The organism is Serratia proteamaculans (assembly GCF_949794035.1).
GTDB classification, from domain to species: domain Bacteria; phylum Pseudomonadota; class Gammaproteobacteria; order Enterobacterales; family Enterobacteriaceae; genus Serratia; species Serratia proteamaculans.
On sequence record NZ_OX461105.1, the window covers coordinates 572,644 to 629,384 of the forward strand.

Here is a 56,741-nt window from a genome sequence, read left to right on the forward strand (position 1 = left end):
CACCCAGCCCGGTGATATACAGGGTATCGGTGGTGGCGTCGGCGAGCAGTTCACGCGGCGCTAACGGCTTTACCGTCTCGGAGCGTTTACGCGCATCCAGCACCAGGCGGCCTTTCACTTCACCGGTTTTGCCGTCGATGGCGGTCACCGAGTTGTTGGTGGTGTTGCCGAAGAACAGCGTGTCGGTTTTGCTGTTAATGGCCGCACCGAAAGGTTTGATGTCGTTGTGAATAATCTGGGTGATATCCAGCGTTTGTGGATCCAAACGATAGACTACGCCACCTTTATCCAGCTTGCGGCTTTGCGAAGTGGCCAGGTACAGCGCGTTCTCGCCCTGACTGTAGACCATCTCATAAGCACCTTTGCCGACCGGTTTACGCAGCAGTTCTGGCTCGCCCTGAGCCAGCAGCGGGGCGGAAAACAGCATTGAAGTGAGTAACAGCAGTGGGAAAGCCGTGCGCCCGCCGAAACGACGGTTGCGAGTTGTTGCAGAGTTCATAACCTCTCCATGGAGTTAAAAAGCCTATCGCCGCAGAGCCGTTGCTCTGAGGCCAAGAAAGCTCATCATCGAATTGAAGGTAAAGTCCTGCCGGTCACGTCGTGGCGCACCGGGCTTTATTCTTGAGAATAATAATCATTATTTATTGAGAATGGGAGTTATTTCAGTGAAGGCTGGGGTGAAAATCACAGTGTGGAGGAGGGGGCCGCGGCCATTTCCCGTTCGATCACGGTGGCCAGCGCCTGGGCCGCCGAAGACAAACGGTGTTGAGCAAGGCGGATTAACCCGACTCGCCGTTCGATCACCGGGCCGAACAGTGGCACGCAGGTGGCACCCAGCTCGCCCATCTGTTGTTCACACAGCGCCGGTACCGCGCTGGCACCCAGCCCGTTGGCCACCATGCGCCCGACCGTCACCAACTGGTGGCTTTCAAATGCCACCTCCAGCGTTCTGCCGCTTTTGGCCAGCGTTTGTTCCAGCAGCAAACGCACCGCAGAAGGGCGTTGCAGGGTAATAAAGTCCAGCGTCAGCAGCTCTTTCCAACTCACCTGCGCCCGGCCTGCCAGCGGCGAATCCTTCGGTACCACCGCCACAAAGCGATCGTTGCACAACGGGGTGAAGTGCAGGGTGTCGCTGGGCTCCGGCTCGAAGGCGATGCCCATTTCTACCCGGCCTTCACGGATCATCTCGAACACCTGCTCGTTAATCACATCGTGCACCGCCACGTTGATCCCGGCGTAGTGATCGCGAAACACTTTCAGGATCGGCGGCAGCGGATTAGCGGCGAATGAAGGCATGGCAGCGATGGCCACCTTACCCATTTGCAGGGTAAAGCGCTGGTGCATCGCCTCTTCCGCATTGTCCCAGTCCGCCAGCAGTTGGCGTGCCATCGGGAAGAAGCTCTCCCCTTCCGGCGTCAGCGCCACGCGGCGCGTGGTACGCAGCAACAACTGTCCCCCCAACGCGTCTTCCAGCCCGCGAATGGCCAGACTCAGCGCCGGCTGCGAAATATTCAGCCGTTCGCTCGCCTGGGCGAAGTTAAGAGTGTGAGCTACCGCTAAAAACGCGCGTAACTGTTTGATGCTCATTTTCATTTTTGAATTATTTAACTCTTTTGAAAACAGCCATTAACAATTGATTAATAAAAATTCTAAATCAATGGGGCACAAAAACAAAATTAACAAATCATTTTTGTGACCTGATGATGCCTTTACACCAGCAGGGGTATACCGCCCATTGCTACAGAACACTCAGAGGCAGCGAATGGCAGGGCTCGATAAACGCGTCGGAAGCTACCAGGAAGCGCTGGCAGGCCTGACGAATAATATGACGGTGTTGGCGGGCGGTTTCGGCCTGTGCGGCATCCCGGAAAACCTGATTAATGAGATCCGTCGTTTGGGAGTGACCGGCCTGACGGTGATATCAAACAACTGCGGCATCGACGGCTTTGGTCTCGGCCTGCTGCTGGAAAATCGACAGATCAGCAAGGTGGTAGCCTCCTACGTTGGGGAGAACGCGCTGTTCGAGCAACAGGCGATCAGCGGCGAGCTGGAGGTGGAGCTGACGCCACAAGGATCGCTGGCGGAAAAAATCCGCGCCGGGGGAGCCGGTATTCCGGCGTTCTTCACCGCCACCGGCTACGGCACCCCGGTGGCCGAAGGCAAGGAAGTGCGCGAATTCAACGGCCGCCCCTACATCATGGAGCAGGCAATCACCGGCGACTTCGCCATCATCAAGGGCTGGAAAGCCGATCACTTCGGCAATGTCATCTATCGCCACACCGCACAGAACTTTAACCCGCTGATGGCCACCGCCGGACGGATCACCGTGGTGGAGGTGGAAGAAATTGTCGCGCCGGGCGAACTGGATCCGGCGGCGATCCACACCCCCGGTATCTACGTCGACCGCCTGATCCAGGGCAGTTTCGAAAAGCGCATTGAACAGCGCACCCTGCGGACCTGAGGAGAACCCCATGCTTACCCGTGAACAAATGGCGCAGCGCGTGGCACAAGAACTGCGTGACGGCGACTACGTCAATCTGGGGATCGGCATTCCGACGCTGGTGGCCAACTATGTACCACCGGGCATGGACGTGATGCTGCAATCCGAAAACGGCCTGCTGGGCATGGGCGGTTTTCCGACCGAGGCAGAGCTGGACGCCGACATGATCAACGCCGGCAAGCAAACGGTGACCGCCCGTATCGGCGCCTCGATTTTCGACTCGGCGCAGTCGTTCGCCATGATCCGCGGCGGCCATGTTGATCTCACCGTGTTGGGCGCTTTTGAGGTGGACGTTGAGGGCAATATTGCCTCGTGGATGATCCCCGGCAAGCTGGTGAAGGGCATGGGCGGTGCGATGGACCTGGTAGCAGGCGCGGAAAATATCATCGTGGTGATGACCCACGCGTCAAAGAGTGGTGAGTCCAAGCTGTTACCGCACTGCACGCTGCCGCTGACCGGAGCCCACTGCATTCGCAAGGTTCTGACCGATCTGGCCTACCTGGAAATTGAAAACGGTGCTTTTGTGCTGCGCGAACGAGCCCCCGGCGTCAGCGTGGAAGAGATTGTCGCCAAAACCGCCGGTCGGCTGATCGTGCCGACACTGGTACCGGAGATGCGCTTCTGATGACGTTACCCAAGGAGAAAACCATGCAACAGGTGGTGATTGTGGCGGCTACGCGCACGCCGATTGGCAGTTTTCAGGGCGCGCTGGCTACGTTGTCGGCGGTGGATCTGGGCACGGTGGTGGTGAAAGCCTTACTGGCGCGCAGCGGTGTTCCAGCGGCTCAGGTGGATGAAGTGATCCTCGGTCAGGTGCTGACGGCCGGTTGTGGCCAGAACCCGGCACGTCAGACCGCGCTGAACGCCGGGCTGCCCTATAGCGTACCGGCGCTGACCATCAATAAGGTCTGCGGTTCGGGTCTGAAGGCGATCCATCTGGCGGTGCAGGCGATCCGCTGTGGTGACGCCGAAGTGATTATCGCCGGAGGGCAGGAAAGTATGAGTCAGTCGCCGTACCTGATGAACGGCGCGCGTGCCGGGCTGCGTCTGGGCCACGGCCAGTTGATCGACAGCGTGATCCAGGACGGCCTGTGGGATGCCTTCAACGATTATCACATGGGCATCACCGCCGAAAATCTGGCAGATAAATACGCCATCAGCCGCAGCGAGCAGGATCAGTTTGCGCTGCAGTCACAACAGAAAACCCAGGCCGCGCAGCAGGCCGGGCATTTTGCGTCGGAAATCACCCCGGTAGCGGTGCCCAAACCCAGGGGCGAACCGCTGCGGGTGGCGTCGGATGAGCAGCTCCGCGCTGACGCCACGCTGGAGAGTCTGGCCCGGCTGCGTCCGGCATTCCGCCAGGACGGCACGGTGACCGCCGGTAATGCCTCCTCGATTAACGACGGTGCGGCGGCGGTACTGTTGATGAGTGCGGCGAAGGCTGCCGAACTGAAGCTGCCGGTGCTGGCGCGCATTGCCGGCTATGCGGCATCGGGTGTTGATCCGGCGATCATGGGCATCGGCCCGGTACCGGCGGCGCGTCGCTGTCTGGCTAATGCCGGTTGGTCGCTGAGCGAAGTCGATTTAATCGAGGCCAATGAAGCCTTTGCCGCACAGGCGTTGGCCGTCGGCCGTGAACTGGAGTGGGACAGCGCCCGGGTCAATGTTAACGGCGGGGCGATAGCGCTCGGACACCCGATCGGCGCTTCCGGCTGTCGCATATTAGTCACGCTGCTGCACGAGATGCAGCGGCGTGAGGTCAATAAGGGGCTGGCGATGCTGTGTATCGGCGGCGGACAGGGCGTGGCGCTGGCGGTCGAGCGCGGCTGATTATCTGGGAGGAAGCTATGCATTCACCTGACTATGCAGTGCTTGGCGCCGGGCTGATGGGGATTGGCATCGCCACCCATTTCGCCCGCCATGGTCATGACATCCTGCTGTACGACCCGGATCCGCAGCGGCTGGCGGAAGTCCCGGCGGTCGCGGGCAGTATTTTGGCGGAACTGACCGACGTTGGGCAGTTTGCAGCGACGGAACAGGCGGCGGTGCTGGCGCGCCTGAGCGTGACCGGCGATCTCAATGATCTGGCCCGCGCCCGGCTGTTGATAGAGGCGATCCCGGAACGCCTGGCGCTCAAGCACGCGTTATATGAACAACTGGAAGGGCTGATTGCCGACGACGCGGTGATCGCCAGTAACACCAGCGGCCTGCCGCCGGACGAGTTGGCAGTGCGGATGATCCATCCGCAGCGCTTGCTGATCGCCCATTTTTGGAACCCGCCCCACCTGATCCCGCTGGTGGAAATTGTGCCCGGCAGCGCCACCGATCCCCGCCATCTGGCCGCGGTGCAGCAGTTACTGAGTGGCATGGCGCTGGAAGCGGTGCTGTTGGATCGCGCCGCACCGGGTTTTGTCGGCAACCGGCTGCAGTTTGCGCTACTGCGCGAGGCGCTGTACATCGTGCAAAGCGGCATCGCCAGCCCGCAGGTGGTGGATCAGGTGATGCGAGCTTCGCTTGGGCGGCGCTACGCGATGGTTGGGCCGCTGGAGGCCGCCGACATGACCGGGCTGGAGACGGTGGCAGATATCGCCCGCCACCTGCTGCCAGAGTTGGCGACCGATGAAAAGATGATGGCACTGGTGGAGGAACAGCTTCGTCAGGGCAACACTGGCCAACGCAGCGGCCAGGGGTTTTATCACTGGGATGAAGCACGCAGGGAACGCATTCAACAGCGGCGGGCGCACCAACTGCGTTTCGCCCTGAAACCTTAACCGCACCCAACAACAATAATGAGTTGCTCAACATGGCTGGAGTTGTTCAGACATCAAGGGCAATAGGGAGTGATGATGAGCGTTTTGATTGCCCTGGCAGCACTGGGAGTCCTGATGCTGGCCGCTTATCGCGGCTACAGCGTGATTTTGTTTGCCCCGATAGCCGCGCTGGGCGCGGTGTTGTTGACCGATCCCGGCGCGGTCGCCCCGACCTTCACCGGGCTGTTTATGGAAAAGATGGTCGGCTTCGTCAAACTCTATTTCCCGGTGTTTCTGCTGGGCGCGGTGTTTGGCAAACTGATTGAGCTGTCCGGGTTTTCCCGTTCGATAGTGGCCGCGGCGATTAACATTCTTGGCCGTCGCCATGCCATTCCGGTGATTGTGCTGGTTTGCGCGCTGCTGACCTACGGCGGCGTCTCGCTGTTTGTGGTGGCGTTTGCGGTTTACCCCTTTGCCGCTGAGCTGTTCCGCCAGAGCGGGATCCCCAAACGGTTGATCCCGGCGACGGTGGCGCTCGGGGCGTTCTCTTTCACCATGGATGCACTGCCCGGTACGCCGCAGATCCAGAACATCATCCCGACCAGCTTTTTCGGTACCAACGCCTGGGCAGCACCCTGGCTGGGGCTGATTGGTTCGTTGTTTATTATCGCGGTCGGCCTGTTTTATCTTGAACGCCAGCGACGCAAGGCGCAACTACGGGGCGAAGGTTACGGCACCGAGTTGCTGAATGAGCCTGAAACCCCAGACAACATCAATCTGCCCAATCCGCTGATCGCCATTATGCCGTTGATCCTGGTCGGGCTGTTGAACCTGGGGTTTACCCACTGGATCCCGCAGTGGTATGGCGTCAGCCACGAGCTGACATTGCCGGGGTTGGCCAAGCCGATCACCACCGAGATCGGCAAGATCACCGCCATCTGGGCGGTGGAGGCGGCGCTGGTCTCGGGTATTCTGCTGGTGCTGATTTTTGGTTTCCGTAACGTTCGCGGGCGGCTGGCGGAGGGCAGTAAAACGGCGGTCGGCGGGGCGATTCTGGCGGCGATGAACACCGCTTCGGAATACGGCTTTGGCGCGGTGATCGCGGCGCTGCCGGGGTTTCTGGTGCTGTCGAAGGCGCTGGCGACCATCCCCAACCCGCTGGTGAACGAGGCTGTCAGCGTAACGCTGCTGGCGGGCATCACCGGTTCGGCCTCCGGCGGCATGAGTATCGCGCTGGCGGCGATGTCTGATTCCTTTATCGCTGCCGCCCACGCCGCGCAGATCCCACTGGAAGTGCTGCACCGGGTGGCTTCCATGGCCAGCGGCGGCATGGACACTTTGCCGCATAACGGCGCGGTGATCACCCTGCTGGCGATCACCGGCCTTAGCCATCGACAAGCCTATGGCGGCATCTTCGCCATCACCCTGATCAAGAGCGCCGCAGTGCTGTTTGTGATCGGCGTGTTCTACCTGACCGGCATTGTTTAAAGGAGCGATAACATGAATTTACAAGGTAAAACTGCACTGGTGACCGGCTCGACCAGCGGTATCGGTCTCGGGCTGGCGTCCAGTCTGGCCGCCGCGGGCGCCCAGGTGATCCTCAACGGCTTTGGCGAGGTGGAGCAGGCGAAGGCACATATCGCGGGTTTGGGCGCCGCGCCCGGCTACCACGGCGCGGATCTCAGTGATCCGCAGCAGATTGCCGACCTGATGCGCTATGTCGAGCTGGAGTTCGGCGGCACCGATATTCTGGTCAATAACGCCGGTATTCAGCACGTTTCTCCGCTGGAATCCTTCCTGGCCGACAAGTGGAATGCGATTATCGCGATTAACCTGTCGTCAGTGTTTCACACCAGCCGTCTGGCGTTGCCGGGCATGCGAGAGCGCGGCTGGGGGCGCATTATCAACGTTGCCTCGGTGCACGGGCTGGTGGCGTCCAAAGACAAGGCCGCTTATGTGGCGGCCAAGCACGGCGTGGTGGGGCTGACCAAAACCATCGCGCTGGAAACCGCCCGCAGCGCCATTACCTGTAATGCCATCTGCCCCGGCTGGGTGCTGACGCCGCTGGTGCAGCAACAGATCGACAAGCGGGTTGCCGCCGGGGTGGATCCGCAGCAGGCGCGTGATGATTTGCTGGCGGAAAAACAGCCTTCGCAAGAGTTTGTGACGCCGGAACAACTGGGCGAACTGGCGTTATTCCTGTGCAGTGACGCGGCGGTGCAGGTGCGCGGGGCCGCCTGGAATATGGATGGCGGTTGGTTGGCGCAGTAACTTTTTAGTCGGGGCAGTGTTCGTCATTACATGACGATCCCGGCCCCTTGTGCCCGATCCGCTGCGTTTTTCTCCGCCAGATAACGCGCCGGGGGTTTGCCCACCGCTTTTCTGAACATGGTGACAAAGCCGCTGGCACTCTCGTAACCCAAATCCAACGCCACGCGCTGCACGCTATCGCCCTGGGTCAGCCGTTGCAGCGCCAATACCACGTGCAATTGTCGCCGCCAGTGACCAAAACTCATGCCCATTTGCTGTTGCAGCGTGCGGTTGAGCGAGCGTTCGCTCATGCCGATACGCTGCGCCCATTGGCTGAGCGTCGCCTTGTCTGCCGGGTTGGCCAACAGGCGCTCGGTTAACTGACGAATGCGTGCATCATTGGAGACCGGCAGGTGCAGGTTCTCAACCGGCGCTTTGACCAATTGATCCAGCAGCACGCTGGCCAGGCGTCCTTCGGGCCCCTGTTGGTCGTACAGCTGTTCGAACCCGCTGGCCTGGAACAGCAGCTCACGCAGCAGTGGGGATACCGCCAGTGTGCAGCATTGGGTTGGTAACCCGGCGATAGCATCCTGATCGACAAACAGGCAGTAGCATTCGCTGGCGCTGGCCCCTTGTGCGTTATGCAGCACATTGCTGGGCATCCACAGAGCACACTGCGGCGGCACCAGCCACAGACCGTTTTCCACCTCGCAACGAACCATACCGCGCACCGTATAAATCAGCTGTGCCTTGCGGTGTCGGTGATGGGTGATCTCCCAATCTTTATCAATGGTGGAGCCCTGCACGGCAAAAATGGCGCGCGGCACCTGATCGATATCGAAACGCGGCTCGGTGATAAAGGTCATGAGAATAATTCTCAGTTTGGCGTAATTGAAAAACATTATGTCCTGATTGTGCAATGTGGTCTAGCGCGGCAACCGATACAGTGAGCGCTGGTTTTCGCACTCTGAGGAAGCGGTATGTATCAGCAACAGGTGATTACGGCACTGCTGGCCTGGATCGAGCAGAACCTCGACCAGCCGCTGACGCTCGATGATATTGCGGCTAAATCAGGTTATTCCAAATGGCACCTGCAGCGGCTGTTCAAAGAGTTAACCGGTGAGATCCTGGGAACTTACGCCCGGCGCAGAAGGCTGACGGCTGCCGCGCGTGAACTGCGGCTCACCAGCCACGGTGTGGCCTTCATTGCCGACAAGTACCAGTTTGACTCTCAGCAGACGTTCACTCGCTGTTTCAAAAAGCAGTTCGGTATGCCGCCGGCCGGTTACCGGCGCAGTACGGACTGGTCAGGACAGGGGATGCAGCCCCCACTGCGCTTGACCGAAGGGCCATTGCCGCAGGCGGAGATCATTACGTTGCCGGCGATGCAATTGGTCGGGTGTACCCAGCACCGTAGCTGTACATTGGGGCAACTGCTGCATTCGAAAAATGAGCTGCGTCAGCACGCCTGGCGTCAGATGCTCCCTATGGAGACCGAGTCGTCTTCGGTGGTCTATGGTCTCACCAGCCTGGAGGCCGACAGCCGACTGCGGGGTGGGCAACGCATGGCTTATACTCTGGCACTGGCGGACGAGCGAGCGGAAGGCGAAACGGTGCTGATCGAGCAGGGCGATTACGCCAGCTTTGCCTATCAGGGGCAGGTGGAAGAGTTACAAAACTTTATCGCCCGCCTGTACGATACCGCGATGCCAATGATGAAAGCCGTTCGGCGGCCGGGTAAGGATATCGAGCGTTTCTATCCCGCGGCAGGTGACGTTTGTAGCGCCGGCGGCACGGCGATCCGCTGTGAATACCTGATCCCCATTCGCAGAATATCACCGGCAATCGCCGCGCTTTAGCGGCGGTTTTCACAGTTACACCTCTTCGTGCCGCACCAGGTTACAAAAAAGTTCGATATTGCGCCGGTAATGTTTCACACTTAGGTCGATGTGCACATATAATGCGCATCCGGTCATTCATGGCCGAAATAACCTATAACTGCCAGTGGCCACAACCAACACGAAGATGAAAATGAGCATTCGCGCGTTACTAACCCTGTTTACGGCACTGGTGGTATTCAGCCAAGCTGCCTTCGCCGTTGTCTATCCTTTACCAGCCAAAGACAGCCGTCTGGTGGGTGAGAACATCCAAATCACCGTACCGGAAGACAGCAAGCTGCCGCTGGAGAGCTTTGCCGCTCAATACCAGATGGGCCTGAGCAATATGCTGGAAGCCAACCCGGGTGTGGATCCGTTCCTGCCGAAGGCCGGCAGCACCCTGACCATCCCACAGCAGTTGATCCTGCCGGACGCTCCGCGTGAAGGCATTGTCATCAACAGCGCCGAGATGCGTCTGTACTACTACCCGAAAGGCACCAACACGGTGATCGTGCTGCCAATCGGTATCGGCCAGTTGGGCAAAGACACCCCGTTGAACTGGACCACTACCGTGCAACGTAAGAAAGACGGCCCAACCTGGACGCCAACCACCAAGATGCGCGCAGAATATGCCGCTGACGGTGAGATCCTGCCTGCGGTATTCCCGGCCGGTCCGGACAACCCTATGGGTCTGTATGCACTGTACGTCGGTCGTCTGTACGCGATCCACGGCACCAACGCCAACTTCGGTATCGGTCTGCGCGTAAGCCACGGCTGTGTGCGTCTGCGTGCTGACGACATCAAGTTCCTGTTCGACAACGTGCCGGTCGGTACCCGCGTGCAGTTCATCAACGAGCCGATCAAAGCCAGCGTTGAGCCGGACGGTTCCCGTTACCTGGAAGTGCACAACCCACTTTCCGCTAACGAAGAACAGCTGAAGTCGAAAGATCCGGTGCCATTGACCATCTCTGCGCCAGTGGGCAAAGTGATGATGGATGCTGCCGTTAACCAGAGCGAAGTGGACGCGGCGATGAAAGCCCGTTCCGGTATGCCGGTTAAAGTGAACTGATTAAATCAGTGCTACAAACAAGACGCCTGCGGGCGTCTTTTTTATGGCTGTTATTTGAAACAAAAAGATTTATCACTCAAGTAAGTAAATTGTCGCCCGGTGGAAAGGATAGTTATATTTTAAATGTTTATTACCGTTGGGTGATATTTATATAACAAAGATTAGTAACCATGATTAACCTATTTTTAAATAATATAATCATGCTGATTTAATTCAGGTTAATATATTTATTTCTAGAATTAACTTTTAAAGTTTATCTATATTTCCATTTTAATTCATGGTGTTATCTCGCGTTAAGTTCTGTATTACACGTTCATCTTACCATGGTCGATAATATAATCCGGCGGTTGCTTGTGATAGTGTGGAATCAAATAATACGCAAAGGCTATCAGGGAATGAAAAAGAAAAACAAAACGCCAACGCCACACGATGCGGCATTTCGTCAATTTTTGACGCAGCCGGAGATTGCCCGCGATTTTATGGAGCTCCATCTTCCGCCAGAACTGCGTGCCATCTGCGACCTCAGCACGTTGAAACTGGAATCCGGTTCTTTCGTTGAAGATGACCTTCGCCAGTATTTCAGCGATGTGCTCTACAGCCTGAAAACCACTACTGAGGATGATGGTTATATCCACGTACTTATTGAGCATCAGTCTACCCCCGATAAACACATGGCTTTCAGGCTAATCCGGTATGCAATAGCGGCCATGCAGAGACATTTGGATGCCGGTCACAAAAAACTGCCGTTGGTGATACCTGTCCTGTTTTATACCGGCAAACGCACTCCTTATCCTTATTCCACCAACTGGCTGCGGGAGTTTTACGATCCGGAACTGGCGGGAAAACTCTATACAGCCGAATTTCCGCTGGTTGATGTGACGGTTATCCCTGATAACGAGATCATGGACCATCGCAGCATGGCCGCACTGACCTTGCTGCAGAAACATATTCGGCAACGAGACCTGGCAGAGCTGACTGACAAACTTGCCACCATCCTGCTGAGTGGCTATCTGTCTTCGCCACAGGTGATTTCGCTGGTACACTATATTCTTCTGGCCGGAGAAGCGTCCGATGCTGAAGCCTTTGTACGCGAATTGGCACTGCGGGTACCGCAACATGGGGATGAACTAATGACTATTGCACAACAGCTTGAACAGAAGGGCATCGAGAAAGGTATCGAAAAGGGCATCGAGAAGGGTATAGAGAAAGGTATAGAGAAAGGTATTGAGAAAGGGCGTCAAGAAGGCGTGCTTGAAGGAAAGCTTACCGTTGCCCGCGCCATGCTGGCGAACGGCATCGACCACGACTCGGTAATGAAAATGACCGGTTTGACGGCCGATGACCTGGCACAAATCCGCCATTAATTGTGTGAACCCCTCCTCCGAAGTCCTGATGCAAAAGCACGGTCTGAAGACCTTGCTATAAAGTGTCAGGATAATCACAAACTACCTGCCTATGCATTAACCGTTATAAGTTCCCCGTCGTCATTATTCCATTAAAAATCATATCCAATTAACCAGTTATAAAACCCCTCTGACCCGTTACCCGCTGGGAAAATTCTCTCAAATGATGTGCGTTGTGAAAATAAGATCACACAAGCGTAACAAAAGGTAAACATAGGCTCTCTATATTGGCTGCTTTGCTTTTGGGAGGGAGTGCCATGCGTAACTGGAACGAGCCGAAAAAGAACAAAGCGCACATCGAACTGATCCCGATGATCGACGTGATGATGTTTTTGCTGGTGTTTTTTGTGTTGATTAGCCTGAACGTGATCCCAGCCCTTGGGCTGAAAACCCAGTTGCCGTCCGCCGGCAGCGCCCAGCAGTTGAAACCACAGAAGAAGGCGATCATTACGCTGGGTGCTGAAGATCAACTGCAACTCGACGGTCAACCGCTGGCGCTCAGCGCATTGGTCAGCACGCTGAAGCAACAGCAGCAGGAAAACCAGACCACCACCATTATCGTCAACAGCGACAAAGGCGTCGCGGTAGAGCGGCTGGTGGCGGTGATGGATAACCTGCGCCAGAGCGGTTTCTACTCCGTCTCTATCGCCACACGGAAGCTGTGACATGTATCTGCTCTATCGTTCACGTCACCTTTTCAGCTGGTTACCGGCGTTGATCGTCGTGGGCTGCGTGCTGTTTGCCAGCCAACAGGCGGCGCTGAAAATTCAGCCGCGCTATGACGAAACCACCATGGAGCTGGCGCTGGTCGAACCGGATCCTGAACCTCAGCCGGAACCACCGGTGGAAACCCCGCCACAACCCGAACCCCCGCCGCCGGAGCCGGAAGCTATTCCTGAGCCGGTCATACCGGCCCCGGAGCCGATTATCGAAGCCAAGCCGGTACCTAAGCCGAAACCGAAGCCGAAACCGGTGAAAGAAAAAGCCAAGCCGGTGGAAAAGGCCAAACCCGTCGCGGCCCCAACCGCCCCCAGAGCATTGGTCAGCAAGCCGGCGACACAACCTACTCCGGCAGCCCCGGCGGCGCCCAAAGTGAATACGCAGGCGATCGAAAACGGTTATCTGCAGGCGTTGCGTCGTGAGCTGGAGCAGCGCAAGCGCTACCCCAGCGGTCGGCAGGCATCGCTTGAACGGCCCCAGGGCAACGTCGAAGTCTGGCTGGAGGTCGATCGCAGCGGTCGGGTGCTCTCGTCCGGCATCGCCAATAAGGCCACCAGCATGCTGCTTAACCGCGCGGCGCTGAGCAGTCTGCAAAGCATCAGCCAGGTGAAGCCGTTCCCAAGCGAGGCTTTCAACGGGCAAACAACAAAACGATTTTCAGCCACGTTCAATTATCAGGCTCCTTGATGCCTGGCATAACAGTTTGATTTTTATGGGATGGAAACAATGAAATCTTTCAATCGATCTGGGATTTATCTGGCAGTGATGTCGGCGATATTGCCGGGTACGGCGCTGGCGGCGGACTCGACCGACGTCGGTACCATCAATGTCAAAGGGCAGTCGCTGGGTGGTGGCATGATGGTGCAGGACGACAGCGCCAAGTCGCGATCTACCGTCACCAAAGAGGCGATGGATAAAATGCCGGCGGCGGCCAACGCCATCGACAAACTGAAATACACTCCGGGCCTGAACGTCAACAGTAACGACGCCAGCGGCCTGAGCGGTGTCGATTACACCATGCGCGGCATGAACTCCGATCAAATCGGTCTGTCGATGGACGGTATCCCGATCAACGACTCCGGCAACTATGCGGTGTACCCGAACCTGCTGGGCGATTCGGAGAACCTGGAAGAGATATTCGTTACCCAGGGTTCCTCTGAGGTGGACGGCCCGCATATCGGTTCCAGCGGCGGTAACATCGGGATGGTGACGCGCCGTCCCGCAAAAGATTTCGGCGGCTTCGTCAAACAGACGCTGGGCAGCAACAACCTGAGCAAAACCTTTGCGCGTCTGGAGACCGGTGAGTACAACGGTTTCAGCAACTGGATCTCCTACTCACACACCGAGGCGAAAAAGTGGCGCGGGGAAGGGCGTGAGTACTCCAACAAGTTCGAAATGAACTCGTTGTATGAGGACGGTAACGGCAACAGCAGCAACCTGATCATGAAGTACAACCAACAGAATAACGTCAACTACAGCACCCTGAGCAAGGCGCAGTTTGAAAATGACGGCCGTGATACCGACTACGCCACCTCACCGGAATACAACAGCAAGGGCCAGTTGAACAAGTACTACAAACTTAACCGTAATCCGTTTGACACCTTCACTCTGTCGTTCACCCAGAAGCTGCAACTGCGCGACAACCTGGCGTTGACCCTGCAGCCGTATTACTACTGGGGTAACGGTGGCAGCTATACGGGGCAAACGGCTTCGGTGTTGTCCAATACTTCGGATAAGGCCGGTCAGTACGATCTCAGTAATTTGAAGTCCAACACCTATTACCGCCCATCCTGGACCCAGACCTGGCGGCCGGGTATCACCACCAAGCTGAAGTGGGATATCAACGACCAGCACAGCCTGGATATCGGTTATTGGTATGAGCGTGCGCGTCAGTCGCAGACCCAGCCGTTTATCGGCATCAAGGACGACGGTAATCCTGAACAACTCTCCGGCAAACCGGGCGGTTCCGATCAGGTGAAGGACGCCAATGGCAACACCGTGCAGGGGCGTAATCAGTACACCATCACCCCGGCACAAAAAGTGTGGCTGCAGGATACCTGGTTTGCCACGCCGGACTGGACCTTCGTCGGCGGATTGGCCTATCAGTACGTTGAACGAAAAGGGGATAACAAGGGCAGCCTGTATAACGTGCCGGAAAAGCGTGATGCCAAATACCATGAATTCCTGCCGAACTTCAGCGCCAGCTACAAGCTGAACCCGGAAAATCAGGTGTTCTACAACCTGACGCGTAACATGCGTACCCCGCCAAACTACGTGTTGTACAACGTGGGCGACTCGATCAGCACCAAACCGGAGCTGAGCTGGAACCATGAACTGGGCTGGCGTTTCCAGCAGGAAGACATGCTGATGAGCGCCACGCTGTTCTACATGCGCTACAGCGATCGTCAAATCTCCACCACCAACCCGGCCGGTGACTACGAGATGATGAACATCGGCAACGTCGAGAACAAAGGGCTGGAGCTGGAGTGGAGCGGCCAGTTGCCGCATAACTTCAACTACTACACCTCGTATACCTACACCCAATCCAAACAGAAGAGCGACATTGTCAGCAATGGCCTGCCGTTACCGAGTAGCGGTAAAGAGGTGCCGAACGTCCCGAAAAACCTGCTCAACATGACGCTGGGTTATGACGACAGCCGTTACTACGGCAGCGTCAGCGGTAAATACGTCAGTTCGTTCTACGGTGACCTGACCAACGACGAGAAGATCGGCGGCCGCACGGTGGTCGATCTGGCGGCGGGGGTGTATTTGCCGGTGGACAAGAAGATCGTCAAGAGTGCGGCGTTGCGCTTTGGCATCAGCAATCTGTTCGACAAGGAGTATCTGACCTCGGTACGTACCACCACCTTCAACGCAGCGCCTTATGACGGCGTGAAGGCCAGTACGCCGTACTACAACGTCGGGGAAGAACGTACCTTCAGCGTGTCGCTGGAAGCCACCTTTTAACTATTTATACCCTGCGGCCTGAAAGCCGCAGGGTTGGAGGATTGAATGATGAATGCCAATCTGTTGCACGACATTATTTTCTACGTGATGTACGCCGCGCTGGCGATAGCGCTGGTGATTATTATCGAACGCGCGCTGTATTTCGCTTATACCCAACGTCAGGCTCGCAAACTGGAGCAGGCGCTGACGCTGGATGTGCGTCGTACCGCCGATCTGCCGGATGAGCTGACCCAGCGCAACAGCTTGCCGCTGGCGGTGATCTCACCGGTGTTGGAGCAAAAACACCGCGCCGGTAACCGCGAAGCGATCGGCGATCTGATCGACGCCCAGTACCTGCTGAGCAAACCGCTGATGGCGCGTGGCCTGTGGCTGCTGGAAACCATCGTTACCGCTGCACCGCTGTTGGGGCTGCTGGGTACGGTGATGGGGATTATCGAAACCTTTAAGGCGCTGGCCGCTTCCGGGGTCTCCGAGCCGAGCCTGGTCTCTGCCGGCATGGGTACCGCGTTGTACGCTACCGGGCTGGGTATCGCCATTGCATTACTGTGTCTGGTGGGCAACAACTATCTGCAAAGCCGCATGGAGCGGATTAACGAACTGCTGAAGGTGCTGCTGATCCGTGCCGGTGCGCCAGCCAGCCGTCCGGAAAACGGCAACCGTGAGCAATGGGTTGACAGTGAGGCGCCGCGCTATGCCTAATGGCCGTCAACCACGGCGGCCGCTGGGCCGCCTTTACACTGCGTTATGGGGTAGCTGTCTGTTGATGTTGAGCCAGAGTGCGACGGCGCGTTTTGATATTCCCGGCTATGAATTGGTGTATACCGCGCCGGTGGAAACCGCATTGCAGGCGGATGACCTGCGCAACACCGCCGAAGTGTGGCAGCAAATGTTTGATGCGGCGAAAACCCGCATCGATCTGGGCCAGTTCTACGTGGCGAACCAACAGGGTTCGCTGCTGGACGGCGTGCTGCAACACCTGAAGGCGGCGGGCGAGCGCGGGGTGAAAATCCGTTTTCTGATGGAAGAGAAGGGCATCCGCATCTCTACCCCTGAGACGCTGGAACAGCTAAAAGCGATCCCTAATCTGGAACTGCGCATTATTCCTTACCAGCGGCTGAGCGGCGGGATTTTGCATGCCAAATATCTGCTGGTGGACGGTGAGCAGGCGTTTGTCGGCAGCCAGAACTTTGACTGGCGTGCGTTGGCGCATATCCATGAAACCGGGCTGCGCATCAGCGATGCCGGGGTGGTCGGGCAGATCCAGGCGATCTTCGAGCAGGACTGGCAAGCGCAGGCGTTGCTGGTGGTGGATAAGCCGGTGCCGCAGCTGCCTTACCGGCCAAAGGCCGAAACGCCGCAGGGTAATTATTTGGTCGCCAGTCCACGCGCCTATAATCCGGCGGGGGTGATTGACTCGCAGGTGGAGTTGCCGCGCCTGTTGGCAACCGCCAAACAACGCGTGCGGGTGCAGGTGATGGACTACGCGCCGTTGTCTTATGGCCCGGAACACAGCCGACCTTACTACGCGGTGATCGACAACGCCCTGCGCAGCGCCGCCGCACGCGGCGTGAAGATCGAGCTGATGGTGGCCAACTGGAACACCAAAAAGCCGGATATCGCCTGGCTGAAAAGCCTGGCGGTGGTGCCGAACGTGCAGATAAAAATCGTCACTGTCCCTCCGGCCAGCAGCGGTTTTATCCCGTTCGCCCGGGTGATCCACAGCAAAATGATGATTATCGACGGCGAAACGGCGTGGATTGGCACCAGCAACTGGACCGGCGGTTATCTGGATAACTCGCGTAATCTGGAACTGGTACTGCACAGCCCGGCGATGAGCCAGCGGGTGGATAAGCTCTACAGCCAGCTGTGGGACAGCGTGTATGCCGAACCGATCAAGCTGGATTACGACTACCCGGCACCCAAACCGGGCGGCGAATCCTGATTAACTCGGGGCGCGAGATGCCCCGACCCTTAAGCTCGCCAGCCGGCTTGTTCCAGCGCGGTCAGCAACTGATCCGCGCTTAACCCTTCTGCCCGATGGCCGTTGCCGGAAACGGTATTGGCCGCCAGCAGGGCATTGATAATCGCCTCTTCCACCGCCTCGGCCGCCGCCGCAAACAGCTCGGAGATGTAGTCGTTATTCACCATCTGTAACGGGGTGGTGAAGGCCCCTTTGTTGGCGTAATCGGCAGGCGGCAGCTCGTCGTTGCCGGTGGCGAAGGCGATAAAAATATCGCCACTCGAGTCTTCGGTGCCGCCGCCGGTGCGCGCGATACCGATGCTGGCGCGTTGGGCCAGGCGGGTACATTGGTGCGGCAATAGCGGCGCGTCGGTGGCCAGAGTGACGACAATCGACCCCATGCCCGGATGCGGCAGTTGCGGGGTGAATGGCGAATGAATATGCCCCAAATGACGGCCCACCGGGTAGCCACCGACCAGCAGCGAGGCACGTTTGCCGTGGTTGGCCTGCACGATGGCGCCGACCGTCCAACCGCCGCGATCGGCTGGCAGGCGGCGGGAAGCGGTACCGCTGCCCCCCTTGAATTCATGGCAGATCATGCCACTCCCCCCGCCGACCGCGCCTTCCTGTGGCAAGCCGTTATGCGCCGCCTGCAACGCCTGCCGTACATGCTCTGGCTTGACGTGAAAGCCGTTGATGTCGTTGAGCAGGCCGTCGAAGGTTTCCATCACCACCGGCATGTTCCAATACAGGGCCTTATCGTCGGCGGGCAGCGCTTCGCGTTCCAGGGCGATCAAAGCGTCGCGCACCACGCCGACGCTGTGGGTGTTGGTAAAGGCAATGGGGCTGGTGAGCAGGCCGGCTTCGCGGATCCACTCCAACCCGGTGGCGTCGCCGTTGCCGTTAAGCACGTGCACCCCGGCAAAACAGGGAGACTGCCGGGCCTGACCGGCACGCGGTTCGATCACCGTGACGCCGGTACGTACGCTGCGGCCATCGGCCAGATCGGCATGGATACTGGCATGACCCACCCGGACGCCGGGCACGTCGGTGATGGCGTTCAGCGGGCCGGCAATGCCGTGGCCGATTTTAATGCCCAAATCCTGAGCGCGCTGCGACATGGTTATTCTCCTTCAACTGAGGGTTCAACGAGCGGGATGGCCTGCCGGTTGCGCAGGTAGCTCAGCACCAGACCAAAACAGAAGATGCCGGCAATGATAATAAAGTCTTTCAGGCTGCTGGCGATCAAAATTGTCCACAACACGTACAGACAACCGATCAGCGCGATCGCCACCGGCAACGGCCACAATGGCATCAGATACGGATGGTGAAAGTGCACACGGCGGCGACTGATCAGCGCGGCGATGGCCATGATGATGTACACCAGCAGCAGCAGGATCACGGTAAAGGAGGTCAGGTCGCCAAGGTTGGAGCAGAAGGCCAGCAGCGCCGAAGGAATGCCGAACAGCAGGGTGGCGATCCACGGTGTGCCGAAGCGCGGGTGGATTTTTTTCAGCGCGCGGTTCACCTGCGGCAGCCAGAAACCGTCACGTCCGCTGGAGAACATCATTCGGCTGAACTGCGCCACGATGGCGATAATGGCGTTGAATACCGACAGGTAAATCGCGCCGCTGACCACCCGTGCCAGCGTCGGCCCGCCCAGTTGGCTGACCACGTAACCGACCGGGTCGGCCTGCTTGGCCATTTCAACCAAAGACGGCGCACCGATCAGCAGCGCGGTGAAGGGCAACAGCTCGACCAGCACCACAATCACCAGCGTCAGCATGATGGCAGTGGCCATGGGTTTACCTTGCTCACGCATGTCTTCCGCCATATACACTGCCGCGCCATAGCCGTTATAGGAAAACAGCGCCACGCCGACCATGGCGACAATCAAAGGGACGGAGACCGGGGCCAGCAGCCCTTCGGGGTTGAGCATCACCGGTGAGGTGAGTATCTCCGCACTCTGGTGCGGGTTGCTGAACCCCAGCCAGGCGATGAGGCCCAACACCGCGACCTCGACCACCAGGAAGGTGCCGGTCAACAGCGCGTTGGCCTTGATGTTGAAGATAGCGCAGGCACCGCCGATCAAAATGGTGACCATACCGGCGGTGGAGGCGTCGAACTGAGTGCCCAGGGCAGTATTTAAGTAGGGTACCGCACCGGTGGCTAAAACTGCCGGCACAAACAGCGCGGCGCTGAGGATAAACAGGTAGGTCTGCAACCCGCACAGGGTGCCGAACAGCCGTTTGATGATGCTGTATTCGCCCCCGGCGCTGGGGTGCGCGGCCCCCAATTCGGCGTAGCATAAAGCGATGGTGGCGGCGATAAAGGCGGCGATCAGAAACGAGATAAAGGCGCCACTGCCGGCGCTGGCGATGGCCAGCGGGGCAATGACGAAGATCGAACTGGCTGGCGTGACGCCGGAGGCGGTAATCATCACCACGTCGAGGACGCTGAGATTGCCTTTGAATTTATGTTCTGTCATGGCTTAACCCTGCCCGGATGGGAAACTGAAGCTGGCATATTGGGCATCGCTGGATGAGGGCCAGCGCTGGGTGATGGTTTTGCGTTTGGTGTAAAACCGGACGGCATCCGGGCCGTAGGCGTGCAGGTCGCCAAACAGCGAGCGTTTCCAGCCGCCAAAGGAGTGGTAGGCTACCGGGACCGGCAGGGCGACGTTAATCCCCACCATGCCGACCTGAATATGGCTGGAAAAGTAGCGTGCGGCCTCGCCGTCGCGGGTGAACAGGCAGGTGCCGTTGCCGTATTCATGGGCATCAATCATTGCCATCGCCTCCTTCAGCGAAGCGACCCGCACCACGCCCAGCACTGGGCCGAAGATCTCTTCCTGATAAATCCGCATGCCGGGTTGTACGTGGTCAAACAGCGTCGGGCCGAGGAAGTACCCCTGGCTGATTTGTCCGTTGTCATCCCGTACCGCCAACTCACGGCCGTCGACCACCAGGCTGGCACCTTCGTCAACGCCCTGATCGATATAGCCTTTCACTTTCTGATAATGCTGGTGGGTCACCAGCGGCCCCATATCGTTGCGGTTATCGCTACCGGCACCCACCCGCATATTGGCCATTTGCTGCCGCAGCCCGGCGATCAGCGCGTCGGCGGTGTCATCACCCACGGCCACCACCAGCGGGATTGCCATACAGCGCTGTCCGCAGGAACCGAAGGCGGCGCCCATCAGCGCGCTGACGCTACCGGCGATGTCGGCGTCCGGCAGCACCACCGCATGGTTTTTGGCCCCGCCCAAGGCCTGCACCCGTTTGTTTTGGCCGCAACCGGTGTGATAAATATGCTCCGCTACCGGCGTTGAACCGACAAAACTCACCGCTTTAACGCGTGGGTCGTGCAGCAGGGTTTCTACCGCCTCGCGGTCACCGTTAACCAGGTTCAGCACCCCGGGCGGCAGCCCGGCCTCTGACGCCAACTGGGCAATATACAGGGTTGAGGAGGGGACGCGTTCGGAGGGTTTCAGCACAAAGGTATTGCCGCAAACGACCGCCATCGGCCACATCCACAACGGCACCATCGCCGGGAAGTTAAACGGCGTGATGCCTGCCACCACCCCCAGCGGCTGGAACTCACTCCAGCTGTCGATACCCGGCCCGGCGTCCTTGCTGTGCTCGCCTTTCAGCAGCTCCGGCGCATAGCTGGCGTACTCAATATTCTCGATGCCGCGCTGCAATTCACCCATGGCGTCGCTGAGCACCTTGCCGTGTTCGGCGGTAATCAACTGACAGATGTGGTCGGCATGCTGTTCCAGCAATGTTTTCAGGCGGATCATGATCCTGGCCCGCTTCAGCGGCGGGGTATCGCGCCAGGCCGGATAGGCCCGTTCGGCAGCGTCGATGGCGCTTGCCACCGTGGCAGGGTCGGCCAGCAACACTTCCTGCTGTGACAACCCGGTCGCCGGATCGAATACCGGCTGGCTGCGGCTGCCGCCAGTGGCGGACTGACCGTTGATCCAATGTGCAATGGGCATGGTATTCGCTCCTGTTATTCGGTTGCGTTGATGGCGTCGCCCAGGGCGTTGATCAACGAATCGATCTGCGCCTCGCTGCTGATAAACGGTGGCGCCAGTTGCAGGGTGTCGCCGCCGTAGCGGACATAAAATCCTTTTTCCCAGCAGCGCATCGCCACCTCATACGGCCTGCGCGCCGCTTCTCCTGGCCGTGCCGCCAGCGTGATACCGGCCGCCAGACCAAAGTTGCGAATGTCGGTCACGTGACGGCAGCCCTGCAAACCGTGCACCGCCTGCTCAAAATAGGGGGACAGTACCTGCACCCGTTCGATCATCTGCTCGCGCTCAATGATATCCAGCGTTGCCAGCCCGACCGCACAACTGACCGGATGGGCGGAATAGGTGTAGCCGTGAGGGAATTCGAGCAAATAATCCGGTTCATCGGTGGCCATAAAGGCCTGGTAAATTTCTGGTCGCACCACCACCGCACCCATGGGTTGTGCGCCGTTGGTGACCTGTTTGGCGATATTCATCATGTCTGGCGTGACGCCAAAGGCTTCGGCACCGGTCAGGGCACCGCAGCGGCCGAAGGCGGTGATCACTTCATCAAAGATCAGCAGGATATTGTGTTGAGTGCAGATCTCGCGGATGCGTTGCAGGTAGCCGACCGGCGGTACGATCACTCCGGCGGAACCGGAGAAGGGTTCGATAATCACGGCGGCAATGGTCGAGGCATCACGCAGGGTGATGATCCGGTTCAGCTCCTCCGCCAGTTCTGCACCCTGTTCCGGCATACCGCGTGAGAAGGCGTTACCCGCCAGCAAGGTATGGGGCAGATGGTCAGCTTCGGCACTGGTGCCAAAGGCTTTCCGGTTTCCGGCGATGCCACCCACTGCAACGCCGCCAAAGTTAACCCCGTGGTAGCCCTTTTCGCGCCCGATAAAGCAGGTTTTGCCCGCCTGGCCTTTGGCTCGCCAGTAGGCACGCGCCATTTTTAATGAGGTGTCCGCCGCTTCGGAGCCGGAGCCGGTGAAAAACACATAGTCCAACCCGGCCGGGGTCATGGCCTTAATTTTATTCGCCAGTTCAAAAGACAATGCATGGCCAAACTGAAACGCCGGGGAATAATCCAATTGAGAAAGTTGCCGATAAGCCGCCTCAGCAATTTCTGTGCGGCCATGGCCCAAGCCGCAGCACCATAACCCGGATAAACCGTCAAAAATTTTGCGCCCATCCTGGCTGGTATAATAAACGCCTTCAGCGTGGCTTATCATTCTCGGGTTGGCTTTAAAATTACGATTACCGGTAAACGGCATCCAATGGGCTTCTAACCATTCACGTTCGGGTTTATTTTCAGGGTGATTTAATTCAGCCATTTTTCCCTCCGGGGGGGAGAATAGGTACGGTTAATTAAATATACCCGTCATCTTTTAAGTTACAGCGTTGTTATCTGCACTAGCTCACCCCAGTTACTTACTTGAGTAAGCGCCTGGGGATGAGCGAGCTGGTCGCCTAGCCGTAACTTAAAAGCTATAGGGTATAAATAAACGTGTTAATGAATTGTTGCCTGAAATTGACTATGTGCCGCTTCTTCACTAATGTGAATAATCAAATATCGAAACTTACTTAAGGTTTTATGCAAGTAAAAAAGCGCGCAATTTTGGGACAGTTGTCGGATATGGACCTGCGATTGTTGCGGGTATTTAAGGCGGTGGTCGACTGCGGCGGCATGAGCGCGGCCGAGCTGGAGCTGAATATCAGCCTGTCGACCATCAGCAAACATATCAAGGATCTGGAGCAACGCTTGGGGCTGACGCTTTGCCACCGCGGGCGTGAGGGGTTTGCGGTCACTGACGAAGGGCTGTTGATTTACCAGGAAACCACCAAGCTGCTGGCGGCCACCGAGGCATTTCGCCGTGGAGTAGATGACGTGCACCAGCGCCTGGGCGGGCAACTGCACGTGGCGATATTTGACCATACCGTCAGCAACCCACAGGCACACATCGGCCGGGCGATTGCTTTATTTAGTGAGCAGGCACCGGAGGTGTCTTTGCAAATGTATGTGGAGCCAATAAATACCATTGAACGTGGCGTTATTGACGGCCAATTTCAGATTGGCATTATTCCCATGCACCGCAGTGCGGAAAGTTTATCTTATAGTTCATTATTTAATGAGAGGATGTTCTTATATTGCGGCGCGCAACATGAATTATTTTCCGCTAATCACGACGCGCTGAATTGGGATCTCCTGCACAATTATGCTTTTGCTGGATTAGGCTATCACTCGCCGAATATGGAGCTGAGTTTACAGCAGCATTTGCAGCGCAAGGCGACGGGTTTTGCTCAGGAGTCTATCGCCACCTTAATCCTCTCCGGCAAGTACGTGGGTTTTCTTCCCGACCACTATGCGGCGTTTTTCGTCGCGCAGAATATGATGCGGGCGATCAAACCGGCGCTGTTCCGCTATCACTGCGAGTATTCCAGCGTACTGCGGCGCTCACCCAGCCCACAGCGGGTGGTGAAGCTGTTCCACGAATGCCTGCTGACGACTCATGGAACAGCGTGATGTTTACTGGTCTTTCTTCTTGCCAAAAATCTTGATCAGCACGCCGACCAGGATGCCAATGGCGATGCCGGTAAAAATCCAACTGACGATACCCATTTCCCATCTCCCGCTATTACTTTGAGCGAATTATATAATCATTCGACGCGGAAAGCGCCTTCGATCATTAGCTGTCGCTGGGGCGCGCTGTAGTCGATCAATGAGTTCTTGCTGTTGGATTTTGCCTGCGTCACCGCCAATTCGTCGGCAGAAATCGGCAGGTCGTCCTGCCAGAAGGTGGCGATGGCATGGCGGGTAATAAAGTCGATCAGATAGCGCTCCGGGCTGTCCTGTTGCTCGGGGAACAGACGCGCGGCGAGTTCGGCCATCAGCGCCCGTTGCTGCGGTTGTTCGCTTTGTGCCAGCATTTCGAGGAACGGCAACAGCAGGCGGCCGCAAACCTGGCCGTGGTGATAGTCACGCAATGCGCCAATCTCACCGGCAATGCCGTGGATCACCCCAAGTCCAGCAGCGCTTAGCGTCAGCCCGCCAAGGTACGAGGCCTGCATAATATCCTCGCGGGCCTGGGCGCTGCGGTTGAGCGTCGGCCAGGCGAGCAGGAAGTGGCGGATACCGGTCAGCGACATCTCGCGGGTCATGGCGTTGGCGGTTTTGGACAAATAGGCTTCGAACAGGTGAGTAAAGGCGTCGATGGCGCAATAGGCCAGTACCTTGTCCGGCGCGCCTTCCAGCAGTTGAGGATCCAGAATGGCGGTATGCGGCACAAAGTTGTTATGGCGCAGCGAGGCTTTCACCTTACTGAAGTGGGTGTCGGTGATCACCGCGTTCTGGGTCACTTCGCTGCCAGTACCGGCGGTGGTCGGAATGGCGATCAGCGGCAGGGTGGCACCGCTGATTTTCGTATCACCGACCTTTTCCATATAGCGCAGGGTCGGCAGCGGATGCTCCACCAGGGCGGCAAACGCTTTGGCGGCATCCAGCACGCTGCCACCGCCGATGGCCACCACCCGCTGGGCTTTACCGCGCCAGCGTGTCACCCAGGCGTCGATCTCCTGCGGCGAAGCCTCGTGGCTGACGATCTCCGTGCCGATCAGCAGCGGTGTCAGCGCGTCGGCCAGAGAGGAATATACCGCACCATTGAGGAATGAGCGGCAGCTAAACAACAGCGTCGGCTGTGGTTCGGCGGTCAGTAGCGGGATCAGTTGGCTGATACTGCCGTGGCCGAACCAGGTATGGCGGTTGGCGATCGTCAGGCTGGGGGTCATGGTCTCTCCTTGGCGCGCGAAAACCACAGCATAAGCCAGCCTCTGCGGCTGAACCACTGCTTTTCGCTGCCTTAAAGGCATCCGTTAATATATTAACCCAGCATCTCTGAGCCTGACGGCGATAATCGGGCGAAGGTGTGATTTGTTTAACATGTAAACAATTGTGCTGTTGCATTTGGCGCTATTGAGTGTTTTCTATAACAAGCAGGCCAGGGCACAGCCGGAATAAGGTGATTGTTAATTTATTAATGATGGCGAGGCGGAGATGAATATTCAGGTCGAAAGATTATCAGCGGTGATCGACACAGTGGCGACCCCGCGTTTCTATCCCAGCCTGCTGGCCTGGCTGGAAGGTTACTTCGCCTTTGATAACGCCATTGTTTATGCCTTCGACCGTGGTCAGCCACCACGCTGCCTGATCAAAACCGAGAAAGAAAACAGTGACGCGGTAAATCAGCTCTACCAGCAGGGCGCTTATCTGCAGGATCCGTTTTATCAGGCGCTGAACGGCGGTGGGGGTAGCGAGGTCTTGACCCTGCGTCAACTGGCCCCCAGCGGCTTTTATCACACTGAGTATTATCGTAATTTTTATCGCATGACCGGCTGGCATGACGAAGCCGGTGTGCTGCTGCCGTTGACGCCGGAACGCGGGTTGGGGGTGTTTTTTGGCTCGGCGCGCCAGTCGGTGGGGGTGCGTTCCCCGCAGTTGGCTGACCTGAGTGACGCGCTGACGCTGCTGAAAAGCGTCGCTCGCCTGCATGGTGAAGTGAGGGTTGCGCCCGCCACGCCAGACCGGGTAACGGACAGTGCCGTACAGGCGCGTTATTTGCTGACCCCTCGTGAGCGCGAGATTGTGGATCTGATCCTCGATGGCTGCGGTTCGCAACAGATCGCCGACCGGCTGTTTATCAGCCTGGGTACGGTGAAAAACCACCGCAAAAATATCTACAGCAAGCTGGATATCGGCTCACAGGCCGAATTGTTCAGCCTGTTGTTGGCCACGCCGCTGCGTCGCAGCGCCTGAGTGTTAATTATTTGTTGCGAATGTCCCTAAGGGGACATGGTGGCCGTCGGGCCGCTTGCCGATAATCCGCTGACAGAGCCAGGGTCATCGGGAGTGCGGCAGTGAATAATAATATCGAATCCTTAACCTATTACGCGGCAACCAAAAAGTACGATCTGCGCTTCCCCACGCTGGAAGAGGATCTGGATGTTGACGTGGTGATCATCGGCGGCGGCTTCTCCGGCATCAATACCGCGCTGGAGCTGGCGGAGCAGGGCATCACCAATATCGCCATTCTGGAAGGTCGTCATTTGGGTTACGGTGGTACCGGGCGTAACGGCGGGCAGGTGATGGCCGGGATCGGTCACGATCTGGAAAAGATCAAACGCCACGTTGGCCCGGCCGGGCTGGAAACCATCTTTAAAATCAGCAATCTCGGCGCCGGGATTATTCGCGAGCGCATCAAAAAATACCAAATCGATGCCGATTTTTGCTTTGGCTATGGCTACCTGGGCAGCAACGCGCGGCAGGAGAAAACCCTGCGCAGCTGGCTGAAGGAGTTCAAGACGGTCTCGCCGGACGAAGAGATCGAACTCTATACCGGATCCGAGGTGAAGCAGGTGGTGGGATCGGACGCCTACACCTGTGCATTGAAACACATGGGCGGCGGCCACGTGCATTCGCTCAATCTGTTGCTGGGCGAGGCCCAGGCGCTGAGCGGCTACGGCGTGAAGATCTTCGAAAACAGCAGCGTACTCGACGTGGAGTATGGCCCGCGCATAAAGGTGCGTACTGCCATGGGGTCGGTACGTGCCAACAAAATGCTGTGGGCGTGCAACGGTTTTCTCAACGGCATGGAGCCGTTCATCTACAACAAAACCATCAATACCTACGCTTTCCAGCTGGCGACCGAACCGCTGTCTGACGAACTGATCCGCCAGATCAGCCCGATCCGCGGTGCCTACAGCGACATCCGCCCGGTGATCGACTATTACCGGGTGACCAACGAAAACCGCCTGCTGTTCGGCAGCGCCACTCGCTTGATCGAATACATTCCGGCAGATCTCAAAGCCTGGAACCGTCATCTGATGTTGAAGGTGTTTCCGTACCTGCATAACGTCAAGATCGACCTGGCCTGGGGCGGGCCGCTGTGCTGCAGCGCCAACCTGTTCCCACAGATCGGCACCTTGCCGCAGCACGATAACGTGTTCTACGTGCAGGGCTATTCCGGCTTTGGCGTAACCCCGAGCCATATCGTTTGCAAGGTGCTGGCGGAGGGCATGAGTGAAGGATCCGATCGTTATAGCCTGATGAGTTCGATCCCGCACGTCAATATCTTCGGCAAGGACAAACTGCGGCGGGTGATGACCACCGCCGGCAAGGTGTGGCACCAGACATCCGGCTACTGGAAAGGCCGCCGCTAATTCTTATCACAGGAGAGAAAAATGAAACCATTACTGCTTAAACAACCGCTGCCTGAACTGCTGGAGATTGGCAGCGTCAGTAATCTGGGCGCCAGAGTGATCGCCGGTGAGCCAACCGTCGGCGTGGCGGGCATTTTCGGTGAGCCGACCGACAACCTGAGCTGCGGCATTTTTAGCTGTACCCGTGGCACCTTTGTGATGGAGTATCCGTTTGCCGAACACGCCACGGTGTGGGAAGGCACGGCAACGCTGACCGATGAGAACACCGGTCAATCCGTACAGTATCAGGCCGGGGATTCGTGGTTTGTCGAGAAAGGCACGCCGGTGCGCTGGGAGATCACTTCCGATCGCTTTGTGAAACACTATCTGGCGATTGTCGAAGGTTGATCTCGGCGCCAGCCCCTCTCCAGCGGGAGAGGGGCAATCCGCTATCCCAGCACCCGCTTAATAAAATCGCCGATCCGCCGCAATATCTGATCCTTGTTGGTTTCGTTAAAACTTTCATGCCGTCCGCCGGGGTTAATCATGACCTCAAAATCACTGCCCTTCAGCAGGTTAATGGTGGTTTGCGATTGCGCCATCAGCACCAGCCGGTCGTCGTCACCGTGTATCCACAGCGTGGGCAGTGCGCCGAAGCCCGGCCCGTCGTTGATTTTGGCCAGCATCTGCTGCATGGCGTGCAACGTCGGGCGTTTGAAGGGCCCATGCCACACCAGCGGATCGGCCTGATAAGCTACGCCGACTGCCGGATCGCGCGACAGGGTGGCGGTATCGAGCGGTTCATCAGGGATCTTCGGCAGGCCAAGCAGATCGGAGATCTGGGTTCTTTCGCCGATCAACGGGCCGGAGAGCACCAGCGCGCGCACGTCATCACCATAACGCTGAACGTAGCGGGTGGCGATCATACCGCCCATCGAATGGCCGATGACCACCAGCGGGATGCCAGGGTGCAATACCTTAAAATGCTCAACTACGCAGTGAACGTCGTCGACAACGGCATCATAATCCTCAATCAATACGCGTTCACCCTGTGACAGCCCATGGCCGAGATGGTCAGGGCCGAACACCCGTGCGCCCTGTGCTTCTAACATTCGCGCCACATACTGATAGCGACCGAGATGCTCGCCATAACCGTGCACCAGCAGCGCCAGAAAGCGTGGCCGCTCATGACCCCAATCGTGGACCGCGATATCGCCCTGACTGCCTTTGATAAAGCTAATTTTCTGTTCAGACATATTATTTTTCTCATCGGTAGGGATTACGGAGGTCTTATTCAGCGTAGTGGTAAAGCGGGGAATGGTCAGGGGCGCTGAGTGCTGCGCCCCGGAGTGATTAGCGAATGAACTGCTGCGCCAGCCTATCGATGGCCTGGCGTTGGAACTGGTTGAAGGCTTCGCGCGGTTGCTGCTGCTGGATGAATTCCAGCAGCGGATCCTGGACTTCGGTGCGGATGCCACTGAGTTGTTCCATCACCGCCAGGCCGCAGAACGGCACGTAGGATTCGGCATAACCGCCCTCATGCACCATCACCAATTTTCCTCCACACAGACGGTCGGCCGCGTCCTGCACCAAAGCCGTCATGTTGCGGAAACTGTCGCTGTGCAACTGCATGCGTGCCAGCGGATCCAGCGCGTTGGCGTCGTAGCCGCAGGCGACAATGATCAACTCCGGCTGGAATTGCTCCAGTGCCGGAACGACGATTTGCTGCATGGCATACAGATAGCCGTCGTCACCGGCCCCGGCCAGCAGCGGAATATTGATGTTATAGCCTTCGCCCGCCCCGGCCCCGCAGTCTTGTTCACCGGAGTACCCGGCGGGGAAGCAGCCGTCCTGATGCAGCGACAGCGTCAACACGTCGTCACGCTGCCAGTAGATATGCTGGGTACCATTGCCGTGATGCACGTCCCAGTCGAGTACCGCCACCTTGCCCAAACCGTATTTTTGTTTAGCGCGCTCGATGGCGATCGGGATATTGGCCAGAAAACAAAAGCCCATCGACTGGTCCGGCAGGCAGTGGTGTCCCGGTGGGCGTGACAGCGCATAGGCGTTATCCAGCTCACCCAGCAGCACGGCCTCGACCGCCGCACAGGCCAACCCGGCGGACAGTTTGGCAATCTCATAGCTGCCCGGTCCCAGCGGGGCTTCTTCCCCCAGCATGCCGCCGCCGTTGTCGCTTAGCTGTTTGAAACGTTGTAAATAATCGGCCGGGTGAATGCGCCGCAGGTCTTCGTCCGTCGCCAGTTCGGCGCTCAGCAGTGTGAGCTGACGTGACAGGCCGGACACATCCATCAGGTTCTTCATCCGCCGTTTGGTTTCCGGCGACTCGGCATGGCCGGCCCCCGAAGGCGGTTGCACCCAGCCGCCAACCGGCAGCGTGGTGGCGTGCAGGCCGGTGCTGTGCCAGAAACAGCGTTCATCAAACAAGAAACCGGTTTTTCTTTTCACCTTTTTACTCCTGTTAAACGGCGCGGCGAGCGCGCGGTGAAGCCAACAAAATCAACAGTAACGACAGCAGTGAGCAACCCAACGCGCCAACCAGCAGCGCGTCAAAGCCGCCTGAAGATTCAATCAGGTAACCGGCCAGCGTTGGGCCAATCGCCATACCGCCGCCAATCACCAGATTGATGTTGTTCATCAGCTTGCCGTTGTTATCCAGCCCGGCGACGCGGGCCAAAATAAACGGCAGCACAAAGGTCCAGGTAAATTTGAACAACACCGCCGCTATCGCGAAGCGCAGCAGCAGGGGCTCGCGGATCAGCAGCGCGATACCGGCGAGCAGCAAACCGTAACCCAGCCAAATCAGCCGGTTGCCGCCACGACCGGCGCTGATCAAAGCGGCAGCGCCGGCACCGACGATGCCAAACAGCGTGGCGGTGGCCAGTACCTGACCGCTGTGTACCGGCGAGAGACCGGCCGCGGCGGCGATGCTGCCGATAAAGGTCCAGACTGCGCTCAGGCTGATGTAAAAGGTCAGTACCGCCAATACGGCGATGATTTTGCGCAGCCGGGGGGCGGTGGCGGAATGAGCGGCGGATTGCACCGGGTGAAACCCGCTGGGGAAGGCGCCGATCAGCGGCAGGCAGCACAGCATGATAGCCGCCAGGATCAGATAGACCGCCATCAACCCAAAATGGGCGAACAGCGGCGGCAGCACCAGCAGCCCGACCGCGCCCAACACCAGTTGGCCGAGAACCCACAGGGCGTAAACCCGGCTGGGGTTGGCGGTGCCCGCCGCGCAGGTGATACACAGGATCATCAAGGTGCCGCCCGCCAGCGAGGCGATAAAACGCAGCCCCAGCAGCAGGCTGAAATCGCTGACCCACGCCGAGGCCAGGTTACCGGCGATAAACACCGCCGCTGCCAGTGCTGCCACCCGGCGCCAGTTAACGCGGCTAATCCACCACCAGGCGGGCAGCGTGGCCAGGCTCATTGCCCCCAGCTCGGTAGAAAACAGATGGCCGATTTGCGCCGGAGTCAGCAGCCATTGGCTGGCCAACTGCGCGGCTATGGCCGGTGCGGTCATCAGGATGCCCGGCGCAATGGCGGCAAAGAGAATAATGGCGGTCAACAGCCGTGGCGGGCAGGGAAGCGCCGTCCCGACGGTGGGCACAGAAACAGAATCACTGGACATAATAATGATCTCCACGGGGTAAGCCTGAGTCAGATATACCCGCGATGCCATGTTTTAGGCAGGCGGAAACCGCGCCATTGATGACGAATAATTAACGCGTTTAATTTATCGGTCATAAGCCATTGCTATGGCTTAATTTATCATCCGTGTGCAATAAAGCTGTTGGCGACCAATTCGGTGCGATTTACGACTTCGGTTTTGGCAAATATATTGCGCATGTGGGTTTTCACCGTCGAAAGGGAAATACCCAACTTCAGCGCGATGCGTTTATTACTGGCCCCTTCGCGCACCATATTGACGATCTCTTGCTCCTTGGCCGTCAGCAATTGGGCTTCACCACCAGGTAGCAGATCGCGGGTCGCCAGCTCGATCAGCGGCATCACCGCCCGCAGGCGACCGCGTTCCAATTCGGTAAACGGCGTATCGCGAATTAATGACACTCCGGCGACAATGCGTTTACGCTGGCGGATAAATATCTCCGTCATATCGCGCATGTGATTGGGCAGCATAAAGTCATGATAATAGTGGCGGTTATTGGCGATCGCCGCCGGGCTCATGCCGACCATATTAATGTCCTGCTGGTGGAAGTTGGCCGGTTTAAGCGGATCAATCTGCTGGAAATGATTCAAATACTGCTGATGGGTGTTATCGGAAATACCATGCAAAATATAATGGTCTGGCCGCAGATCCGGATTAACCAAATAAAATACCCCGGCGGACACCGGGATAAGATGAGCAATGGTGTTCAGACAGCTCGTGATAAAGGCATCGGATGGTGCGGTGGTGTGCATGATTCATTTCCTCCCCTTATCATTCTGTCTGGAGAACTATTGCGGTCAATATATGAACGATACAAGCATAGCGGTAGCAATTTTGCAACACAATTAAAACATATTAACAACGTGAGCCGGATTGCAATAAAATACATAAATAACAAGGCGGCGATCGGTTGTTGATGGCTCCAGCGGTCTTTTGGTGTCAATATTTCATTAATATATTAACGAATGTGGTATGTCCTTCCCGCTGAATTTACAGCGATTTCCTATTTAGAGTGACGTCCCCGCCACGAATCGCCCTTTTGTAACCCCGCAGGGCCGTCTTCGACAGCTCGTTCTTAAGAACGATAGACAAACACCGCAGCGCTTGATCCTCTCTGGAAATCCTTTCACCCCGGCTAAAACCATAACGGCTGACCGGACTAAAAAGGTAAGACGAAAAAGCTATGGCTCGGCCTTAGATTCCTTAAAAAGCCAGTTATTAGGGAGAGCGTGCCGAAGGGGTCGTAGCGGCGCAGCCGCCGGAGTGCCCCTCGGTGCGCTAGGCCCGGGTATCTAGGGCTAAATAGCAACTTTGCGATCAAATCTTCTCGTTCTTAAGGACGATAGTCAGCATTTTCTTTTCCTCTCTATAGTGATATTGCCGCCACTGGCGACGCCAAATCTGCAAATGCAACATCAGGGCAAAACGATAAAACTATAAGAGGAAATAACCATGAACCTGTCGTCGCGGCTTCACGCCCATCTTGAGCGGGGCAAGGTCGGATTCCCCACCACGCTGGCCAGCTCGGTCGGGATGATTATGGCCAGCCCGGTGATCCTCACCGTCACCAGCGGTTTTGGCATCGGCGGCGACACCTTCGCACTGGCGATGCTGATCGCTTTTATCATGATGCAGGCCCAGCTCACGACCTTCTCGGAAGCGGCGGCGATCCTGCCGACCTCCGGCTCGGTCTATGACTACATCGCCTGCGGCATGGGGCGTTTTTTTGCCATTACCGGCGCGCTGTCGGCCTACCTGATTGTGCATATCTTTGCCGGTACCGCCGAAACCATACTCTCCGGCATCATGGCGCTGGTGAATTTCGAGCACCTCAACACCCTGATGGAAACCCACAATGCTTCCTGGATGGTCGGGGTTGGGCTGGTGATCGTGTTCGGCATACTCAACGCTTTTGGCATTGAGGCGTTCGGTAAAGCGGAGATTGTGCTGACCTTCGCCATGTGGAGCACGTTGGTGATCTTCGGCATTGCCGGGTTGCTTTCACCGCATGCCGTGCCGCTGGAAGGCTGGTTCGGTAGCACTCTGAGCCTGAACGATCCGTTCGCGGTGTTCAGCCTGATCGGCATGGCGATGTTCATGTTCGTCGGCTGCGAACTGGTTACGCCGATGGCGCCGGAGATCAAACGTTCCGCCAGCGTCATCCCGCGAGCCATGTCACTGGGGCTGTGCGGCGTGGCGGTGTGCATGGCCTTATACGGCGCGGCGCTCAGCCACCAGGTGGAAAACGTGCTGGTGGATGCCGCCAACGGCGTTCATCTGCTGGACACGCCGATGGCCATTCCGGCCTTTGCCGGCCAGGTGATGGGCGAGTTCGGCAAATATTGGTTGGGCATCGGGTTGCTGTTGGCCGGGGCGGCGACCATCAACACGCTGATGGCCGCGGTGCCACGTATTCTTTATGGCATGGCGCTGGACGGCGCGCTGCCACGCATCTTCGCTTACCTGCACCCGCGTTTTAAAACTCCGGTGGTGGGGATTTTGGTGGCGGTATTGATCCCCTGTGTGCACGCGTTTGCCATCCAGGGCAATCTCGACCGCATCATTCCGCTGGTGCTGGCGGCGGTGTGCGCCTGGGGCGTTGCCTACCTGCTGGTGACCTGCTCGGTGGTGATCCTGCGTGTTCGCCGCCCGGATCTGCCGCGTGCTTACAAGTCGCCGTGGTTCCCGCTGCCGCAAATCGTCTCCAGCGTTGGCATCGTGCTGGCGATTATCTATATCACTCCGCCGGGCATGAACCCGCGCGCGGTGTATATCCCTTTCAGCATCATGATTGGCCTGACAGCAGCTTACGCGCTGTTCTGGACTCTGTGCGTGCAGAAGGTCAACCCGTTCAAACCGGTGCCGGTCGAGCAGGTGCTGGAAACCGCCTTTGCCAAAGCAGAAGGCGAGGAGGCGCAGTTTGATCGGCTTACTTCCCTCACTTAACCGTTTCTGGCAGCGCGCACCGGCGGGTTATCAGCCGGGCGTCACCCTCAGCCGCCTGGTGAACAACCTGCAACCCTACGCCTGCGAGCGTCTGGCGCCGTGCCTGCTGCGGCTGACGTTAGCGCAAGGGCCGGTGATCGACATCAGTGAACAGGTCAGTGCGTTGTTTATGGCACATATCGTCAGCCACCGCTTTCAACTGCAGGGGGACTGTACGCTGAAAGAGCCGCTGACGCTGCGCATCACCGCCGGGGGATGGCTGCGGCGCAATGGGGTGGTGTATCGCGCCGCCCGCAATGATGCTGCGGCGCAGCGGGTGATTGCTGCCTTTCAGCGCTATCCACAAGTTGGCCAAACGCTGGCACAGCTGGATTTCCGCCGCATTCAACTGACGCTGGTTGCCGGACACTGGCGACTGGAGATCGAACATTTTGCCGCTTCGGAAGTGGTCAGCCGTTTGCCTGCCGGTCGTCGCTATCTGCGGCTGGAGCCGGAGCAACGGCGATTGCTGCTCAGCAGCCTGCTGATGATCGGCCAATTGATGGAGAGAATCGATGAATAGAGTGGTAGTGATTACCGGCGGTGGCACCGGCGTGGGCGCCGCCTGTGCCCGGTTACTGGCGGCCCAGGGCGATCGGGTATTTATCATCGGTCGTCGTCCTGAACCGCTGACCGCACTGGCGGATGAGATCGGCGCGCAGGCGTTGGTCGGCGACGCCGCCAGTGGAGAAAGCTGGAACACCCAATTGTTGCCAGCCATTTTGCAACAGGCCGGGCGTATCGACTGCCTGATCGGTAGCGCCGGCGGTATGGGATTCAAACGCATTACCGACATGACCGACCAACAATGGCAGCAGGCGATGGACAGCAATCTCAACAGCGCATTTGCCAGTGCTCGCGCCTGTTTGCCGGAGCTGATGAAAACCGGCGGTAACCTGCTGTTTGTCGCTTCTATCGCCTCGTTGGCCGCCGGACCGGAAGTTTGCGGTTACGTCACTGCCAAGCATGCATTGATCGGGCTGATGCGTTCCATCGCTCGTGATTACGGTCCGCAGGGGGTGCGCGCCAACGCGGTGTGCCCTGGCTGGGTCACCACGCCGATGGCGGATGAAGAGATGCAGTTGCTGATGGACGCCCATCAGATTTCGCTGGCGCAGGCTTATCAGATGGTCTGCCGCGATGTGCCATTGCGCCGCCCGGCCAGCGCTGAAGAAATCGCCGGCATCTGCCGTTTTCTCTGTTCGGCAGAGGCATCGATCATTACCGGCGCGGCGCTGGTGGCCGACGGCGGTTCAACCATCGTCGACGTGCCGACATTGGCTTTCACTTCCCTTTAAGGAGCATCAAATGAGTTCAGAAGCGGTATTTATTCAGGTGGGCGCGCTGGCGGAAGGCTTTGCCCCGCACAGCAATACGCTGGAACAACAACACGGCCTTAGCGGCAGTACGCTGGCATTGCGCTTTGCCGACGGGGAAACGCTGAGCTGTCATTTCGTCGATCAGCAGACGCTGAGCTGGGGTGAGTACCGGGGCATTGCTTATCGTGCCACCAGCATTCGCCCCGGCATTCTGTTTATCGATTTTCTCGATCCTGCGCAGGACAACGCCAGTATTACGCTGGTGTGCGATCGTAATCAGGGCAATTTCACCGCAGTCTACGGCCAGTTGCCGGATGAGCAGCAGACACGACTGGATGCCTTCAGCCGGGTTGAGCAGGGGTTGCCGCTGACGGCGGTCAAGGCGGAGTTCCACTTTGGCACGCTGGATGATGCCACCGTTGCGCCGCCACAGTTCACCGATGAGTTAATCGGCATGCGCAATATGTATACCTACAGCCCGACCGAACGCTATGAGCACATTTACCTGAACGACAATTTCTATGCCTGGCAGTGCCTGGACGGGGTGGAGAAAGGGCTGGCGGATGTCGATCGCTGTCATTACGTGAAGGTGACCGAACAGCTCTACCTGTTCGTCTGGCGCGAGAAGATTGTGCCGACGCTGGGCGTGGTGATGATCGATCTGCAGGGCATGCGCACCGACGGCAAGATCCTCGGTTATCAGGGCAGTGACTTCAATGCGCTGAGCAATTTTGCCGTGGGTGCCCACGCCCAGGTGCTGAATACCACGCGTCATCCACGGGGATAGGCCGATGAAGACACCTTATGCGGCCGATGCCTTTAGCGGCCAGGTGGTGCTGGTGACTGGCGGCGCGCAGGGCATCGGGCTGGCGATTGTCAGCGCCTTTGCCCGGCTGGGGGCCACGGTGGTACTGGCGGATCTGCAACTGCAGAAGGCGCAGGATGAGGCGGAAATACTGCAACAACAAGGTTGGCGGGTGCAGGCAATGGCCTGTGATCTGGCCGATCCGGGGCAGATTGCCGAACGGGTGGCAGAGGTAGGCCAGCGGTATCAGCGGCTGGACGTGGTCGTCCACAACGCGGCCTACTTCCCGCTGACTCCCTTCGCCGAGATTGACGCGGTGCTGTTGCAACGCACGCTGAGCGTCAATCTGATGGCACCGTTTTTTCTGGCACAGGCGGCGTTGCCGTGGATGCAGCGTCAGGGCGGTGGCAGCATTCTGGTGACCTCGTCGGTCACCGGGCCGCGGGTGGCTTATCCGGGGCTGGCACACTATGCCGCCTCGAAAGCCGGGGTGAACGGTTTTATTCGCGCGGCGGCGCTGGAGTTGGCGGGGGCGGGGATACGGGTCAACGGCGTGGAGCCGGGGATGATCCGCACACCGGCGATGGCCAATCTGGGGGGCGCTGCGGTCAATCAGGCGATTGCCGCAGCGGTACCGCTCGGGCGGCTGGGAGAGCCGGAAGACATTGCGGCGGCGATGGTGTTTCTCGCCTCACCGGCGGCGGCCTATATCACCGGCCAAACGCTGGTGGTGGACGGCGGCGCGTTACTCCCCGAGGCTCATCCTCTTCTTTCTTGACGTTGCAGCGTTGTTGGCTGCATGCGCTCACCCCAGTCACTTACTTAAGTAAGCTCCTGGGGACTCACGCCCTGGCCGCCTGGCTGCAACGCCAATTAATTAGAGGATGATAATCGGAAGGATCATTTCTTTGCAGGATGGGCGGTCACGTTGGCGGGCAGTTTGTCGCCAAGCCGGATCAGTTCGTCCAGCAGCGTCATCAGTTGTTCCATCTTCTGCTGCGAAAACGCGGCTTCAATCTCACCGTAGCCCTGCTCCACCTGATGCCGCGCCACTTCATACAGCTCCTGGCCTTGCTGGGTCAGCGAAACGTACAGCTTGCGCTGATCGTTAACCGGCTTCAGGCGGAAGATCAGTTTATCGCGCTCCATGCGCGACAAAATGCCGGTCAGGCTGGGGCGCAGAATGCAGGTTTCCGCCGCCAATTCGTGGAACTCAATTGAACGGCTGTTGGCCAGTACGCGAATGATGCGCCATTGCTGTTCCGTCAGGTTATGACTTTTCAGAAACGGGCGGAAAAACCCCATGGCGGTTTCACGCGCCTGCAGCAGGGCAATGGTTAAAGATTCATGCATAGATTTGGCCTTAGCTATCAAGGTGTTCGTTATTCCGGTGCCGAACGCAGGGATGCAATGGACGGCCTGGATTTATTAATAACTTAATAGTAGCCAAGTTTACCCCGACGGATAAAGCGAAAATGTAGCTACGGGTGGAAAAATCGCCTGAAATTGATTAATGCGTTGAATAATCACGCTAATGTTCGCGACTTGTGAATATTTTGTTATCACGATCACAAATCAACCCACCCGCGTTGCGTAAAAGCTGAACAGCGTATAAAAGTAATCATTAACATATTAATGAATGCCGGTTGTCATGTTCTGTCATTGAAAGGAGTTTGCATGAAAGGCACTGTATTTTCCGTCGCGTTGAATCACCGCAGCCAGATGGATGCCTGGGATCAGGCGTTCCATCAGCCACCTTATAAAACCCCACCCAAGACCCCGGTGTGGTTTATCAAACCGCGTAATACCTACCTCGCCAACGGCGGGGCGATCCCGTTTCCTGCCGGGGAGCAAGTGCAGAGCGGCGCGACGCTGGCGGTGGTGATTGGTAATACCGCGCGCAAGGTGCCGGCCGAACGGGTGGCCGACTATCTGGCCGGTTATGCGCTGGCCAATGACATCAGCCTGCCGGAAAGCAGCTTTTACCGCCCGGCGATCAAAGCAAAATGCCGCGACGGCTTCTGCCCGCTGGGGGATCTCGGCCAGTTGGCGACCACAGGCAAACTGGAAATCATCACCGAAATCAACGGCGTGGAACAAGATCGCTGGTCAACGGCCGATCTGCTGCGTTCGGTGCCGGAACTGATTGCCGCCATCAGCGACTTTATTACCCTGCAGCCGGGCGACGCGGTGCTGATCGGCACGCCGCACCAGCGGGTGGAGATTAAACCCGGGGACGAAGTGACGGTGCGTGCCGCCGGTCTGCCGACCCTGACCAACCGCGTGACGCAGGCAGGAGAAGCATCATGAAACACGCCCGTATTCGCCATCATGGCCAAATTGTTAACGTCAACGTCGACGATCAACTGCGTGTCACTCTACCGGACGGCAGCGTTGTCGATGAGTTGGACGTCGAGTGGTTGCCACCGGCGCAAGGCACGGTGTTTGCCCTGGGCCTGAATTATGCCGACCACGCCAGCGAGCTGGAATTCAAGGCACCGGAAGAACCGTTGGTGTTCCTGAAGGCACCAAACACCCTGACCGGGCATCGCCAGGTGTCGGTACGTCCGGCCGACGTTGAGTATATGCACTACGAAGCCGAGCTGGTGGCGGTGATCGGCAAGACTGCGCGCAATGTCAGCCGCGAAAACGCCATGGACTATGTGGCGGGTTACACCCTGTGTAACGACTACGCCATCCGCGACTATCTGGAAAATTACTATCGCCCGAATCTGCGGGTGAAAAGCCGCGACACCCTGACGCCAATCGGCCCGTACATTGTCGATCGCGATGATATTGCCGACCCGCACCGTTTGGCACTCAGCACTTACGTCAACGGTGAACTGCGTCAGCGCGGCAGCACCGGCGACATGATTTTTGATATCCCCTATTTGATCAGCTACCTGAGCGAATTTATGACGCTGCAGCCGGGCGACATGATCGCCACCGGCACCCCGAAAGGCTTGGCCGACGTGCAGCCGGGTGACGAAGTGGTGGTGGAGATCGAGGGCATCGGCCGTCTGGTTAACCACATCATCAGTGAAAAAGATTACGAGGAAAGCCTGCGATGAAAACCATCAACCATTGGATTAACGGTAAAAACGTAGCCAGCAAAGAGTACTTCACCACCACCAACCCGGCCAACGGCGAGGTGCTGGCGGAAGTGGCGTCCGGCGGACAGCTGGAGATCGACCAGGCGGTGGCCGCCGCCAAGGCCGCCTTCCCGAAATGGGCCAATACGCCAATGAAAGAGCGTGCGCGCCTGATGCGTCGCCTGGGTGAACTGATCGACGAGAACGTACCGCAGATCGCCGAGATGGAAACGGCCGACACCGGTCTGCCGATCCACCAAACCAAAAACGTGCTGATCCCACGCGCCTCGCACAACTTTGAGTTCTTCGCCGAGATCTGCCAGCAGATGAACGGCCGCACCTACCCGGTGGACGACAAGATGCTCAACTACACGCTGATCCAGCCGGTCGGGGTCTGTGCGCTGGTGTCGCCGTGGAACGTGCCTTTCATGACCGCCACCTGGAAAACCGCGCCCTGCCTGGCATTGGGCAACACCGCGGTGCTGAAAATGTCCGAGCTGTCACCGCTGACCGCCGCTCGTCTGGGCGAACTGGCGCTGGAAGCCGGTATTCCGGCCGGGGTGCTCAACGTGGTGCAGGGTTACGGCTCTACCGCCGGGGATGCGCTGGTGCGCCATAAAGACGTGCGCGCCGTGTCCTTTACCGGCGGCACCGCCACCGGTCGCCGGATTATTGAAAGCGCCGGGCTGAAGAAGTTTTCCATGGAGCTGGGCGGTAAATCGCCGGTGCTGATTTTTGAGGATGCCGACATTGAACGTGCGCTGGACGCCGCGCTGTTCACCATTTTCTCGATCAACGGTGAACGCTGCACCGCCGGTTCTCGCATCTTTATTCAGGAGAGCATTTACCCGGAATTCGTCAAACGCTTCGCCGAGCGCGCCAACCGCCTGCGAGTGGGAGATCCGCAAGATCCCAACACCCAGGTCGGCGCGTTGATCAGCCCGCAGCACTGGGAAAAAGTTTCCGGCTATATCCGCCTTGGCATCGAAGAAGGGGCAACTCTGCTGGCCGGCGGCCCGGATAAACCGGCCGGTCTGAGCCACGGCAACTTCCTGCGCCCAACGGTGCTGGCGGATGTCGACAACCGGATGCGTATCGCGCAGGAGGAGATTTTCGGGCCGGTGGCCTGCCTGCTGCCGTTCAAATCAGAAGAAGACGGCCTGCGCATGGCCAACGACGTGGAATACGGCCTGGCGTCGTATATCTGGACGCAGGATGTGAGCAAGGTGCTGCGTCTGGCCCGCAATATTGAAGCGGGCATGGTTTTCGTTAACACCCAAAACGTACGCGATCTGCGCCAGCCGTTTGGTGGCGTGAAATCTTCCGGTACCGGCCGCGAAGGCGGGGAATACAGCTTCGAAGTGTTTGCCGAGATGAAGAACGTGTGTATTTCCATGGGTGATCACCCGATCCCACGCTGGGGCGTCTAAATCAGCTCCATGTTTTAAAACTAAAACAGGCTATACCCAACAGCTTTCGGATTGGGGCTAGGCGGCAAGTACGGACATCCCCAGGAGCTTACTTAGGTAAGTGACTGGGGTGACCGTAGGCAGCCAACAACGCAGCAATTCGAAAGATGAAGGGGATAGGAGGTTGTATGGGTAAGTTAGCTTTGGCCGCCAAAATTACGCATGTTCCATCGATGTATCTGTCGGAAATGCCAGGAAAAAACCACGGTTGCCGTCAGTCGGCGATCGACGGTCATAAAGAGATCAGCGCGCGCTGCCGCGAAATGGGCGTCGACACCATTATCGTATTCGACACCCACTGGCTGGTGAACAGTGCCTATCACATCAACTGCAGCCCGCATTTCGAAGGGCTGTATACCAGTAACGAACTGCCGCACTTCATCCGCGACATGACCTACGAATACGAAGGCAACCCGGCGCTGGGGCAGTTGATCGCCGCGGAAGCCTGCAAACTCGGGGTGCGTGCCAAGGCGCATGAGATCCCAAGTCTGAAGCTGGAATACGGCACGCTGGTGCCGATGCGCTACATGAACAGCGACAAACATTTCAAGGTGATTTCGATTTCGGCGTTTTGCACCGTACATGACTTTGCCGACAGCCGTCGGCTGGGGGAAGCGATCAAAACCGCGATTGAGAAATACGACGGCACGGTGGCGGTATTGGCCAGCGGTTCGCTTTCACATCGCTTTATCGACGACCAGCGTGCCGAAGAAGGCATGAACAGCTATACCCGCCAGTTTGACCAGCAGATGGACGAACGGGTGGTCAAGCTGTGGGAGGAAGGGCGCTTCCGCGAGTTTTGCGAAATGCTGCCGGAGTACGCCGACTACTGTTACGGCGAAGGCAACATGCATGACACCGTGATGCTGCTCGGCCTGCTGGGGTGGGACAAATATGACGGCAAGGTGGAGTTCATTACCCCGCTGTTCGCCAGTTCCGGCACCGGGCAGGTTAACGCCGTGTTCCCGCTGCCGGCCGAAGCCTGAGGAGCCGCCATGCCCCATTTTTACGCTGAATGTACCGACAACATCCGCCGTGAGGCGGATTTACCCGCGCTGTTCGCCAAGGTCAATCAGGCGCTGGCGGACACCGGGATTTTCCCACTGGCCGGGGTGCGCAGCCGTGCCATCTGGCTGGACACCTGGCAGATGGCCGACGGCCGGCGGGATTATGCTTTTGTGCATATGACGCTGAAGATCGGCCACGGCCGCAGCCTGGAAAGCCGTGAACAGGTGGGGGCGATGCTGTTCACGCTGATCACCGAGCACTTCGCCGAGCTGATGGCCAACCGCTTTCTGGCGCTGTCGTTCGCCATGGAAGAGCTGGATCCGGTGCTGAACTACAAGCAAAACAATGTCCACGCGCTATTCCGTAAAGAGTAAGGGGCCGTCAATGTTGGATAAAGAGCTGGTTAGCCGTGCCGTGCAACGTTTGCATCAGGCGGAGCAGAACCGTGAGCAGATCCGCGCGCTGTCGCTGGATCATCCCGAGATCTCCATCGAAGACGCCTATGCCATTCAGCGGCAGTGGGTGGCGCTGAAAATCGCCGAAGGCCGCACCTTGAAGGGCCATAAAATCGGCCTGACGTCGCGCGCCATGCAGGTCAGTTCGCAGATCACTGAACCGGATTTCGGTGCGTTGCTGGATGACATGTTTTTTAACGACGGAAGCGATATTCCGATCGATCGCTTTATCGTGCCGCGCGTTGAGGTCGAGCTGGCGTTTGTGCTGGCCAAGCCATTGCGTGGGCCGAACTGCACGCTGTTTGACGTCTACAACGCCACCGATTACATCATTCCGGCGCTGGAGATCATCGATGCACGTAGCCATAACGTCGACCCTGAAACTCAGCGCCCGCGCAAAGTGTTCGACACCATTTCCGATAACGCCGCTAACGCCGGTGTGGTGATGGGCGGCCGGCCAATCAAACCGGACGCGTTGGATCTGCGTTGGATCAGTGCGCTGCTGTACCGCAACGGGGTGATCGAAGAGTCCGGCGTCGCAGCGGCGGTGTTGAACCATCCGGCCAACGGCGTGGCCTGGCTGGCCAACAAGCTGTTCCCGTATGACGTGGAACTGGAAGCCGGACAGGTGATCCTCGGCGGCTCCTTTACCCGGCCGGTAGCGGCACGACGCGGCGATACCTTCCATGCCGATTACGGCCCGATGGGCTGCATTAGCTGCCGGTTTGTTTGATTTCCCCCTCAGGGAGGGGAAAACACCATGGAGAACACAATGTTAACCAACGTTTTTAAGCAGGCGCTGCAGGAAAAGCGCCCGCAGATTGGCCTGTGGCTGGGGCTGTGCAGCAGCTACAGCGCAGAACTGCTGGCCGGTTCCGGTTTTGACTGGTTGTTGATCGACGGCGAACACGCGCCCAACAACGTGCAAACGGTGCTGGGGCAGTTACAGGCGATTGCGCCTTACCCGAGTCAGCCAGTGGTGCGCCCGGCATGGAATGACGCGGTGATGATCAAGCAATTGCTGGATATCGGCGTGCAGACGCTGCTGATCCCGATGATCCAAAATGCCGAGCAGGCGCGTGATGCGGTGCGTGCTACCCGTTATCCGCCGCACGGCATACGCGGTGTTGGCAGCGCGCTGGCGCGTGCCTCTCGCTGGAACCGGGTGCCGGATTATTTGCAACAGGCCGACGCGCAGATGTGCGTATTGGTGCAGATCGAAACCCGTGAGGCGGTGAAAAACCTGGATGAGATCCTGCAGGTGGAAGGGGTCGATGGGGTGTTTATCGGTCCGGCAGATCTGAGTGCCGATATGGGGTATGCCGGCAATCCACAGCAACCGGAGGTGCAACGCACCATCGACGATGCCATTGCGCGCATCAGCGCTGCCGGCAAGGCACCGGGCATTCTGACCGCTAACCCGGAGCTGGCGCAGCATTACCTGGCGTCCGGCGCGCTGTTTGTCGCGGTCGGGGTAGATACCACCCTGCTGGCGCGGGCAGCGGAATCCCTGGCCGGTCGCTTTAAGCAGCAACAGCCTCCCGTGCAATCCCCGGGCGTTTATTAGGTTGCAGGACGCAATCTTACTGGAGACACCATGAGCAACGTCGATTCGCTGCCGCCGGTTAACCCGGCGCAGCAACATAAAGCGTTAACCGCCACCGAGCAATCGGTGATTAAAAAGCTATTTCGGCGACTGATTATTTTCCTGTTTGTGCTGTTTGTTTTCTCTTTCCTCGACCGCATCAATATCGGTTTCGCCGGGTTAACCATGGGCAAGGATCTCGGCCTCAGCTCGACCATGTTCGGTCTGGCGGCGACCCTGTTCTACGTCACCTATGTGATCTTCGGTATCCCGAGCAATATCATGCTGGGGATCGTCGGGGCACGGCGTTGGATCGCCACCATTATGGTGCTGTGGGGCATCGCCTCGACCTGTACTCTGTTCGCCACCGGGCCGACCAGCCTGTATGTGCTGCGGATGATCGTCGGCATTACCGAAGCCGGTTTTCTGCCGGGTATTCTGGTGTATCTCACCTACTGGTTCCCGGCGTTTTACCGCGCTCGCGCCAATGCGTTGTTTATGATCGCCATGCCGGTGACCATGGCGATTGGTTCACTGGTGTCCGGCTATATTCTGGCGCTGGACGGGCTGATGAACCTCAAGGGCTGGCAATGGCTGTTCCTGGTGGAGGGCATTCCTTCGGTGCTGTTGGGCGTGGTGGTGTGGTTCTACCTGGACGATACTCCGGCCAAGGCCAAATGGCTGACCGACGAAGAAAAAACCAGTCTGAAAGCCATGATGGACGCCGACAAGTTGCAACTGGTGCAGCCCAATGGGCCGGGTAGCCATCGGGCTATGCAGCAGCGCAATCTGTGGCGAGAAATCTTCACCCCGATTGTGCTGATGTACACGTTGGCCTATTTCTGCCTGACCAACACCCTGAGCGCCATCAACATCTGGACACCGCAGATCCTGCAAAGCTTCAACCAGGGCAGCAGCAACATTGTGATCGGTATTTTGGCGGCGATCCCGCAGATCTGTACCATTGCCGGGATGATTTGGTGGAGTAAAAGATCGGATCGACTACAGGAGCGCAAGCACCATACCGCGTTGCCGTACCTGTTTGCCGCCGCGGGTTGGTTGCTGGCTTCTGCCACCGATCACAGCATGATCCAACTGCTGGGGATCGTCATGGCTTCTGTCGGCTCGTTCACGGCTATGGCGATCTTCTGGACTACGCCGGATCAGTCGATCAGCCTGGAGGCGCGGGCAATCGGGATCGCGGTGATCAACGCCACCGGCAACATAGGATCGGCGGTCAGCCCGCTATTGATCGGCTGGTTTAAGGATCTGACCGGTAGCTTTAACTCCGGGCTGTACTTTGTTTCGGCGCTGCTGATCATCGGCGCGTTGATCGTCTGGCGTATCCCGATGCAAAGTTCACGTCCACGGGCCACGCCTTAGTGAGGACAGTTTGCGGGCGCGGTATGCGGCGCCCCTTACCGGGGGAATGAGGTCATTACATGCAGAAAAGTACCGGTTTTATCGCCAACATCGATATCTGCAAAGAGTACGATGCGCGTTACGCCACGGATGAAGTGCATTATGAAACCTTTGCCGGGCTGGCGGCCTTTTTTGGCCGCGATATGCAGGTGCACTGGCACGACCGCTTCTTCCAGGTGCATTTTCTGGAGACCGGCAAGATTGAGCTGCAGTTGGACGATCAGCACTATTCGGTGCAGGCACCGCTGTTTATCCTGACACCGCCCTCGGTGCCGCATGCCTTCTTCACCGAGCCGGACAGCGACGGTCACGTGCTGACGGTGCGTCAGGAATTGATCTGGCCCTTGCTGGAGCGGCTGTATCCCGGCAGCAATCTGGCAATGGATATGCCGGGTATTTGTCTGTCGATGGCCGACGCGCCGCAGGAACTGACGGCGCTCAGCCATTATTGGGCGTTGATCCGGCGTGAGTTCGGCCAGCGCTTGGCCGGCCGCGAACAGACGCTGGCGTTGCTGGCACAGGCGGTGTTGACCCTGCTGTTGCGCAATGCATCGCTGGAGGATTCCGCCACCAGTGGGGTGCGCGGCGAGCTGAAATTGTTCCAGCGTTTCAACCGGATGGTGGACGAACGATTCCGCGATCACCTGCCGGTACCGGACTATGCCCAGGCGCTGGGCGTCACCGAATCCAGACTCAACGACCTGTGTCGGCGTTTCGCCAATCAGCCGCCCAAACGACTGATATTCGATCGCCTGCTGCGTGAGGCCAAACGCATGCTGCTGTTCAGTGCCTGCACGGTGCATGAAACCGCTTATAGCCTGGGCTTTAAAGATCCGGCCTATTTCGCCCGCTTTTTCAATCGGCTGGAAGGCTGCTCCCCCTCGACCTACCGCGCTGCACAACATTCCCTTTCGTAAGCTGGATCACAGTTTGCCGCTAAAGCGGCAAACCTGCCTGAAAAGTACCGGCGATTGCCGCAAAAGTCTCTTCTCGAAACCGGCATTGGGGGCTTCAATTAAGCAACCAAAAGAAAACATTATTTTAACAAGTGGCCGAACCCACGGCCCCTAAAATACCGATTACGAGGAAGAGTTAAATGAAACCTGAAGACTTTCGTGCTGACAACAAACGCCCGTTCACCGGTGACGAATACCTGAAGAGCTTGCAGGACGGCCGTGAAATTTATATCTATGGCGAGCGGGTGAAAGACGTGACTACCCATCCGGCATTCCGTAATGCGGCGGCCTCGGTCGGTCAACTGTACGACTCACTGCATGACCCGGTTAGCCAGGACCGCCTGTGCTGGGGTACCGATACCGGCAACGGCGGCTACACCCACAAATTCTTCCGCTACGCACGCAGCCCGGAAGAGCTGCGTCAGCAGCGTGACGCCATCGCCGACTGGTCGCGTCAGAGCTACGGCTGGATGGGGCGCACCCCGGACTACAAAGCGGCCTTCGGCTCCGCGCTGGGCGCTAATCCCGAGTTTTACGGCCAGTTCGCCGACAACGCCCGCCACTGGTACAAACGCATTCAGGAAACCGGGCTGTACTTTAACCACGCTATCGTCAACCCGCCGATTGACCGCCACAAGCCGGTCAACGAAGTGAAAGACGTGTTTATTCAGGTGGAGAAAGAGACCGACGCCGGCATTATCGTCAGCGGTGCCAAGGTGGTAGCGACCAACTCGGCGCTGACCCACTACAACTTTATCGGCTTCGGTTCGGCCCAGGTGATGGGTGATAACCCGGATTTTGCGCTGATGTTTGTCGCACCCATGGATGCCGAAGGGGTGAAACTGATCTCCCGCGCCTCCTATGAACTGGTGGCCGGTGCCACCGGATCGCCGTTCGATTACCCGCTATCGAGCCGTTTTGATGAGAACGATGCGATCCTGATTATGGATCATGTGTTGATCCCATGGGAAAACGTGCTGATCTACCGCGATTTCGATCGTTGTCGTCGCTGGAGTACCGAAGGGGGATTCGCCCGCTTGTTCCCTTTACAGGCCTGTGTTCGCCTGGCGGTGAAGATGGACTTTATCACTGCGCTGCTGCAAAAGAGCCTGTCCTGTACCGGCGTGTTGGAGTTCCGTGGCGTGCAGGCCGATCTGGGCGAAGTGGTAGCCTGGCGCAATCTGTTCTGGTCGCTGACCGATGCGATGTGTGCCGAAGCCACCAAGTGGGAAAATGGCGCTTATCTGCCGGATTCCGCTGCGCTACAGACTTACCGCGTGATGGCACCAATGGCCTACGCCAAGGTGAAGAACATCATCGAAAAGAACGTCACCAGTGGCCTGATTTACCTGCCGTCCAGCGTGCGTGACATGAATAACCCGGAGATCGACAAGTACCTGTCCCGCTATGTGCGCGGATCCGACGGTATGGATCACGTCGAGCGCATCAAGATCCTCAAGCTGATGTGGGATGCGATCGGCAGTGAGTTCGGTGGTCGTCACGAACTGTATGAGATCAACTATGCCGGCAGCCAGGATGAGATCCGCCTGCAGTGCCTGCGTCAGGCGCAGGGATCCGGCACCATGGGCAAGATGATGGAGATGGTCGACAAATGCCTGTCCGACTACGACCAGCACGGCTGGAAAGTGCCGCATCTGCATAACAATGACGACATTAATCAGTTGGATAGACTGCTTAAGTGATCCGCAAGGAGGTTTGTATGTCTCAGGAAAATGAACACCGTCTGCTGTTTCGCGACGCCATGGCCAGCCTGTCCGCAGCGGTGAATATCGTCACAACCGACGGCCCGGCGGGGCGCTGTGGTATCACTGCCACCGCGGTTTGCTCAGTGACCGATACACCACCGACGCTGCTGGTGTGCATAAACCGGAACAGCGCGATGAACCCGGTATTTCAGGCCAATCAGCGGCTGTGCGTCAACGTGTTGAACCATGAGCAGGAGCTGATGGCACGCCACTTTGCCGGTATGACCGAGGTCAGCATGGAAGAACGTTTTCGTCTGGATGACTGGCAGAGCGGCACGCTGGGGCAGCCGGTGCTGCGTAACACGCTGGCCAGCCTGGAAGGGGAGATCGAGCAGATCCAGAGCATCGGCACCCATCAGGTGTATCTGGTGCAGATCCGCCAGATCGTGGTAAGCGCGGCCGGCAACGGGCTGATCTACTTCAAGCGCAACTTCCATCCGGTGATGCACGAAAGACTGGCTCTGGCCTGACATTCATGGGGCGCAGCTCACTGCTGCGCCCCATGGCATTAACTTTTATTCGCCGCCAAATCACTTACCAGCCGGTTCACCGGATCGCTCATGTTGGTGAACTTGCTCAGTTCCGAGCGGGTCACCACCACAAACACCCCGACGTTTTTCTGCGGGATCATCGCCATATAGGTAATAAAGCCGCCACCCCCGCCGGTTTTCTGAATAATCCCCGGTAACTCACCGTTCGGTGCCATATACACCCAACCCAGTCCCAGCGCACTGGCTTCACCCGGTACGTCCATGCCTTTTAGCGACACCAGATCGTTACGCTGGAAATACATGGTCTGTTCGCTGGCGGCGGTCGATTTACGGGAGCCGGAAACATTGGAGGTCAGGAACTGCTGCATCCAGCGCTGCATGTCGCGCGGCGTGGAGTAAACGCCGCCGCTGCCGGCCGCGGCAGTGGTATCACGGCAGGCGCTGGGGCCGGCCGAGGCTACCATCAGGCGTGAACACTGTTCGGCGCTTGGGCTCAGGGTGGTATCGACCATGCCGAGCGGCGCGGTGATCTTTTCTTTCAGCAGGGCGCTGTAGGGTTTGCCCGCCGCGCGGGATAACGCGTCGGCCAGCAGGTCATACGCCAGATTGGAATAAGAGGCACGTACGCCCGGTGGCACCGCGACGTTGGCATGTTCCAGCCACTGCCAGCGCTGTGCCTTGGTCGGCCAGGTAAAGACCGGTGTTTTCGGCGGCTTCTTGCCCGGTTGTTCACGCGGCAGTGCGCTGGTGTGGGTTGCCAGATTCAGTAACGTGATCGGTTGGCGAGTGTTATAAGCCGGGACGTAAGCGCCCTGTGGGGCGTATTTGCGCAGCGGATCGTTGAGCTTGACCCGGCCTTCTGCCGCCATCTTGACCATCACTTCGCTGGTCATCAGCTTGGTGATAGAGGCGATGCGGATCAGGGAATCCGGGCGTGGGCGCAGATTATTGCCGGGTTTGGTGTCGCCAAAACTGCGGTTAACCACCTGATTACCGTCGATCACCACCAGTGCCATCCCGGTGGCACCGCTGTTGTAGAAAATATGTTCAGCATACTGGTCGACAATTTGCGAGGCCAGTTGCGGTGCGGCGGCCTGTGCGGCCAGCGGGGCGGCACACAGGCTCAGCGCCAGCAATGAAGCGGAGAAAGAGTTCTTCAACGGTTGTTATCCATTTTAAAAGGCAACAGGAAAAAGGCCTGAACCGGGATATGAGCCGGTTTCGTCTGTTGTCAGTGTAATGTGCCTCGGCCCTGGCTGCATGTGGAAAAAAGAGCGGTTTGATAAATAATTTTCTGCCGCCCTGATGATGCCGAATCGACTTACTGTGCGCGGGTGAAAATGGCGATCACCTGATCCAGATGGGCCTTCATTGCCTTGCGCGCACCGCGCACGTCACGCGCTTCGATCGCCGCTAAGATGGCCTGATGTTCCTGCTCGGAACGGTGTGACATATCGTCCGGCGTATAGTTGCGCTGCAGTACGCGGAACATGCTGCCATAGCGGTGGCCGAGCAGGTGACCGATGATAAAGGCGTAGGCCGGGTTGCCGCTGGCCTGGGCGATGCGGATATGGAACAACCGGTCACCGGGATGGGTGGCAGATCCTTCACGGTTATCACGGCAGTTTTGTTCGTAGGCGGCACGGATGCCTGCCAGCTCCTGGTCAGTAGCATGGCGGGCGGCCAGCGCGGCGGTTTCCGGTTCGATCAATAAACGGGTTTGCAACAGTGAGAAGGGCGGCAGCTCGGCATTAAAATCCAGCTCGATATTCAGCTCATCATCGATTTCTGCCCACTGACCGCGCCCGGCCTGTGCCATCACCGGTTCCTGCGAAATCATTACCGGCGTCTGTGCCCGGACGATCACCCCATTGCCGACTTTGACATCCACCAGACCAATCACTTCGAGTGCGATCAGCGCCTCACGCACGGAGGCCCGGCTGACCTGTAACTGCTGGGCCAGATCCCGCTCGGACGGCAGGCGGCTGCCTGGTGGAAATTCATTATTATCGATGAGCCGTTTCAATTGGTCGGCTATCTGTCTGTAAATACGTGGGTTTTCCAGTCGGGTGATCGGCATTTTTTACCTTAGGCTATTCGAAGTTAAGTGATGCTGCGCACAAATATTGCTCAAGCCGCTTGAGTAATCGTTATTCAAGTGTAAAAAATTGGTTAATCAAAATGCTGTTTTAAGTGTGTCTCATAATATTCTCACCAAACCATAACGCGTAAAGCGTCTTTTGTCATGTTAAAGGTCCGACCTTTAAACGCCTTTAATGGCCTGACCATTAGGCCTTTAGGCCAAGGGAGCGAAAATGAATTTAACTGGAAAACGCGTGCTGATTACCGCCGCTGGACAGGGGATTGGTTTCAGCACTGCCAGGCTGTTTGCCGATGCGGGCGCCGAGGTGATCGCCACCGATATCAACACCGAACAACTGCAGGGGCTGCCCGGTATTCGACCGATGACGCTGAACGTGACCGATACTGCGGCGATCGCCGCGGCGGCGGAAACCCTGGGGCCGATCGACGTGCTGTTCAACTGCGCCGGCGTGGTACACAGCGGCTCGATCCTCGAGTGCAGCGAAGAGCAGTGGGCGTTTGCCCTCGATCTTAATGTGACGGCGATGTTCCACATGATCCGTGCCTTCTTGCCCGGCATGCTGGCGCGCAAAAACGGTTCGATTATCAACATGTCGTCGGTCGCTTCCAGCGTGAAAGGGGTGCCGAACCGCTTCGCTTACAGCGCCAGCAAGGCGGCGGTGATCGGCCTGACGCGTTCAGTGGCGGCGGATTACGTCACCCAGGGCATCCGGTGTAACGCCATTTGCCCCGGCACGGTGGAATCACCGTCGCTGCGCCAGCGTATTGCCGAACAGGCGCGTGAGCAGGGCCGCAGCGAAGAAGAGGTGTATCAGGCGTTTGTGGCCCGCCAGCCGATTGGCCGTATTGGCACCACCGGCGAGATTGCCCAGTTGGCGCTCTATCTGGCGTCCGACGCCAGTTCCTATACCACAGGTACGGTGCAGATTATTGACGGCGGCTGGAGCAACTGAGGCCCGGAACTTCAGGCGATGACGCCCGACACATTTTTCTACAGTGAGGACAGGATGAAACTTTTACGCTATGGCGCACCGGGGCAGGAACGTCCGGGAATATTAGACAGTCAGGGGCAGATCCGTGACCTTTCACAGCATATCGCCGATCTGAGCGGTGAGGCACTGTTGCCTGCCGCTTTGGACAAATTGCGCGCGCTGGACATCAACCAACTGCCGACGGTGGCTGGACAGCCGCGTTTGGGGCCATGCGTGGGCCACATCGGCAAATTTATCTGCATTGGTCTGAATTATGCCGATCATGCGGCGGAAACCGGCGCGGCAATCCCTTCTGAGCCGGTGGTGTTCAGCAAGTGGACCAGCGCGGTGGTGGGGCCTGACGATCAGGTGCAAATCCCGCGTGACTCGCTCAAGACCGACTGGGAGGTGGAGCTGGGTGTGATCATTGGTCAGGGCGGACGCTATATCAGCGAGCAGGACGCGATGCAGCACGTTGCCGGCTACTGCGTGATTAACGACGTCTCGGAGCGTGAATTCCAGATCGAACGCGGCGGCACCTGGGACAAGGGCAAGGGGTGCGACACCTTTGGCCCCACCGGCCCCTGGTTGGTGACCGCCGATGAAATTGCCGATCCCCATAGCCTGAATCTGTGGCTGGAGGTGGACGGCAAGCGCTATCAGGACGGCAACACCAGCACCATGATCTTCCGCATTCCCCAAATCATCAGCTATCTGAGCCGCTTTATGAGCCTGCAGCCGGGCGACGTGATCTCTACCGGCACGCCACCGGGCGTCGGCATGGGGCAGAAGCCAACGCCTCTCTACCTGAAAGCCGGGCAGACGATGCGTCTGGGGATTGAAGGTTTGGGTGAACAGCGTCAAACAACCGTACAAGCCTGATGGGGAGCACTGCCATGACGAAGATTACCGCACTGCGGGTTGAAGATATCCGCTTCCCCACCTCGCTGGCGCTGGACGGATCCGACGCGATGAATCCGGATCCGGATTACTCCGCTGCCTACGTGATCCTGGAGACCGATCGCGACGATCTGAGAGGCCACGGGCTGACCTTTACCATTGGCCGCGGCAATGAGATCTGCTGCGCGGCGATCCGCGCGCTGGAGCATCAGATCGTCGGGGTGTCGCTGGAAGAGATCGCCGCCGATATGGGCGCTTTCTGGCGACGCTTTACCAGTGACAGCCAGTTGCGCTGGATCGGCCCGGACAAGGGGGCGATCCACCTGGCGACCGGGGCGGTGATCAACGCGGTTTGGGATCTATGGGCCAAAGCCGAGGGCAAGCCGGTGTGGCGGCTGGTGGCCGAGATGACCCCCGAGGAACTGGTGCGTTGCATTGATTTTCGCTACATCACCGACTGCATTACCCCGCAGGAAGCGCTCACCCTGCTCAGACAACGGGCGCAGGGCAAGGAACAGCGCCTGGAGCGGCTGCTGCAGGAGGGTTACCCCTGCTACACCACTTCCGCCGGTTGGCTGGGCTATCCGGACGACAAGCTGCGCCGGTTGTGTCAGGAAGCGGTCGATGCCGGTTTCTCTTACCTGAAGCTGAAGGTCGGGCGCGATCTGGAAGATGATATCCGCCGGGTGCGCATTGCCCGCGAGGTGATCGGCCCCGATCGTCAACTGATGATCGACGCCAACCAGGTGTGGGAAGTCAACGACGCCATTCCCTGGGTAAAGCATCTGGCCTTTGCCAAACCCTGGTTTATCGAAGAACCGACCAGCCCGGACGACGTGGAAGGGCATCGCCGCATCCGCGAGGGGGTGCATCCGGTCAAGGTGGCCACCGGTGAGATGTGCCAAAACCGCATCATGTTCAAGCAGTTCATCATGCGCGAGGCGATTGACGTGGTGCAGATCGATGCCTGCCGTCTTGGTGGCGTCAACGAGGTGCTGGCGGTGATGCTGATGGCGGCCAAATACCAGTTGCCGGTGTGCCCGCATGCCGGGGGCGTGGGACTGTGCGAATACGTTCAGCATCTGTCGATGATCGACTACCTGTGCATTGCCGGCACCCACGACGGCCGGGTGATCGAATACGTCGATCATCTGCATGAACATTTTGTCCACCCTTGTGAGGTCAAGGGAGCGGCCTACATGCCGCCGCTCAATCCTGGCTATTCGATTGAGATGCATGCGGCGTCGCTCGAACAATACCGGTTCCGCGGTTGAACGGGCAACAGGCCATGCTGCGCATCGATGCTCATCAGCATTACTGGCATTTCCATCCGCAACGTTATCCGTGGATCAACGAGCAGATGGCGGTGTTGCGACAGGATTTTGGCCCGAAACAGCTTGAACCCCTGCTGCAACAGCACGGTTTTGACGGTGCGCTGGTGGTGCAGGCCCGCCAGTGTGAGCAGGAGACCCAGACGTTGCTGGCGCAGGCGCAGCAAAGCCAAGGCGTATGCGGCGTCGTGGGCTGGCTGGACATCACCGCCCCCCGGTTGTCGCAACAGCTGGAGCAACTGCAGCAACAACCTTTGCTGCGCGGCCTGCGTCATCTGGTGCAGGACGAACCGCAGCCGGAAGCCTGGCTGACACGGCCGGAAGTGCGGCGTGGTATGCAGGCGGTGCAGCGACAGGGGTACGTTTACGACATTTTGGTCACTCACCGCCATTTGTCGGTGGCGGCGCAGTTTGCCGCCGAACATGACGATTACTGGCTGGTGCTGGACCATTTCGGCAAACCGGATATCGCCCGGGGCGCAGAACACTGGGCGCAGCAAATCAAACCCTTGGCGGCGTTGCCGCACGTGGTCTGCAAGCTGTCCGGGTTAATCACCGAAGCCCCCAACGGGCATTGGCAAGCCTCGCAGTTACTGCCGTTTTTTGAGGCGGCGCTGGAGGCGTTCGGTCCGCAGCGACTGATGTTCGGATCCGACTGGCCGGTGTGCCTGCTGGCCGGTGATTACGGCCAGGTTTATCAACTGAGTGAGCAGGCCATCGCCACGCTGAGTCCTTCGCAGCAGGCGGAGATTTGGGGTGGTACGGCCTGCCGAATTTATGGGTTAACGGAGTCTGGTTATGGATCTGTATCTGAAAGATAAGGTGGTGATGGTGACCGGTGGCGGCTCCGGCATCGGTGCGGCTGTCTCCCAACTGCTGGCGGAAGAGGGGGCGATCCCGGTGATTGTCACTAATGCCGTGCCGGAAGCGGAGTTTTTGGCGCAGCTGCGCCGGTTGCAGCCGCAGAGCACGGTGATCATCACCGATTTGTGTGAAGAACAGGACTGCCGGCGGGCGGTGACACAAACACAGGAAACCTTCGGCCGTATCGATGCCTTGGTGAATAACGCCGGGGTTAACGACGGCGTGGGGCTGGAAGCCGGCCGCGAAGCCTTTGTCGGATCGCTGGAGAAAAACCTGATTCATTACTACCTGATGGCGCACCTGTGCCAGTCGGCGTTGCAAAGCAGTAAGGGGGTCATCGTCAATATTGCCTCCAAGACCGCACTCAGCGGGCAGGGCGGCACCAGTGGCTATACCGCTGCCAAGGGTGCGGTGCTGGCTTTGACGCGTGAGTGGGCGGTATCGCTGCGCCATCAAGGCGTGCGGGTGAATGCGGTGGTGCCGGCAGAAGTGATCACGCCGCAGTACCAGCGCTGGATCAATACCTTCGAGCAGCCGGAGCAGCAGCTTGAGAAAATTACCGCGCGCATTCCTTTCGAACAGCGGATGACCACGCCGCAGGAAATCGCCAACACCGTGGTGTTTCTGATCTCATCGCGTTCGTCACACACCACCGGGCAATGGGTGTCGGTGGACGGTGGCTATCTGCATCTCGACCGGGCGATCACATGAGTGGCACGGCGGAAACGGGGCAGCGCTTTTGTCAGGCTCTAGATCTGGTCGATTCACCGGCATTGATCGAGGAATACCTGGTTCACCATCAGCGTATCTGGCCGGAGATTGCCGCCCACCTGCGTGAGCACGGCATTCAGGATATGGAGATTTACCGGCTGGGTACCCGGCTGTTCATGATCGTTGAAGTCAGTAGCGGGTTCGATGCCGAGCGGTTTAACGCCGCCGGTTTGAGCAATCCCCACGTGCAGCGCTGGGAAGCCCTGATGTGGCACTACCAGGTGGCCACCCCCTGGACGCCGCAAGGCGAAAAATGGGTGGAGATGGAGCGGATATTCTCTTTGCAAAAACAATAACACTGACATCGTTACCCTACCGAGGATATATCAATGCTTGCTGAAAAAACTGCTGCCCCCCCTCAGGTGGGCGCCAAGGCGACGGCCAATCTGCGCTGGGCTTTTATTCTGGTCACCAGCCTGTTCTTTATGTGGGGGCTGTCGTATGGCCTGTTGGACGTATTAAATAAACACTTTCAGGAAACCCTGCACGTTACCAAAGCGCAATCGGGATTATTACAGGCGGCGTATTTCGGTGCCTACTTCCTGGTGGCGCTGCCCGCCGGCTATTTTATGGACAAGAAAGGCTACAAGGCCGGCATTCTGATCGGGCTGTGCCTGTATGCGCTGGGGGCATTGCTGTTTGTACCGGCGGCCTCCGCCAACAGTTTTGGCATGTTCCTGTTCGCGCTGTTTGTGATTGCCTGCGGGCTGGGTTGCCTGGAAACCGCAGCCAACCCTTATGCCACGGTATTGGGGGACGCACAGGGGGCTGAACGGCGGTTGAACCTGTCCCAGTCGTTTAATGGGTTAGGGCAGTTTATCGGCCCGATGATCGGCGGTACGCTGTTTTTCTCTGCCACCCAGGGGGCGAGCAGCGGTGACCAAAGTGCGGTGAAGATGACCTATGTGGCGATCGCCGTGCTGGTACTGCTGATTGCCTTTTTATTCAGCCGCACCCGCTTGCCGGACATCCGCGAGGAAGAGCAGCCGGAGCACGGTGAAATCGCTCAGGGGCTTTGGCAGCACAAGCACTTTGTTGGCGGGGTGAT

General features: G+C 58.2%; 56 protein-coding genes (2 of these 56 only partly in view). 41 read left to right on the top strand and 15 right to left on the bottom strand.

Annotation, left to right across the window (positions count from 1 at the left end; translation table 11 throughout):
• On the bottom strand, positions 1-499 hold the 5' portion of the coding sequence (gene yncE / locus QOT07_RS02585) for a 7-bladed beta-propeller protein YncE (RefSeq protein ID WP_430523267.1). It extends 578 nt beyond the left edge of the window; 499 of the gene's 1,077 nt are visible here — the first part of the coding sequence; its start codon is at positions 497-499; its stop codon lies beyond the left edge, outside the window.
• A gap of 185 nt (positions 500-684) precedes the next feature.
• Positions 685-1,593: a LysR family transcriptional regulator gene (locus QOT07_RS02590; protein ID WP_207977991.1), complete on the bottom strand. Its 909-nt coding sequence runs from the start codon at positions 1,591-1,593 to the stop codon at positions 685-687.
• Between the two features lie 169 nt (positions 1,594-1,762).
• Between QOT07_RS02590 and QOT07_RS02595 the strand changes: the two genes are divergently transcribed.
• From QOT07_RS02595 to QOT07_RS02620, 6 genes are all read left to right on the top strand, one after another.
• Positions 1,763-2,461 (top strand): CoA transferase subunit A, encoded by a 699-nt coding sequence (locus QOT07_RS02595; RefSeq protein ID WP_283602526.1) that lies wholly within the window; start codon positions 1,763-1,765, stop codon positions 2,459-2,461.
• A 10-nt stretch (positions 2,462-2,471) separates the two neighbouring features.
• Complete coding sequence (locus tag QOT07_RS02600) at positions 2,472-3,125, top strand: CoA transferase subunit B (RefSeq protein ID WP_207977989.1); 654 nt, start codon at positions 2,472-2,474, stop codon at positions 3,123-3,125.
• 23 nt (positions 3,126-3,148) lie between these two features.
• Positions 3,149-4,330 carry an acetyl-CoA C-acetyltransferase gene (locus QOT07_RS02605; RefSeq protein ID WP_283604276.1) on the top strand — a complete coding sequence of 394 codons (1,182 nt, stop codon included), beginning with the start codon at positions 3,149-3,151 and terminating at the stop codon, positions 4,328-4,330.
• Between the two features lie 17 nt (positions 4,331-4,347).
• On the top strand, positions 4,348-5,271 hold the full coding sequence (locus QOT07_RS02610) for a 3-hydroxyacyl-CoA dehydrogenase family protein (RefSeq protein ID WP_207977987.1): 924 nt from the start codon (positions 4,348-4,350) through the stop codon (positions 5,269-5,271).
• A gap of 72 nt (positions 5,272-5,343) precedes the next feature.
• Complete coding sequence (locus tag QOT07_RS02615) at positions 5,344-6,738, top strand: GntP family permease (protein ID WP_198404428.1); 1,395 nt, start codon at positions 5,344-5,346, stop codon at positions 6,736-6,738.
• A 12-nt stretch (positions 6,739-6,750) separates the two neighbouring features.
• Positions 6,751-7,521 (top strand): 3-hydroxybutyrate dehydrogenase, encoded by a 771-nt coding sequence (locus QOT07_RS02620; RefSeq protein WP_283602528.1) that lies wholly within the window; start codon positions 6,751-6,753, stop codon positions 7,519-7,521.
• Positions 7,522-7,547: 26 nt separating this feature from the next.
• Here the strand turns inward: QOT07_RS02620 and QOT07_RS02625 are convergent, their stop codons facing one another.
• Entirely contained in the window at positions 7,548-8,366 is an 819-nt protein-coding gene (locus QOT07_RS02625) for an AraC family transcriptional regulator (RefSeq protein ID WP_207977980.1), read from the bottom strand.
• Positions 8,367-8,480: 114 nt separating this feature from the next.
• On the opposite strand from QOT07_RS02625, the gene QOT07_RS02630 reads away from it, so the two are divergent.
• From QOT07_RS02630 to QOT07_RS02665, 8 genes are all read left to right on the top strand, one after another.
• On the top strand, positions 8,481-9,359 hold the full coding sequence (locus QOT07_RS02630; protein WP_283602529.1) for a helix-turn-helix domain-containing protein: 879 nt from the start codon (positions 8,481-8,483) through the stop codon (positions 9,357-9,359).
• A gap of 166 nt (positions 9,360-9,525) precedes the next feature.
• On the top strand, positions 9,526-10,446 hold the full coding sequence (locus QOT07_RS02635; protein ID WP_207977975.1) for a L,D-transpeptidase family protein: 921 nt from the start codon (positions 9,526-9,528) through the stop codon (positions 10,444-10,446).
• A 395-nt stretch (positions 10,447-10,841) separates the two neighbouring features.
• Entirely contained in the window at positions 10,842-11,810 is a 969-nt protein-coding gene (locus tag QOT07_RS02640) for an Rpn family recombination-promoting nuclease/putative transposase (protein WP_283602530.1), read from the top strand.
• Positions 11,811-12,106: 296 nt separating this feature from the next.
• Positions 12,107-12,514 carry an ExbD/TolR family protein gene (locus QOT07_RS02645; RefSeq protein ID WP_283602531.1) on the top strand — a complete coding sequence of 136 codons (408 nt, stop codon included), beginning with the start codon at positions 12,107-12,109 and terminating at the stop codon, positions 12,512-12,514.
• Between the two features lies 1 nt (position 12,515).
• On the top strand, positions 12,516-13,256 hold the full coding sequence (locus QOT07_RS02650; protein WP_283602532.1) for an energy transducer TonB family protein: 741 nt from the start codon (positions 12,516-12,518) through the stop codon (positions 13,254-13,256).
• A gap of 39 nt (positions 13,257-13,295) precedes the next feature.
• Positions 13,296-15,536, top strand: coding sequence for a TonB-dependent receptor family protein (locus QOT07_RS02655; protein WP_283602533.1), 2,241 nt, complete (start codon positions 13,296-13,298; stop codon positions 15,534-15,536).
• A 48-nt stretch (positions 15,537-15,584) separates the two neighbouring features.
• Positions 15,585-16,235: a MotA/TolQ/ExbB proton channel family protein gene (locus QOT07_RS02660; protein ID WP_099063249.1), complete on the top strand. Its 651-nt coding sequence runs from the start codon at positions 15,585-15,587 to the stop codon at positions 16,233-16,235.
• Complete coding sequence (locus tag QOT07_RS02665) at positions 16,228-17,478, top strand: phospholipase D-like domain-containing protein (protein WP_283602534.1); 1,251 nt, start codon at positions 16,228-16,230, stop codon at positions 17,476-17,478. Before QOT07_RS02660 ends, QOT07_RS02665 begins: the two co-directional genes overlap by 8 nt.
• A gap of 29 nt (positions 17,479-17,507) precedes the next feature.
• Here QOT07_RS02665 and QOT07_RS02670 read toward each other — a convergent pair whose 3' ends face one another.
• Genes QOT07_RS02670 through aptA form a run of 4 tightly spaced genes read right to left on the bottom strand, consistent with a single transcriptional unit; the run spans position 17,508 to position 22,851 of the window.
• Positions 17,508-18,617 (bottom strand): DmpA family aminopeptidase, encoded by a 1,110-nt coding sequence (locus tag QOT07_RS02670; RefSeq protein ID WP_283602535.1) that lies wholly within the window; start codon positions 18,615-18,617, stop codon positions 17,508-17,510.
• A 2-nt stretch (positions 18,618-18,619) separates the two neighbouring features.
• Positions 18,620-19,984: an APC family permease gene (locus QOT07_RS02675; protein ID WP_207977968.1), complete on the bottom strand. Its 1,365-nt coding sequence runs from the start codon at positions 19,982-19,984 to the stop codon at positions 18,620-18,622.
• Between the two features lie 3 nt (positions 19,985-19,987).
• Entirely contained in the window at positions 19,988-21,496 is a 1,509-nt protein-coding gene (locus QOT07_RS02680) for a CoA-acylating methylmalonate-semialdehyde dehydrogenase (protein WP_283602536.1), read from the bottom strand.
• A gap of 14 nt (positions 21,497-21,510) precedes the next feature.
• Positions 21,511-22,851, bottom strand: coding sequence for an omega-aminotransferase AptA (gene aptA / locus QOT07_RS02685; protein ID WP_283602537.1), 1,341 nt, complete (start codon positions 22,849-22,851; stop codon positions 21,511-21,513).
• Between the two features lie 260 nt (positions 22,852-23,111).
• Here aptA and QOT07_RS02690 point away from each other — a divergent pair, with 260 nt between their 5' ends.
• Positions 23,112-24,041 (top strand): LysR family transcriptional regulator, encoded by a 930-nt coding sequence (locus QOT07_RS02690; RefSeq protein ID WP_112349057.1) that lies wholly within the window; start codon positions 23,112-23,114, stop codon positions 24,039-24,041.
• Between the two features lie 134 nt (positions 24,042-24,175).
• Here the strand turns inward: QOT07_RS02690 and QOT07_RS02695 are convergent, their stop codons facing one another.
• A complete protein-coding gene (locus QOT07_RS02695; protein ID WP_283602538.1) occupies positions 24,176-25,303 on the bottom strand; it encodes an iron-containing alcohol dehydrogenase in 1,128 nt (375 codons plus the stop codon).
• Positions 25,304-25,568: 265 nt separating this feature from the next.
• Between QOT07_RS02695 and QOT07_RS02700 the strand changes: the two genes are divergently transcribed.
• From QOT07_RS02700 to QOT07_RS02710, 3 genes are all read left to right on the top strand, one after another.
• On the top strand, positions 25,569-26,327 hold the full coding sequence (locus QOT07_RS02700) for a helix-turn-helix transcriptional regulator (RefSeq protein ID WP_283602539.1): 759 nt from the start codon (positions 25,569-25,571) through the stop codon (positions 26,325-26,327).
• Between the two features lie 101 nt (positions 26,328-26,428).
• Positions 26,429-27,730 (top strand): NAD(P)/FAD-dependent oxidoreductase, encoded by a 1,302-nt coding sequence (locus QOT07_RS02705; protein WP_099063192.1) that lies wholly within the window; start codon positions 26,429-26,431, stop codon positions 27,728-27,730.
• 21 nt (positions 27,731-27,751) lie between these two features.
• Positions 27,752-28,117 (top strand): cupin domain-containing protein, encoded by a 366-nt coding sequence (locus QOT07_RS02710; protein WP_099063191.1) that lies wholly within the window; start codon positions 27,752-27,754, stop codon positions 28,115-28,117.
• Between the two features lie 41 nt (positions 28,118-28,158).
• Here the strand turns inward: QOT07_RS02710 and QOT07_RS02715 are convergent, their stop codons facing one another.
• The 4 genes from QOT07_RS02715 to QOT07_RS02730 all read right to left on the bottom strand — a co-directional run bounded on the left by QOT07_RS02715 (position 28,159) and on the right by QOT07_RS02730 (position 32,152).
• The gene (locus QOT07_RS02715) at positions 28,159-28,965 is read right to left on the bottom strand and encodes an alpha/beta hydrolase (protein WP_261424911.1); all 807 of its coding nucleotides are present in this window, start codon (positions 28,963-28,965) and stop codon (positions 28,159-28,161) included.
• Positions 28,966-29,062: 97 nt separating this feature from the next.
• On the bottom strand, positions 29,063-30,175 hold the full coding sequence (locus tag QOT07_RS02720) for a class II histone deacetylase (protein ID WP_283602540.1): 1,113 nt from the start codon (positions 30,173-30,175) through the stop codon (positions 29,063-29,065).
• Positions 30,176-30,188: 13 nt separating this feature from the next.
• Positions 30,189-31,361, bottom strand: a complete 1,173-nt coding sequence (locus QOT07_RS02725) for an MFS transporter (protein ID WP_283602541.1) — start codon at positions 31,359-31,361, stop codon at positions 30,189-30,191.
• A 140-nt stretch (positions 31,362-31,501) separates the two neighbouring features.
• Positions 31,502-32,152 carry a helix-turn-helix transcriptional regulator gene (locus QOT07_RS02730; RefSeq protein WP_112349064.1) on the bottom strand — a complete coding sequence of 217 codons (651 nt, stop codon included), beginning with the start codon at positions 32,150-32,152 and terminating at the stop codon, positions 31,502-31,504.
• A gap of 700 nt (positions 32,153-32,852) precedes the next feature.
• On the opposite strand from QOT07_RS02730, the gene QOT07_RS02735 reads away from it, so the two are divergent.
• From QOT07_RS02735 to QOT07_RS02755, 5 genes are read left to right on the top strand one after another with little or no spacing between them, the layout of a single operon-like run.
• The gene (locus QOT07_RS02735) at positions 32,853-34,346 is read left to right on the top strand and encodes an APC family permease (RefSeq protein ID WP_283602542.1); all 1,494 of its coding nucleotides are present in this window, start codon (positions 32,853-32,855) and stop codon (positions 34,344-34,346) included.
• Positions 34,321-34,908: a DUF3156 family protein gene (locus tag QOT07_RS02740; protein WP_283602543.1), complete on the top strand. Its 588-nt coding sequence runs from the start codon at positions 34,321-34,323 to the stop codon at positions 34,906-34,908. The genes QOT07_RS02735 and QOT07_RS02740 overlap by 26 nt, the downstream gene beginning before the upstream one ends.
• Positions 34,901-35,683, top strand: coding sequence for an SDR family NAD(P)-dependent oxidoreductase (locus tag QOT07_RS02745; RefSeq protein WP_207977946.1), 783 nt, complete (start codon positions 34,901-34,903; stop codon positions 35,681-35,683). The genes QOT07_RS02740 and QOT07_RS02745 overlap by 8 nt, the downstream gene beginning before the upstream one ends.
• A 10-nt stretch (positions 35,684-35,693) precedes the next feature.
• A complete protein-coding gene (locus QOT07_RS02750) occupies positions 35,694-36,491 on the top strand; it encodes a molybdenum cofactor biosynthesis F family protein (RefSeq protein ID WP_283602544.1) in 798 nt (265 codons plus the stop codon).
• Positions 36,492-36,495: 4 nt separating this feature from the next.
• Complete coding sequence (locus QOT07_RS02755; RefSeq protein ID WP_261427637.1) at positions 36,496-37,287, top strand: SDR family oxidoreductase; 792 nt, start codon at positions 36,496-36,498, stop codon at positions 37,285-37,287.
• 122 nt (positions 37,288-37,409) lie between these two features.
• Here the strand turns inward: QOT07_RS02755 and hpaR are convergent, their stop codons facing one another.
• Positions 37,410-37,862, bottom strand: coding sequence for a homoprotocatechuate degradation operon regulator HpaR (gene hpaR / locus QOT07_RS02760; RefSeq protein ID WP_207977943.1), 453 nt, complete (start codon positions 37,860-37,862; stop codon positions 37,410-37,412).
• A gap of 324 nt (positions 37,863-38,186) precedes the next feature.
• Here hpaR and QOT07_RS02765 point away from each other — a divergent pair, with 324 nt between their 5' ends.
• From QOT07_RS02765 to hpaC, 11 genes are all read left to right on the top strand, one after another.
• A complete protein-coding gene (locus QOT07_RS02765; RefSeq protein WP_099063182.1) occupies positions 38,187-38,819 on the top strand; it encodes a fumarylacetoacetate hydrolase family protein in 633 nt (210 codons plus the stop codon).
• Complete coding sequence (locus tag QOT07_RS02770) at positions 38,816-39,580, top strand: fumarylacetoacetate hydrolase family protein (protein ID WP_099063181.1); 765 nt, start codon at positions 38,816-38,818, stop codon at positions 39,578-39,580. Before QOT07_RS02765 ends, QOT07_RS02770 begins: the two co-directional genes overlap by 4 nt.
• Positions 39,577-41,031, top strand: coding sequence for a 5-carboxymethyl-2-hydroxymuconate semialdehyde dehydrogenase (gene hpaE, locus QOT07_RS02775; RefSeq protein ID WP_283602545.1), 1,455 nt, complete (start codon positions 39,577-39,579; stop codon positions 41,029-41,031). Before QOT07_RS02770 ends, hpaE begins: the two co-directional genes overlap by 4 nt.
• Positions 41,032-41,198: 167 nt before the next feature.
• The gene (gene hpaD, locus QOT07_RS02780; protein WP_099063179.1) at positions 41,199-42,056 is read left to right on the top strand and encodes a 3,4-dihydroxyphenylacetate 2,3-dioxygenase; all 858 of its coding nucleotides are present in this window, start codon (positions 41,199-41,201) and stop codon (positions 42,054-42,056) included.
• A 9-nt stretch (positions 42,057-42,065) separates the two neighbouring features.
• Positions 42,066-42,452 (top strand): 5-carboxymethyl-2-hydroxymuconate Delta-isomerase, encoded by a 387-nt coding sequence (locus tag QOT07_RS02785; RefSeq protein ID WP_129934160.1) that lies wholly within the window; start codon positions 42,066-42,068, stop codon positions 42,450-42,452.
• A gap of 10 nt (positions 42,453-42,462) precedes the next feature.
• Positions 42,463-43,266 carry a 2-oxo-hept-4-ene-1,7-dioate hydratase gene (hpaH, locus tag QOT07_RS02790; RefSeq protein WP_085119594.1) on the top strand — a complete coding sequence of 268 codons (804 nt, stop codon included), beginning with the start codon at positions 42,463-42,465 and terminating at the stop codon, positions 43,264-43,266.
• Positions 43,267-43,305: 39 nt separating this feature from the next.
• A complete protein-coding gene (gene hpaI, locus QOT07_RS02795) occupies positions 43,306-44,100 on the top strand; it encodes a 4-hydroxy-2-oxoheptanedioate aldolase (protein ID WP_283602546.1) in 795 nt (264 codons plus the stop codon).
• 30 nt (positions 44,101-44,130) lie between these two features.
• Positions 44,131-45,501: a 4-hydroxyphenylacetate permease gene (hpaX, locus tag QOT07_RS02800; RefSeq protein WP_099063176.1), complete on the top strand. Its 1,371-nt coding sequence runs from the start codon at positions 44,131-44,133 to the stop codon at positions 45,499-45,501.
• Between the two features lie 59 nt (positions 45,502-45,560).
• Positions 45,561-46,457 (top strand): 4-hydroxyphenylacetate catabolism regulatory protein HpaA, encoded by an 897-nt coding sequence (gene hpaA / locus QOT07_RS02805; protein WP_099063175.1) that lies wholly within the window; start codon positions 45,561-45,563, stop codon positions 46,455-46,457.
• A gap of 179 nt (positions 46,458-46,636) precedes the next feature.
• Complete coding sequence (hpaB, locus tag QOT07_RS02810; protein ID WP_085119598.1) at positions 46,637-48,199, top strand: 4-hydroxyphenylacetate 3-monooxygenase, oxygenase component; 1,563 nt, start codon at positions 46,637-46,639, stop codon at positions 48,197-48,199.
• A 17-nt stretch (positions 48,200-48,216) separates the two neighbouring features.
• Entirely contained in the window at positions 48,217-48,732 is a 516-nt protein-coding gene (hpaC, locus tag QOT07_RS02815) for a 4-hydroxyphenylacetate 3-monooxygenase, reductase component (protein WP_085119599.1), read from the top strand.
• A gap of 38 nt (positions 48,733-48,770) precedes the next feature.
• On the opposite strand, the gene ampH is transcribed toward hpaC, so the two are convergent.
• Both ampH and QOT07_RS02825 read right to left on the bottom strand, forming a co-directional pair.
• Entirely contained in the window at positions 48,771-49,913 is a 1,143-nt protein-coding gene (gene ampH / locus QOT07_RS02820; protein WP_099063174.1) for a D-alanyl-D-alanine-carboxypeptidase/endopeptidase AmpH, read from the bottom strand.
• Between the two features lie 161 nt (positions 49,914-50,074).
• On the bottom strand, positions 50,075-50,833 hold the full coding sequence (locus QOT07_RS02825) for a FadR/GntR family transcriptional regulator (protein ID WP_099063173.1): 759 nt from the start codon (positions 50,831-50,833) through the stop codon (positions 50,075-50,077).
• Positions 50,834-51,068: 235 nt separating this feature from the next.
• Between QOT07_RS02825 and QOT07_RS02830 the strand changes: the two genes are divergently transcribed.
• The 7 genes in view from QOT07_RS02830 to fucP are tightly spaced (at most 54 nt apart) and all read left to right on the top strand, a layout consistent with a single transcriptional unit that may run on beyond the window.
• Positions 51,069-51,809, top strand: a complete 741-nt coding sequence (locus tag QOT07_RS02830) for an SDR family oxidoreductase (RefSeq protein WP_112348484.1) — start codon at positions 51,069-51,071, stop codon at positions 51,807-51,809.
• A 54-nt stretch (positions 51,810-51,863) separates the two neighbouring features.
• Complete coding sequence (locus QOT07_RS02835) at positions 51,864-52,709, top strand: fumarylacetoacetate hydrolase family protein (protein WP_099063171.1); 846 nt, start codon at positions 51,864-51,866, stop codon at positions 52,707-52,709.
• Between the two features lie 14 nt (positions 52,710-52,723).
• Positions 52,724-54,001 (top strand): L-fuconate dehydratase, encoded by a 1,278-nt coding sequence (locus QOT07_RS02840; RefSeq protein WP_283602547.1) that lies wholly within the window; start codon positions 52,724-52,726, stop codon positions 53,999-54,001.
• A 14-nt stretch (positions 54,002-54,015) separates the two neighbouring features.
• The gene (locus QOT07_RS02845; RefSeq protein ID WP_283604278.1) at positions 54,016-54,879 is read left to right on the top strand and encodes an amidohydrolase family protein; all 864 of its coding nucleotides are present in this window, start codon (positions 54,016-54,018) and stop codon (positions 54,877-54,879) included.
• Positions 54,857-55,633 carry an L-fucose dehydrogenase gene (locus tag QOT07_RS02850; protein ID WP_283602548.1) on the top strand — a complete coding sequence of 259 codons (777 nt, stop codon included), beginning with the start codon at positions 54,857-54,859 and terminating at the stop codon, positions 55,631-55,633. The genes QOT07_RS02845 and QOT07_RS02850 overlap by 23 nt, the downstream gene beginning before the upstream one ends.
• Positions 55,630-55,989, top strand: a complete 360-nt coding sequence (locus QOT07_RS02855; RefSeq protein WP_219015370.1) for an L-rhamnose mutarotase — start codon at positions 55,630-55,632, stop codon at positions 55,987-55,989. Before QOT07_RS02850 ends, QOT07_RS02855 begins: the two co-directional genes overlap by 4 nt.
• A gap of 33 nt (positions 55,990-56,022) precedes the next feature.
• Positions 56,023-56,741, top strand: the 5' portion of a protein-coding gene (gene fucP, locus QOT07_RS02860; RefSeq protein ID WP_261416083.1) for an L-fucose:H+ symporter permease. It continues 511 nt past the right edge of the window; 719 of the gene's 1,230 nt are visible here — the first part of the coding sequence; it begins with the start codon at positions 56,023-56,025; the stop codon falls past the right edge of the window.

Excerpts from the sequence above, each read along its gene's own strand:
- QOT07_RS02830 (WP_112348484.1), top strand. The coding sequence starts at position 51,069 with ATGAATTTAACTGGAAAACGCGTGCTGATTACCGCCGCTGGACAGGGG.
- QOT07_RS02730 (WP_112349064.1), bottom strand. The coding sequence starts at position 32,152 with ATGCACACCACCGCACCATCCGATGCCTTTATCACGAGCTGTCTGAAC.
- QOT07_RS02660 (WP_099063249.1), top strand. The coding sequence starts at position 15,585 with ATGAATGCCAATCTGTTGCACGACATTATTTTCTACGTGATGTACGCC.
- QOT07_RS02825 (WP_099063173.1), bottom strand. The coding sequence starts at position 50,833 with ATGCCGATCACCCGACTGGAAAACCCACGTATTTACAGACAGATAGCC.
- QOT07_RS02835 (WP_099063171.1), top strand. The coding sequence starts at position 51,864 with ATGAAACTTTTACGCTATGGCGCACCGGGGCAGGAACGTCCGGGAATA.
- hpaC (WP_085119599.1), top strand. The coding sequence starts at position 48,217 with ATGTCTCAGGAAAATGAACACCGTCTGCTGTTTCGCGACGCCATGGCC.
- QOT07_RS02765 (WP_099063182.1), top strand. The coding sequence starts at position 38,187 with ATGAAAGGCACTGTATTTTCCGTCGCGTTGAATCACCGCAGCCAGATG.
- hpaX (WP_099063176.1), top strand. The coding sequence starts at position 44,131 with ATGAGCAACGTCGATTCGCTGCCGCCGGTTAACCCGGCGCAGCAACAT.
- QOT07_RS02670 (WP_283602535.1), bottom strand. The coding sequence starts at position 18,617 with ATGTCGCAGCGCGCTCAGGATTTGGGCATTAAAATCGGCCACGGCATT.
- QOT07_RS02745 (WP_207977946.1), top strand. The coding sequence starts at position 34,901 with ATGAATAGAGTGGTAGTGATTACCGGCGGTGGCACCGGCGTGGGCGCC.
- QOT07_RS02785 (WP_129934160.1), top strand. The coding sequence starts at position 42,066 with ATGCCCCATTTTTACGCTGAATGTACCGACAACATCCGCCGTGAGGCG.
- QOT07_RS02850 (WP_283602548.1), top strand. The coding sequence starts at position 54,857 with ATGGATCTGTATCTGAAAGATAAGGTGGTGATGGTGACCGGTGGCGGC.
- hpaH (WP_085119594.1), top strand. The coding sequence starts at position 42,463 with ATGTTGGATAAAGAGCTGGTTAGCCGTGCCGTGCAACGTTTGCATCAG.
- QOT07_RS02770 (WP_099063181.1), top strand. The coding sequence starts at position 38,816 with ATGAAACACGCCCGTATTCGCCATCATGGCCAAATTGTTAACGTCAAC.
- QOT07_RS02595 (WP_283602526.1), top strand. The coding sequence starts at position 1,763 with ATGGCAGGGCTCGATAAACGCGTCGGAAGCTACCAGGAAGCGCTGGCA.
- QOT07_RS02610 (WP_207977987.1), top strand. The coding sequence starts at position 4,348 with ATGCATTCACCTGACTATGCAGTGCTTGGCGCCGGGCTGATGGGGATT.
- QOT07_RS02625 (WP_207977980.1), bottom strand. The coding sequence starts at position 8,366 with ATGACCTTTATCACCGAGCCGCGTTTCGATATCGATCAGGTGCCGCGC.
- QOT07_RS02845 (WP_283604278.1), top strand. The coding sequence starts at position 54,016 with ATGCTGCGCATCGATGCTCATCAGCATTACTGGCATTTCCATCCGCAA.
- QOT07_RS02620 (WP_283602528.1), top strand. The coding sequence starts at position 6,751 with ATGAATTTACAAGGTAAAACTGCACTGGTGACCGGCTCGACCAGCGGT.
- QOT07_RS02750 (WP_283602544.1), top strand. The coding sequence starts at position 35,694 with ATGAGTTCAGAAGCGGTATTTATTCAGGTGGGCGCGCTGGCGGAAGGC.
- QOT07_RS02640 (WP_283602530.1), top strand. The coding sequence starts at position 10,842 with ATGAAAAAGAAAAACAAAACGCCAACGCCACACGATGCGGCATTTCGT.
- QOT07_RS02605 (WP_283604276.1), top strand. The coding sequence starts at position 3,149 with ATGCAACAGGTGGTGATTGTGGCGGCTACGCGCACGCCGATTGGCAGT.
- aptA (WP_283602537.1), bottom strand. The coding sequence starts at position 22,851 with ATGGCTGAATTAAATCACCCTGAAAATAAACCCGAACGTGAATGGTTA.
- QOT07_RS02735 (WP_283602542.1), top strand. The coding sequence starts at position 32,853 with ATGAACCTGTCGTCGCGGCTTCACGCCCATCTTGAGCGGGGCAAGGTC.
- QOT07_RS02675 (WP_207977968.1), bottom strand. The coding sequence starts at position 19,984 with ATGACAGAACATAAATTCAAAGGCAATCTCAGCGTCCTCGACGTGGTG.
- QOT07_RS02725 (WP_283602541.1), bottom strand. The coding sequence starts at position 31,361 with ATGTCCAGTGATTCTGTTTCTGTGCCCACCGTCGGGACGGCGCTTCCC.
- QOT07_RS02755 (WP_261427637.1), top strand. The coding sequence starts at position 36,496 with ATGAAGACACCTTATGCGGCCGATGCCTTTAGCGGCCAGGTGGTGCTG.
- QOT07_RS02840 (WP_283602547.1), top strand. The coding sequence starts at position 52,724 with ATGACGAAGATTACCGCACTGCGGGTTGAAGATATCCGCTTCCCCACC.
- hpaD (WP_099063179.1), top strand. The coding sequence starts at position 41,199 with ATGGGTAAGTTAGCTTTGGCCGCCAAAATTACGCATGTTCCATCGATG.
- hpaI (WP_283602546.1), top strand. The coding sequence starts at position 43,306 with ATGTTAACCAACGTTTTTAAGCAGGCGCTGCAGGAAAAGCGCCCGCAG.
- hpaA (WP_099063175.1), top strand. The coding sequence starts at position 45,561 with ATGCAGAAAAGTACCGGTTTTATCGCCAACATCGATATCTGCAAAGAG.
- QOT07_RS02665 (WP_283602534.1), top strand. The coding sequence starts at position 16,228 with ATGCCTAATGGCCGTCAACCACGGCGGCCGCTGGGCCGCCTTTACACT.
- hpaR (WP_207977943.1), bottom strand. The coding sequence starts at position 37,862 with ATGCATGAATCTTTAACCATTGCCCTGCTGCAGGCGCGTGAAACCGCC.
- QOT07_RS02630 (WP_283602529.1), top strand. The coding sequence starts at position 8,481 with ATGTATCAGCAACAGGTGATTACGGCACTGCTGGCCTGGATCGAGCAG.
- QOT07_RS02690 (WP_112349057.1), top strand. The coding sequence starts at position 23,112 with ATGCAAGTAAAAAAGCGCGCAATTTTGGGACAGTTGTCGGATATGGAC.
- hpaB (WP_085119598.1), top strand. The coding sequence starts at position 46,637 with ATGAAACCTGAAGACTTTCGTGCTGACAACAAACGCCCGTTCACCGGT.
- QOT07_RS02700 (WP_283602539.1), top strand. The coding sequence starts at position 25,569 with ATGAATATTCAGGTCGAAAGATTATCAGCGGTGATCGACACAGTGGCG.
- QOT07_RS02680 (WP_283602536.1), bottom strand. The coding sequence starts at position 21,496 with ATGCCCATTGCACATTGGATCAACGGTCAGTCCGCCACTGGCGGCAGC.
- hpaE (WP_283602545.1), top strand. The coding sequence starts at position 39,577 with ATGAAAACCATCAACCATTGGATTAACGGTAAAAACGTAGCCAGCAAA.
- QOT07_RS02855 (WP_219015370.1), top strand. The coding sequence starts at position 55,630 with ATGAGTGGCACGGCGGAAACGGGGCAGCGCTTTTGTCAGGCTCTAGAT.
- QOT07_RS02710 (WP_099063191.1), top strand. The coding sequence starts at position 27,752 with ATGAAACCATTACTGCTTAAACAACCGCTGCCTGAACTGCTGGAGATT.
- QOT07_RS02615 (WP_198404428.1), top strand. The coding sequence starts at position 5,344 with ATGATGAGCGTTTTGATTGCCCTGGCAGCACTGGGAGTCCTGATGCTG.
- QOT07_RS02695 (WP_283602538.1), bottom strand. The coding sequence starts at position 25,303 with ATGACCCCCAGCCTGACGATCGCCAACCGCCATACCTGGTTCGGCCAC.
- QOT07_RS02645 (WP_283602531.1), top strand. The coding sequence starts at position 12,107 with ATGCGTAACTGGAACGAGCCGAAAAAGAACAAAGCGCACATCGAACTG.
- QOT07_RS02590 (WP_207977991.1), bottom strand. The coding sequence starts at position 1,593 with ATGAAAATGAGCATCAAACAGTTACGCGCGTTTTTAGCGGTAGCTCAC.
- QOT07_RS02635 (WP_207977975.1), top strand. The coding sequence starts at position 9,526 with ATGAAAATGAGCATTCGCGCGTTACTAACCCTGTTTACGGCACTGGTG.
- QOT07_RS02650 (WP_283602532.1), top strand. The coding sequence starts at position 12,516 with ATGTATCTGCTCTATCGTTCACGTCACCTTTTCAGCTGGTTACCGGCG.
- QOT07_RS02600 (WP_207977989.1), top strand. The coding sequence starts at position 2,472 with ATGCTTACCCGTGAACAAATGGCGCAGCGCGTGGCACAAGAACTGCGT.
- QOT07_RS02655 (WP_283602533.1), top strand. The coding sequence starts at position 13,296 with ATGAAATCTTTCAATCGATCTGGGATTTATCTGGCAGTGATGTCGGCG.
- QOT07_RS02715 (WP_261424911.1), bottom strand. The coding sequence starts at position 28,965 with ATGTCTGAACAGAAAATTAGCTTTATCAAAGGCAGTCAGGGCGATATC.